The organism is Corynebacterium sp. USCH3 (genome assembly GCF_037619475.1).
GTDB lineage: Bacteria > Actinomycetota > Actinomycetes > Mycobacteriales > Mycobacteriaceae > Corynebacterium.
This window is the reverse complement of the sequence record NZ_JAQPZT010000001.1, coordinates 228,523-285,988: the sequence shown is the minus strand read 5'-3', so window position 1 is coordinate 285,988 and position 57,466 is coordinate 228,523. Positions and strand designations below refer to the sequence as shown.

The following is a 57,466-nucleotide window of genomic DNA, read 5'->3' as shown; positions in this document are numbered from 1 at the left end:
GGCCTCCTGCTGTTCCGGCGACAACTGGGCGATCTGCACGGTCGTGGCGTCGATGCAGGAGGTCTCCAGCGTGGCGTCACGCCCGGTCTCCACGGTCTGGGACAGCGGAGCGCCGCCGATCCCGGAGAGACGGCGCCCGATCTCACGGCGCGAGGCGGTGTCGTCGTCGTCGGTGGCGGCAAGCTCTCCGAGGATCTCCAGTGCGGCGATCCAGGCGACGCCGGGCCGCGGGTCCGGCGTGGTCGACCGCAGTGACGCGTGCACCAGGCCCGACAGGATGAACTGCGCGGGACGGTCGGTGGACGGCACCAGGGACCGGGACATCGCCCGCAGCGCCTCGCGGGGGTGACGTGCCAGGGCTGCGTGCATCGCGGCGCTGGCGTCGGCGGTGGCGTCGCCGGTGAGCCAGCCCGCCAACACGTCCCACAGCACGGTGAGCACGTCGGTGTCCTCGGGCAGTTCGTCGGACGCCCCGGCGAGGTAGGCGGCGAGCTGCGTCCACGGGCCACCGTCGTCGGGACGGGCGTACCCGGGGGCGTCGACCCGCAGTGCACCGGGCCCGGGTGACGCTGCCGGGTGCAGCGGGCTGAACCGGTCGCGGTTGTGGAACTGGACGCTCAGGGCGCCGGCGTCGGTGAGCTCGGCGGGGAGCTCTGCCACGCCGTTCGTGAAGGACAGCACCCGGGCGGACATCCACGGAGCGGTCAGCGGCCAGACCCACGCCGGGGAATCGACCCTCGGCGACACCGTCAGTGTCGCCGGGGTCGCGGCGTCACCGGGTGCGCCGTAGACCAGCGTGCGGTCCTCGGCCGGTCGCATCGTGACCAGCCGCACGCTGTGGCTGCGGCCGTCGGCGACGAACTCGAGCTCACAGGAGCCTTCGGTCAGCTGTGGCAGCGAGGCCCGGACCGACGACAGGGACACCGACCAGGTCACCTGGTCCACGGTGCCCAGTCGCAGGGTACGGACAGGGGCTCCGTGGCGGTCGCGGATGACCAGGCGGGGCGACTCGACCGGCATGCCGGGGCGGATCCGGAACCGGGTCGCGGAATTGATCTCCACGGCCGGGGCGACGAGCGACTCGGTGCGCCACATCGGGTCCTCCCCGAGCAGCGGCAGCTGGAAGCGCAGGCGCGGCGGTTCCACGACGAGGGGCAGCGCGTCGCCGGCGTCGGTCTCCGCGATGACCTGGACTGACTTCTCCTCGGCCCCGATATCCACGGTCCGGGGGATGAAGAGCTGCTTGTCCCCCTGGAACAGTGACACGCTGACCGGTGACAGACCTGCTGCCAGACCGAGCCGTGGGCTCGCCGGAACCTCGACGTCGAGTCCTTCGACGATGGCGAACTCGTGGCGGAAGGACTCGTTGCGGGGCCCGCGCAGGCGGACGAGGTACTCGCCGACCCAGGGGGTCTCGTAGGCCTCCGGGTCGAATACGTCGAACATGCCGCCGTCAGCCGGGACCTCCAGCGGCTCCTCCTCGGTGACCTCTTCACCGGTCTCATCGGGGCCTGCCCAGGAACTCACCGACAGGAACCAGATCTCCGGGGCCCCGGACACCGTGGCAGGGAACACGGCCTGCAGGCTGGACGAGTGCACCGGCAGACCGCCGAGGGTGCGGATCGCGGGCAGGACGTTCTCCGGCTCGCGGAACCAGACGCGCTGACGGGCGTCGACGCAGCGTACGGTGCCCATCGGAGGGCGTGCGACCCCGGGACGGTCGACGTGCAGGGCCGTGGCCTCGGACAGGTCGAGGTCGCGGATGACCCATCCGTCCCACGCCTTGACCTGCCACTCGCCCAGCACCGGGAGCTCCCGGTCGGCGACCGGGTCGACGGCCGTGGAGTCCTGCGGACAGACGACCAGCACCCGGGAGTGGTGCAGGGAGACGCGGTCGGTGAGGTCCTTGCCGCGTCGGGTGAAGACCATGACCGGGTCGGCGTCGTCGACGACCGGCAGCACCCAGGACTCTCCGTGGGTCAGGTCGCGCACCCCGATCTCACGTACCGGACGGCGCACCGGCAGATCCAGGACCTCGGTGACCGGACGCCCGGGAGCGTCGGAACGCCGGGTGCGGAAACCGGCGGGACGGCCGTCGACGTCGACGTGCCAGCGCACTTCGTTCCGTGCCGCGTCTCCCGCGGTCTCCCCCTCGTCCTCCCGGTCGTCGTCGAGGGGTTGTTCGGGCAGACGCAGGACCACCCGCTGGCGTGCCAGGTCGATCGCCAGGCGCGGGCGGTCCTCACGGGTGCCCACCCCCACCCGGTGGCGGCGTGCGGTCGTCCCGGCCGGACGTTCCCGCAGTTCCTCGATGACGTCCTCGAGCACCAGGGGCGCGACACGGGCGTCGTCGCCGGCGTCGCCGAGGGTGTTGACCCAGTGGTCGGGGTGTTCCGCGGCGAGCTGCACGACACGCACCACCGGGGTGATCAGCCGGACGGCGAGCCCCGGCAGGGCGGCACACAACGGTCCCGCCTGCAGCGACTCCTCGGCGAGGACGGCGACCACGGCGGCTGCTTCATCGTCCGCGGCGGACAGGGCCTCGCCGGCGAGACGCCGGGTGTCGATGAGCTCGATGAGCTCGGGCACCCAGTCGGTGGCGATGCCGACGTGGGCGAACAGCCGGCCCTTGTCACCGTCGGAGCCGGCGGCGGCGGCATCCATCGGGTCCAGCCCGGCCCGGGTGAGGATCTCCCCGTAGTCGATCAGCGCGACCCGGGCGTCGGTCGGCTCCAGGCCGAGACCGGTCCAGAACTCGGACTCGAGCTCGCCGACGACATTGAGACGGGCGGCGCGGAACACCAGCGTCGTCGCGGTCAGTGCGGGACAGGTCCGCAGCAGGGCGTCCTCGTCCGCGCCGGCCCGGATCTGCCGGGAGAGGAACTCACCGAAGAAGATGGTGATACGTTCCAGCTCGTCCCCGGTGGTGTCCAGGTCGACGAAGACGGCGGGGTCGCCGCCGAGTTCACTGAGTCGACGGGCGAGGTCGACCTCGGTACTGGACGCCCAGGCGAGGAGGTTGTCGGAAAGGTCGGCGATCGGCCCCTGTGCGGGGCTCTGTGCGGGGCTCGGGGTGTTGCTCACGGCATCCCATTCTAGGAGGGGTCGGCGGGTTCGGCTGGTTTGGGGTCCATGCGTTGGGAGATGACCCTGGTGACCCCGTCACCGCGCATGGTCACCCCGTACAGGACGTTCGCCACGTCCATGGTCGGTTTCTGGTGGGTGATCACGATGAGCTGGGAATCTTCGCGCAACTCCTCGAACAGGGCGATGAGACGGCGCAGGTTCACGTCGTCCAGCGCTGCCTCGACCTCGTCCATGACGTAGAAGGGGCTGGGGCGGGCGCGGAAGATCGCCACGAGCAGTGCCAGCGCGGTGAGTGACTTCTCTCCACCGGAGAGCAGGGACAGTCTCTTGACCTTCTTGCCGGGCGGGCGCGCCTCGACCTCGATGCCCGTGGTGAGCATGTCGTCGGGCTCGGTGAGGACCAGCCGTCCCGCGCCTCCGGGGAACAGGGTGTCGAAGACGCGGGGGAACTCGGCTTCGACGTCGTTCCAGGCCTCGGTGAACAGGGTGAGGATGGTCTCGTCGACGTCGCGGATCACCCCCTCGAGGTCGTCGCGGGCCCTCTCGACGTCGTCGAGCTGGGTGGCCAGGAAGCGGTGACGTTCCTCGAGGGCGGAGTACTCCTCGAGCGCCAGCGGATTGACCTTGCCCAGGGACCGCAGGGACTTCTCCGCGGCCTTGAGCTCGCGGGCGGCGGCGTCCCGGTCGAAATCCTCGCCGGGAGCCTCCGCCAGCAGCTGCGCGGCGGTCATCCCGAGCTGGTCCATGGCCTGTTCCAGCGCCTGCTCGATACGCAGCTGGGCCTGACTGCGGGCGATCTCGGCGGTGTGGGAGGTGGAGGTCAGGTGGTTGAGCCGCAGCGTCAGCGTGTTGACCTTGTCCTTGCGTTCGTTGAGGGCGGCCTGCCACTGCCGGTGGGCCTCGTCGGTGCGGGCGCGGGTGGCTTCGGCACGGTCCAGGGCGTCACGGATCCTCAGCTCGACCCGCTGCGCCTGCCCGGCGACGACGCGGGCGCGTTCGCGGGCCGCGCGGCGCGAGGCCGCAGCACGGTTGAACTGGTCCCGGGCCGCCGCTTCCTGGCGTGCCTGGCGGCGCAGTCCGTCGGCACGTCCCCGGTGGTTGCCGGCCCGCTCCTCGGCGGTGCGCAGGGCGAGTCGTGCCTCCATCTCCATGGCGCGGGCCTGGGTGAGCGCCTGGGCGGTGGCGTCGCGGGCGGCGGTGGAGGGTTCTGCGCCGCCTGCTCCACCGGGGCCGTCCGGGTCACCGTCGGCGTCGAGCCGGGCGAGCCGGTCGGCGATCCCGTCAGCCTCGACGGCGAGGGCGTCGCGCCGCTGCTCGGCCGCGTCGCGCTGGGCCACCGCCTTGTCGAGCAGCCGACGGGCCTGCACCGCGCTACGGTCGGCCGCGTCGACGCGCTGCTGTGCGGCGCTGAGCCGCGTGCGGTGGTCCCGGACGGCGGCGGTGGCACCGGCGGCGGCGGTCCGCAGTTCCTCCGCCGCCTGTTCGGCACCACGCAGCGTCGCCTGCAGGTCGGCGAGCTCCCCGGTCCGCGCCGTGATCTCGACGGTGGCCCGGTCGATTCTCGTGACCAGTTCCACCGGTGTCGTACCGCCCGACCCCGCGGCGACCCAGCCTGCGCCGACGACGGTGCCGACGGGGGTGACGGCGCGGAGACGTTCATCGGCGGCGACGACACGCCGTCCGGTCTCCACGTCCGGAACGGCGACGACATCGACGAGCAGGGCGGTGACGGCCGGCACCACGGCATCGGCGACGTCGATGTGGTCGAGCAGCCAGTCGGCGCCTGCCGAGTCGAGCCGCCACGCATCTCCGGGGATGCCGGCCGCGTCGCCGGAGAGCAGTAACGTGCGTCCTTCGGCGGCGTCGACGAGCGCGTCGACCAGACTGTCCAGCGAGCTGGCGTCGCCTCCCGCCAGACCGGAGGGCAGGACGGCGGCCACGGCCCTCTCCCATCCGTCGCGGACGGTCAGCAGTTCGGCGAGTGGACGCAACGACCCGAGACCGCGTTCCTCGGCGACGCGCACGGCGACGGCGGCCCCGTCGGACGGACGCAGGCGGTCGCGCCAGGCCTCCACCGAGGCTTCCAACGAGGCGACGGTGCGTTCCAGGTCGCGCTCGGCGGCGCGGAGTTCACTCACCCGCCGCTCCGCACCGGTGGATTCCTCGGCGGCCCGGGCCGCCGCGGCCTCCAGGTCCGGCCCCTGGTGCTGTAGCCCGGCGAGGGCGTCGGCGGCGTCGGCCGCCTCGGTACCTGTGGTGGCCTGGATCGACTCCCGCTGCTCCTCGACGGACTGCTGGAGACGGTCGATCTCCTCACCGGCGGCGGTACGCCGCTGCTCCACCGCCTCCTGCTGTGCCAGCAGCCGCACGATGCCTTCGCGCCGGTCGGCGATCGCACGGACTTCGGCGAGGTGCTCACGCTCGGCGTCCCGTGCCGCCTCGTCGCGGGCGGCGACATCGTCACGGATGTTCTCCAGACGTTCGGTCGCGACCTCCACCTCCTCGTCGAGCAGCGCCTGCTCCTCCTCCGCCTGCTCGGCACGGGCGGTCAGCTCGTCCGGGTCCTGCCCGTTCCAGGTGGTGTCCGCACCGGCGTCATCGGCCCGGTCGGTGGCGATCCGCAGGGTGGCGGCGTTCTTCTCGGCGACGGTCGACAACCGGAACCACAGCGACTTCGCCGACTCCGCCTCCTCGAGCGCGGTACGCAGCTCCTCCTCGGTCACCGCCAGTGCACCGGTGTGTTCCTCGAGGTTCTCCGTGAGTTCGGCGATGTCCGCCTCGAGCACCTTGGCCTGGGCGTCGGCGTCGGTGAGTTCGTCGGAGAGCCGCCGGACCTTGTCGGCGGTGAGCAGCAGACGGTTCGACCGGATCGTCGCCTGGACCTGCTCGGCGCGTTGGGCCGCCTCGGCCTGGCGGGCCAGGGGTTTGAGTTGTTTGGCCAGTTCGTCGGTGAGGTCGTGCAGCCGGTCGAGGTTGCCCTGCATCGAGACCAGTTTGCGCTGGGCCTTCTCTTTCCGACGCCGGTGTTTGAGCACTCCGGCGGCTTCCTCGATGTAGGCGCGGCGTTCCTCGGGCCGGGACTCCAGGATCTGTGCCAGGCGTCCCTGCCCGACGATCACGTGCATCTCACGGCCGATGCCCGAGTCCGACAGCAGCTCCTGGATGTCCATCAACCGTGCCTTGGCACCGTTGATCTCGTACTCGCTGGCACCGTCCCGGAACATCCGGCGGGTCACCGACACCTCGGTGTAGTCGATGGGCAGGGCACCATCCGTGTTGTCGATGGTGAGCGTGACTTCGGCACGACCCAATGCCTTGCGCTCGCCGGCACCGGCGAAGATGACGTCCTCCATCTTGCCGCCGCGCAGGGTCTTGGCTCCCTGCTCCCCCATCACCCAGGCCAGGGCGTCGACGACATTCGACTTCCCCGACCCGTTCGGCCCCACGACCGCGCAGATGCCCGGCTCGAGTTTCAGGGTCGTCGCCGACGCGAAGGACTTGAAACCCTTCAGGGTCAACGACTTCAGGTGCATGGCCGAGGATTTTACCTCAGCGGGTGTCGAACCCCGTGTAGTCGCCACGCGGCCCCGTCACCGAGTCGAGGACCTGGTCCACCCGGCCCGGGGTGTCCCCCGAGCGCAGCCAGGTCACCAGGGCGTCGGTGGCGTCCTCCGACCCCTCGGCGATCACCAGGACGCGGCCGTCCGGGTAGTTCGACGCGAAACCGACCAGACCGAGTTCGAGGGCCTTCGTGCGGGTCTTCCAGCGGAAGCCGACGCCCTGGACGTGACCGTGGACCCAGGCGGTCAGGCGGGTGGTCGGTGCGGTGCCGGTCATGTCCGCCAGTCTAACCGCGCAGCGTGCGGGCAGGGACAGCGTTGAACGAGTCGTCCTTGTCGTCCCAGCACTCGATGTTCTTCAGCTCCGGCAGCATGCTGCGGCGGAACACCGGGTCGAGCCCCTGCTTCTTCTGGTCGGTGTAGTTGCGCAGCAGTTTCAGCGCGATCGGGCACAACGGCACGATGGCGCACAGGTTCACCACGACCATGATCGCGGTGAAGGTGTCGGCCAGCGCCCAGATGACCGGGAGGTTGACGATGGCGCCGAGGAAGACGCAGACGACGACGAGCAGACGGAAGCAGAACATCACCGCCGGGTTCTTCGTGAAGTACTCCACGTTGGACTGGGCGAGGTAGTAGTTGCCGATCACCGAGGAGAACGCCAGGAAGAACAGGATGAACGTCACCGCGTGGATGCCCCAGTCGCCGACCTGGGAGGCCATGGAGTCCTGCGTCAGGGTCGCACCCTGGACATCCTCGCCGAAGGTGGGGTGCGACAGCAGGATGATGAAGGCGGTGACCGAGCAGACGATGAGGGTGTCGAAGTAGACACCGAGGGTCTGCACCAGTCCCTGCTTGACCGGGTGGGACACCGCGGCGGTACCGGCGGCGTTGGGGGCCGACCCCTGGCCGGCCTCGTTGGAGAACAGGCCCCGGCGCATGCCGTTCATGAAGGCGGCACCGACCGCGGCGCCGGCGACCTCACGGAAGCCGAGGGCGTGACCGACGATCTGGGCGAAGACACCGGGGATCTCGGAGAGGTTCATCACCACCACGATCAGACCGAGACCGATGTAGGTCACCGCCATGAACGGGACGATCACCTGGGTGAACGAGGCGATGCGCTGCACGCCGCCGAAGACGATGCAGGCGGTGAGCAGTGCCACGGCCAGGCCGATGATGATCTTCAGGGTCATGCCGTCGTTGTCGGCGGACCGTCCGACGGACTCGACGATGGAGTTGGTCTGCAGGGCGTTGTTGATGAACCCGAAGGTCAGGGTGATGACGATGCCGAAGATGACCGCCAGGACCGGCTTGTTCAGGCCCCGGGTGATGTAGTACGCCGGTCCGCCACGGTAGGCGTTGTTGGCGTAGTCACGGGTCTTGTAGAGCTGTGCCAGCGTGGCCTCGACGAAGGAGGTCGCACCACCGAGGATGGCGATGACCCACATCCAGAACACCGCACCCGGCCCACCGAGGGTGATGGCCACGGCGACACCCGCCACGTTGCCGGTGCCGACGCGCGACGCGGCGGAGATGGTGAAGGCCTTGAACGGGGAGATTCCCTTCTTCGCCGCATCGGGGTCGCGGCTGAGCATCTCGTCGTCCTCGTACGGCGCCTCGGCGACCGCACCGAACATCTGGGGGAACAACCGCAGCTGGACCAGGATCGTCCGGACGCCGAAGTACAGTCCGGCAGCGACGAGGGCCCAGACGACGACGCTCCACACGCCGTCGTTCATGGAGGTGATGAAATCCGTCATTTTCCGGACGTTACTGTGCCGGGCCGCAATGTCCCGTATCAACACGCACTGCGGTGGTGCAGATCACTTTGCCGACCTCAGTATGTTTCCGGGGTGTTACATCGGGCCGTCACCGCCCGCTCTGCGGCGACTCGTCCAGCAGCTCACCCAGTTCGTCGGCGACCTCGCCGAGCACCGGGTCAGTGTCGAGGTCGACGTCGTCGATCACCTCCAGCAGCAGGGACGCGCCCGCGGTGCCGAATGCGGCGATGATCTGCTCGGCGAGGAACCGGCTGCCGCCGAAGGACGGGTGGGCACGCATGTTGAACCCGGGCGTGGTGAGGTCCCAGTGGCCGGAGACATAGCGGTCGGCGTCGCGGGCACAGGTGGAGTTGTTCTCCACGGTCATGTCCCGGATGTCGATGAACGGGACGTCGGCCGCTGCTGCCGCGGCCTTGTGGTTCTCCTGGTTGGCTCGCTCGAAGGCGGCCGTCCTCGCGTCGGACTCACCGAAAGGGAGGTTCGGTACGATGTTGCGGTCGCAGTAGATCCCGTCCGGACTGGTGGTGGAGAGCCGGCCGAGCAGCAGGATCTCCGCATCCGGGGCGACTGCGCGGACCTTCTCCACGCCAGCCACGAGGTTCTCGCGGATCGTGTCGTCCGCGGTGCCGATCCGTTTGTCGTTCATCCCGGCGGCGAGCACCACGGTGGAGGTGTCGTTGATGTGCCCGGCGGCGATGGCCCGGTCGATGCGGCCGAGCATCCCGGAGGTGGTGTGGCCGTTGCACGCCCAGTTCTGGACGGGGCGTCCGGTCTCCTCGCCCACCAGCGCCGGCCAGGCGTCGGGCGCGACGAAGCAGCCCTCCTGTGTCGGGTAGGCGAAACCGAGCTGGGGGAACCGGTTGATGAGCCAGTGCGAGTTCGCCGTGAAGGAGTCTCCGAACGCCACGAGGTTGTTCTCCGTCTCCTCCGAGTAGGGGTTCGCGCTCGGGAAGAGTGCCCCCAGCGTCGGGATTCCCGAGGAACCGGCGGTGCCCGGTCCGGAGCCGGTTGAGCCGAGCGAACCGGAGCCGCCGGTCGACAACGTCGTCCCGGACGAGGGCAGGCCCTCGGCGAAAGCTCCGGGGGCCGCACCGAAGGTGAGGGCCAGGGCTGCGAGGGCAGCCACGGGCAGTGCCAGGGGTCGAGGAAGGCGCACGGCGGAGTTCTCCTGGAGTGATGATTGTCGGGCAACGACAGGCAATAGTGGCCGGTGACATCGGATGCGACATTCTCTGCGTACCCGATTCAGCGGGAGACGTTGGTGATATCCCCGGTATTGACGGTAAGTGTAGTTCACCCGCAGTCGACCGGACACCGAAATCGGACTTTCACCGGCCGCGAGAATTTGCACGGACCGGCCCCGATTCTGCCGGTACCCACCTGTCCCGGGTCCCCTGCCGATAGCGTGTCCCCATGGACTCATGGAAAACACTCCAGGCCCTGATCGCCCGCGGTGCCGCGACACCGGTCACAGCCACGCTGCGACTCCACGGCGACTTCGACGGTTCCCAGCTCGGCTGGATGATCGGAGGTGAGCGCATGGCGAGCCTCATCCTCGCCCCTGGCGACTACCGCCTCGTCAGGGACCATCGCCGCCGCCTGATCACTGAGACTGACGGCACTCCCCGCCTCCTCGACACCGACGACACGGTGGTGGTCATGACAGACGGCGACCCGGTGGACGGATCGGAGCACCTGTCCGTCACGACGCCGGCCACGTGGCTCCTCTCGCCACGTCGTCTGCTCCGCGTTCTCGACCAGGTCTTCCCCGCCGGCCCCGTGGAGGACGTCACTGTCCGAGGCAGGCGCGCCTACCGCGTGCCCGGACTGCCGGGACGACACCTCGACAGCTCCGGGCGACCCCGCTGGATCGACGTGGACGCCGACACCGGCGTCATCCTCGCCGTGGACTCCGGTGACGGCGGCGGAGAGTTGGTCGGCGTGCACTTTCCGGATGTCCTCGATTCATCCGTCTTCTCCTGGGACACGGATCGCTACGGCGTGCCGCGACTCCCGTCCCCCTGGGGGATTCCCCTCGACGACGGCACCACCGAAGACCTCGACGCCGCCCCGGAGTTCACCCCGGAACGTACCCCGGTGCCCGCAGACGAGGGTCCGGTGCCGCGGTGGAGTGAGCGTCGTCCCACCGAGGAAGAGGACCGCACCTTCCGGGAGCTCTGCGACGTCGTATCACGGGTCGGCGTGCCGTTGCCCGGCTACGACGTCGTGCGGGAACATCCGGACGGCGGGTACATCGTGCTGAATGAATGGGCGGACGACGACGCCAGAATGCTGGTATACCACCTGGGCCGAGCGATCGGGGACGAGGTCCACTGGGTGGAGGAGACCTACAGTCTGGAGGCCTGGGAGGTCTTTGTCGTCGACGGCCGGATATTCACCAGCGACCAGACGACGCTGACCCTGAGAGACGCACACCTCGACGTCGTCAGGCGGTACCGGGTCCCCGCAGGACACCCGTGGCTCGAGGTGGTCGGCCCATGGTTCGGGGCCTTCCACTTCCGGCTCAGTTCCGCCGACCCGGACTGGAGCGAGGATGATGACTCGGGCATGTACCAGCTGTTCGACCCGGACACACTCGACATGGTGATGGAGGTCCCCGTCGAGAAATCAGATGTCTGCGCACGGTGGATTGACGGCGAGTTGTGGCTGTCCGACGGTGAGCTGCGGATCATGACCCCACCGCAGTGACACACGCAGGAGTTCCGGGACAGGCAGGGCATCACCGCATCGTCTGGCACACCGGGCAGAAGTGCGAGGACCGGTTCATCCACTGCTCCCGCACCATCGCCGTCCCGCACCGGTGGCACGGCTCCCCCGTCCGCCCGTAGGCGTTCAGCGACCGGGAGAAGTAGCCGGAGGCACCGTTGACGTTGACGTAGAGGTCGTCGAAGGACGTCCCACCGGCGGCCAGCGCCCGCTCCATGACCTCCCGTGCGGCGTCGAGGACGCGCAGGACGTCCTGCTGCCGCATCGCACTCGCCCGCTTGCGCGGATGCACGCCGGCAGCCCAGAGCGCTTCATCGGCGTAGATGTTGCCGATGCCGGACACCACGGTCTGGTCGAGCAGGACCCGCTTGATCTCCGAGCGCTTCCGGCGGATCACCCGGGCCGTCCCCACCGCGTCGAAGGCGGGATCCAGGGGGTCGAGCGCGATATGCGGCACCGGGTCGGCCCCGGTGAGCTCCCACCGGCCGAACGTCCGCTGGTCCACGAAGGTCAGCTCCAGCGGGCCCCCGCCCGCGGTCACCAGTCTCGACCGGATCCGCACATGCGGGGAGACGACCTGGCCCGGCTCCCCCAGCAGCATCTGCCCGGACATGCCCAGATGCACCAGCAGATTCCCCCGCTCCGCCACGTCCAGCCACAGGTACTTGCCGCGACGGCACACCCCGGCCACCCGTGCGCCGCTGAGTCCGGCGACAACTGCTGCCGCCCCACCGTCCTGACCCCGGACGGCACGCGGGTGCAGCACCTCGGTGTGCTGGAACTCTGCGCCGAGGATGTGCTCGGCCAGGCCGCGTCGGACGACCTCGACCTCAGGCAGCTCCGGCATGGCTCAGCTCAGGGCCTTGTAGGCCTCGCGGGCGGCACTGTGCTCCGCCTCCTTCTTGGTGTGGCCGGCCCCCCGACCCCGGACGGTGTCACCGATGGTGACCGTGGCATGGAAGGTCTGGTCGTGCGCCGGACCCTCCGCCTCGGAACTGTAGACCGGGTCGCCGCCGATCCGCAGGTCGCTGAGCTTCTCCAGCAGCACCGTCTTCCAGTCCATCGTCAGTCCCGTCGACGGGGCCGTGGTGATGCGGTTCTCGAAGATGCGCAGCACGGCCTCGCGTGCCGTCTCGAAACCGTGGACGAGGTAGATCGCCCCGAGCATCGCCTCCACCGAGTCGGCGAGGATCGAGTGCTTGTCGCTGCCGCCGGTGAGCATCTCACCGCGTCCCAGCAGGATGTTGTCGCCCATACCGAGTTCGCGGGCCACGTCGGCCAGGGCGTACATGTTGACCACCCCGGCCCGCATCTTGGAGATGTCCGCCTCGGACCGCTCCGGGAACTGCACGTAGAGCTGCTCGGCGACGCTGAGCCCCAGCACGGCGTCCCCGAGGAACTCGAGTCGCTCGTTGTTGGGCAGGTTGCCGTTCTCGTTGGCGAAGGAACGGTGCGACAGTGCCAGCCGCAGCATGTCGTCCGGCAGGTCGACACCCCATGCCTGGAGCAACGGGGCGTGGTCGGTCCTGGTGTAGGCGGCGTCGAGGGCCGCCTCACCGGTCAGGCGACGCTTCCGTGCCATCAGTCGTTCTCCCCTGCGTCGGGGAACTTGTCGGCCAGCGCCGCCCACCTGGGGTCGACGACCTCTTCTTCCCCGGAGACGCCGTCCGGCGCCGGGGTGGCGTCCGAGCAGGTCTGCCCGTAATCCTCGCACACCGGGTTGAACGGCAGGTTGAGGCCGGCTTCGTCGACGAGCAGCTGGGTGATGTCCACCCGGTCCTCCTCGACCATGTGCGGTTCGTCGCCCTCCTCGGCGTCGTCGCCGGAGATGAAATCGGGTGTCGTCCCGAAGACGTCGCTGACGTGCAGCGAGAACTCCTGGCTGATCTCACTGAGGCACCGGGAGCACTGTCCACTGACCTGCGCGTGGGCGGTGGCGTCCACCAGCAACGACTCCCCCAGGTTGGTGATGTCGGCGACGACCTCCACCTGCGCCCCCTCTGCGACGCCGAGCATCTCACCGCCCAGTCGGACGGGTGCTGCCCCGGAGGTCGTCACATGGTGCGGCACACCGACGGACACGAGCGGCTCACGGACATCGAGGAGAAAAGGATCGTTACTCACACCATGTTTCTACCCTTGAGACCGGGGGTTGTGCGAATCAGTCCCGGTAGCCGTCCCGGTACTCCTCACGGTACTCGCCGCGCGACTCCCGTCGGCCGGCCTCCCGTCCCCCGTTGTCTCCGTGCCGGGTGCCGGACACGCCGGCCCCCTTGCGCAGGGCCGACCGGTCGCGGGACACGGTACGCAGCGTGCCGGTGAGCGACTCCTCGAACTGGGCGAGCGTGGAGTCGACGTAGTGGTCGCATTCACGCCGCAGCCGGTCGGAGTCGGAGTGTGCCGACTCGACGATCCGCCGTGCCTCGTCCTCGGCGACGCGGACGACCTCCGACTCGCCGACGAGGCGCTGCTGCTCGGCGATACCTTCGTTGACCGACCGGTCGTAGGACTCGTTACCCGCGGTGACCAGTCGCTCTGCCTCCGCCTCGGCCCTGGAGGTGGTCTGCTCGTACTCGGCGCGGGCGTCGGAGACCAGGCGGTCGGCCTCGGACTCCGCCCGGGCGACGGTGGAGTGGGCGCGTTCCTCGGCGTCGCTGACCATGTCCTCTGCCTGGCGACGCGCCTCCTCGAGAATACGGTCGCGCTGTGCCTCGGCGTCACGCACGAGGGTGTCCGCTTCGTCCTCGGCATTGGCGATGATGCCGTCACGGTGGTCGAGGACGTCCTGGGCGTCGTCCATCTCGACCGGGATGGCGGTGCGGACCTCGTCCAGGAGGTCCTGGACCTCGCGGCGCGGGACCATGCAGTTGGACGTCATGGGAACGCCGTACGCCTGGTCAACCATGTTCTGGAGATCATCGAGGCCCTGGAAAGTCTTGTACATGCGTCCCAGCATGCCAGAAATGTGGCGGACGGTACGGATGTGACACGCAGCGGGGGGTCGGCGCCTGAGCGGTGCCCCCGGTCAGTGTCCGTACTTGGCCGCGACCGCTGCGGCGACGTTCTCCGGCAGCAGACCGTTGACGTCGCCGCCGTACTTGGCGACCTCCTTGCAGATCGTCGACGACACGTAGCCGTACTGCGGATTCGTCAGCAGGAAGAAGGTCTCCACACCCGAGAGCCGCTGGTTCATCTGTGCCATCGGCAGCTCGTACTCGTAGTCCAGGGAACTGCGCAGCCCCTTGACCATCGCCGGGATGCCGTTGTCGGTGAGGTAGTCCACCAGCAGCCGGTCCCAGGTGTCCACCGTGATTCTGGAGGCCTCCGGCGCTCCGCTGGCGTCGAGCGCCTCACGGATCAGCCGCATCCTCTCCTCGGCGGAGAACAGACCGGACTTGTTCGGGTTGTAGGTGACCAGGACGGTCACCTCGTCGAAGTTGCGCGCGGCGCGCGTGAAGATGTCGAGGTGACCGTTGGTGACGGGGTCGAACGACCCGGGGCAGCAGACTCGCATGGAGTTGATCCTACCCGTCGGCCCGGTCCGTCCCCCGCCAGATGGCCATGTCCATGCGCGCGATCCCGTAGGTCCGCTTCTTCAGCTTCTGGGTGGTCTTCTCGAACCCGTCCGGCCACGTCACCTCGGCGGAACCGATGTGACGTTCGACGACGACCACGGCGTCGTCCATCAGCGTCGGCACGAGTGCGGCGACCATCTCGTCGACGGCCTCGTCAGCCAGCTCGTACGGCGGGTCGGCGAGCACCATGGTGAACCGGTTGTGCGGGGCGGTGGCCAGGAAGCTCGAGGCCTTCGCCTCCACGACGTGCACGTTGGGGTGCCCGACGACATCGGCGTTGGCGCGGATCGTCTCGCAGGCCCGGTGGTTGTCGTCGACCAGGGTCACCTCGGCGGCCCCCCGGGAACCGGCTTCCAGGCCGAGGGCGCCGGAGCCGGCGAAGAGGTCGAGCACGACCTCGCCCTCGAAGCCGAAGCGGACCTGCAACGAGGAGAACAGCCCCTCCCGGGCACGGTCGGAGGTGGGACGGGTGACGTCGGCGGGCACACGGAGCTTACGGCCGCGGGCGGTGCCGGAGATGATGCGTGTCACCGGTGGTCACTCCTCCCCGAGTTCCAGCAGCAGGTCGCCACCGTCGACGCGGGCGAAGTCGTCGACCGCCCTGCGGTGCACCACGCCGGGGCCCGGCGCGTCCACCGCACTCTCGAGCTTGGTGGCTTCGACGACGGCGAGGCGGTCACCGGTGGTGACGGTCTGGCCGTCCTCGACGGCGAATCTGACGATCCCGGCAAAGGGGGCGTGAATGTCCATACCCCGGATTCTATCGTGCCGGTCAGCTCCGTTCGATGTACTCCCGGTCCCCCTCGGTGAAGTCCGCGACCAGGGTCCTGGCCAGGGCGTCGTCGTAGGCCACGAGGTCCTCGGCGTACCGGCGGGCTTCAGCGACGATCTCCCCGTCGGTGGCCAGGTTGAGCAGACGCGCCCGCCGTCCGCGGGCTCCCGACTGGTGCTCACCGAGCACGTCGCCTTCGGTACGGGTCTGCAGGTCGAGTTCGGCCAGGGCAAAGCCGTCGGTGGTCGCGGCCACCGCCTCGAGCCGACGGTAGGACGCCACGGCGGCCGGGGTGGTCTCCTCCGCGTCGGGGTTGATCATGGTGGTCAGGAAGCACAACGACGCGTCCGTACCGCGCCCCACCCGGCCGCGCAGCTGGTGGAGTTGGCTGACGCCGAAGTTCTCGGCGTCCATGACGACCATCACCGTGGCCTCGGGGATGTCGACCCCGACCTCGATGACCGTGGTGGACACCAGGACGTCGGTCTCCCCTGCCGCGAGGTCCTCCATGACCTCGGACTTCTCGGCCATCCTCCCGTGCAGACGTCCGATCCTCAGGCCCTGGAGCGGGCCGGACTCCAACCGTTCGGCGACATTGTCGACCCCGCCGAACCCCTCGATCCTCGGCACCACGATGAACACCCGGTGCCCGCCGGCGACCTGTTCCCGGATCACGGCGAACAACCGGTCGACCCAGGCGGGCTTCCACATCGGCACGACGTGGGACTGGACCTCGCCCCGTCCGACCGGCGAGGTGTCGAGGGTGCAGACCGACAGGTCGCCGAACATCGTCATCGCCACGGTGCGCGGGATCGGTGTCGCCGTCATCACCAGCAGGTGGGGCGTGCGGTCGACCGGTGACTCCTCACGCAGTTTGTCGCGTTGCCGCACCCCGAAGCGGTGCTGCTCGTCGACGACGACGATGCCCAGGTCGTAGAACTCCACGGCGTCCTGGATCACCGCGTGGGTGCCGATGACGATGTCGGTGGTGCCGGAGATGATGTCGAGCAGCGTGTCGCGTCGTTCAGAGACGGTCTGGGACCCGGTGAGCAGCGACACCGTCACCCCCGTCCCCGCCAGCAGTCCGGTCAGCGTCCTGTAGTGCTGGGTCGCGAGGACCTCGGTGGGCGCGAGGAAGGCGCACTGCGACCCCGAGTCGACGACCCGCAGCATCGACAGCAGCGCGACGACGGTCTTGCCGGACCCGACGTCGCCCTGCAGCAGCATGCTCATCGGGGTCTCGGTGCCCATGGCCTGCCCGATGGTGTCGAGTGCGGTCAGCTGGGCCCCGGTCAGGTCGTAGGGCAGCGCCCGGACCAGGGTGGAGTACCGTGACCCGTCTTCGATGTCGACGACCGCGCGTCCCTGCCGGGCCGTGGTGTCGGCCCGTCGCAGTGCCATGACCAGCTGCAGTGCGAGGGCCTCGTTGAAGATCAGTCTGGTGCGGGCGTCGTGCGGGCCGTCCTCCGGCGGACGGTGGATGTCGTGCAGTGCGGTGGCGAAGTCGACCAGGGGGTGGCCGTCGACCGTCGGCCACGGCGGCGCGCCGGTCACGTCCGTCGGTGCGGGAAGCATGTCGGAGGGCCGCCCCATCGCCTCGAGGACGTGTCCGGTGACGGCCAGGACCTCCGCTCCGGTGGTCCCGGTCCGCCGGGGGTAGGTCGGCAGCCACGGGACAGAGAGCAGCTGCTGGGCCGCGCGCATACCGCCGGCGACCTCGACGATCGTCTCCAGTGGGCCGAAGGTCCCGAACGCGGCCTCGTAGGCGTCACCGTCAAGGGGCCGTCCGTCCGGACCGGGACCGGGCTGCAGGGTGATGTAGCTCGGGTTACGCAGCTGCCACTCCTCGCGGAACAACCCGAGCTTGCCGGAGAGCATCAGTTTCGCCCCCACCGTGATGAACGGCTGATGGCTGCGGGCGGCACCGAAGAGCGCCGAGGAGAAGTCCTCCCCGTTGACCCGGAAGCGGAAGGCCAGGATCTCCCGCGGTCCCTTCCGTGCCCGGTTGTCCTGCAGCTGGGCCCAGGTGACTTCGCCCAGGCAGGTCAACAGTTCGCCCTCGACCAGTGCGTCGGTCCACACGTCCCCGTGCGTCCCGTCGGCCCCGTCTCCGGTCATCGCCCCGGTGCCGCTGGTGTGCACGTACCCCGTCGGGAAGTTCATCAGGGCCTCGCCCAGCGTCGCCAACCCGGGTTTTCCGGCGAGCCGCCGGGCGCGCTCCGGGGAGATGACCAGGCTCAACGGCCGCGGATCGTCCCACCCGAGCATCTACTCCACCCCGACCTGTGCCCCGGTGCCCAACCCGGGCACGCGGTAGGAGTGCAGTTCCACCGACGGGTGACGTGCCCGCAGCACGTCGACCGCCTCGGCCACCGGGTCGGGATCGGTACCGGTTTCCCGGTCCTCCCCGTCGTAGAGCACGGTGACGAGTTCCCCACCGTCGGCGAGGAGGTCGTCGACGAGGTCGCAGAGCGCGTCGACGCCGCCGTCGGTGTTCCGCCACCGCTGGGCAGACACGGCGTCGGCCATCTCCTCGGCGTTCTCGTCGAGGTCCGCGGTGGGACTGTACACCGCCAGCGCCGCCAGCCCGCCGACGAAGGACTCGGTGTCGACCACCGTCGCCTCCCCGTTCGAGGAGGACAGGCGACCGAAGAGTTCCGCGGTGTCCTGCCCGTTGGTCAGGACGATGCAGCCGGAACCACGGCGTTCGAACTCCTCGATGATCGTTCCGGTGTCTCCGGCGGTCGCACCGGCCCCGGCGAACATCTCGCGCAGGCCCCCCTCTGGCGCCAGGGCGAGCACCGGCGCGGTGGGGCGCGGCGCCTCCGGGGTGTCGACCACCGGGAGGACCTCGAGAACCAGGTCGCTCACCCCGCCGGTGGAGTAGGCCAGTTCGATCAGGGGGCCGGCTTCGGCGGTGTGCACGTGCACCCGCCATGTTCCCCGGGCTTCGCCCGGGACGATGACCACGCTGTTGCCGCGCCGGTTGAGGTGCCCGCGGAGTGCGTCGAGCCGGTCGTCGTCGGCCCGGTAGGTGAACATCACCTCGATCTCGGCGGTACCGGCCTGCGCCCTCTCCTCTGTGTCCCTGTCGCCGGCGGCGTTGCCGGCTATGTCGTCCTGGCCAGGCTCACCGTCACCGAGCGCGTCCACCAGGGCGTCGAGGATCACCACCAGGCCGCGCCCCCCGGCGTCGACGACCCCGGCCGCCGCGAGTTCCGGCAGTTGTCCGGTGGTGCCGGCGAGGGCCTCCACCGCGGCGTCGCGGGCGGCCCCCACGATGTCCCCGGCGGTGACGGTGCCCTCGGCGGCGTCCAGGCTGCTCGACGCCTGGTCCGCGGCGGCATGGAGCACGGTGATGATGGTGCCCTCCACCGGGGCGGACACCGCCCGGCGCACGAGCTTCTCCGCCCGGTGCAGCATCCCCGGCAGGGCGTCGACGGGCAGGTCGTCGCGGTGGGAGGCGGCAGCGGAATCCGCCAGCGCCCGCAGGAACTGGCTCAGGACGAGGCCCGAGTTCCCCCGGGCACCGGTGACCGCACCCGCGGCCAGGGACGCCGCGACATCCGCGACGCTGGTGCCGTTGACCGCGGCGGAACCTGCCGCGCCGTGGTCACGGTGCAGCCGTTCCACGGCCGACTCCATCGTGGCGGTCATGTTCGAGCCGGTGTCGGAATCCGGGATCGGGAAGACGTTGAGGTCGTTGATCTCGTCCTTGTGCCGCGCGAGGCCGAGGGCGGCCTGCTCGGCCCACGACGCGACGTGCGCTCCGGTCAGCATGACCGCCCCTTTCCGCCGTCGACGGTGGCCCGCCGCTGGCCGGACAGGTCCCAGTCGACCGGGGCTGCACCCTGTGCCTCGAGTATCCCGTTTGCCCGCGTGAACGGCCGGGACCCGAAGAAACCACGGTACGCCGACAGTGGCGAGGGGTGCGGCGACAGGATGCACCGCTCGCGCCCGACGACGTCGGCCATGTCCTGCGCCTGTTTACCCCAGAGCACCGCGACCAGCGGACGTTCAGCCAGTGTCCTCACCACGGCACCGGTGATCTCCTCCCACCCCTGACCGCGGTGGCTGTTCGCCGTGCCCGCGCTCACGGTCAGTACCCGGTTGAGCAGCATGACCCCGGCGTCGGTCCATGGTGACAGGTCCGCCGACTCCGGCCGCGGCAGGCCGAGATCGGACTCGTACTCGGTGAAGATGTTCACCAGGGACTTCGGCAGCGGCCGGGTCTCCGGTGTGGAGGCGAACGACAGGCCCACCGCATGTCCGGGGGTGGGGTACGGGTCCTGGCCGAGGATCAGGACACGGGTGTCGGTGACCGGACGGGCGAGCGCGCGGAAGATGTTCTGCGGTGCCGGCTGCACCGGGTCGCCGTCGAAGATCCGGGCAGCCGTCCATTCCGCGGCCGCCTCCACGGCACCTGCGTCGAGCTCATTGCGCCAGGACGGGTGGATCGTCGCGAGAATGCGCCCCGTGACGGTACCGGCAGTGTCAGCCAAGGGAATCCCACCCCCCCGTGTAGATCGGCGGCTGGCCGTCCACGGTGACCGCCGGGGACGACGGGGACGACGCGGACGAGGGGGCCGCACCTACCGTGCCCAGTGTCCGGTACCCCGCCGGCACCTGCTGCCCGGTCGTGCCGATCAGGGTGTGGTCCTCACCGCCGGTGAGCACCCATTCCCACGGGTCCACGCCGAGGACCTCCCCGGCGTAGTACAGCTGGGCGTCCGGCGTCAACGCCGTCCCGTCGAGGTCCAGACTGACCCCGGACCGGGTCGCGAGGGTGGTCAGGTCCTGCAGCAGCCCGTCGGAGTTGTCCGTCATCGAGGAGACCCCGGCGGCGCGCGCCACCGACCCGCGGCCCACCACGAGTTCCGGCGCACAGTGCCTGCGCACCAGGTCCTGCAGGACGGCGTTGTCCGGCACCGCCTCCCGCGAGCCGAAGTACCGCAGGATGGCCTCACCGGCGGCAGAGTGCCCGATCACCCCACTGGCGATCACCTGCTGTCCCACGACCGCCCCGTCGATGGTCATCGCCGGGTCCGGTCCTGCCAGCACCCCCACCGCCGTCACCGAGACAACGAGCTCGGTCGAGGAGACGACGTCCCCGCCGACCAGCTCCACCGCCCACGGCGCGGCGCACTCACCGACGCCACGGGCGATCCCGGAGACCACCTCCAGCTCCAGCTCCGGCGGCACCGCCAACGACATCAGCACCGCCGTGGGCCGTCCGCCCATCGCCTGGATGTCGGCGAAGTTCTGGGTCACGGCCTTGGCCCCGACCTCGAACGGGCTGGACCAGTCGAAACGGAAGTGCACGCCCTCGACCAGGACGTCCGTCGTCGCAAGGTGGCGGGAGTTCGGCGGTGCCGGGTCCAGCACCGCCGCATCGTCACCGTTGGTCTCGCTGGGCGCCGCCTCACGGATCGCGGCGATCGTCGCCGCCTCACCCGCCTGCGCCACCGTGAGCGTCCCCGGTGCCTGCCCCGTCGGTGCCTGTCCCGTCATCGGTCTCCTCGAATCGTCACAGACCGCCATACGCAGACACGGTGTCCCGGATACCCCGGGGATCAGGACTTCCGCCCCGGGGACCGTAGAATCATCCGCATGTCTTCACGGTCTAAGGTCACCGATCAGGGTAGCAGCACCACCGGACACGAAACCCCCCGGCGCAGGGGAGCCGTCCTGGCCCTGTTGATCGCAGTGGTGTTCGTCGTCTTCGTGCTCGTCGGAGCGAAGATCATCGTGGACCGCAGCGTCTACACCCCCGTGGCCATGGGGCCGGTGGACGCGCCCGCCGCGGACGGCACCGTATGTGCGGACATCACCGCGGATCTGCCCGACCGTGTCGGGGACTTCCGGGACGTCGGTGTGGCCGACCCCGCTCCGGAGGGCACCGCCGGCTACCGCGACAGCGGCGGCACGGAACTGTCCCTGCGGTGCGGGGTCGGTGCCCCCGCCCAGTACACCTCGCTGAGCTCCCTGGAGGACAGCGGCGGCGAGCGGTGGCTGCAGATCGGCGACGCCACCCCCGGGTCCGACCTGACGACCTGGTACGCCGTGGGGCACTCCCCCGTCGTCGCGGTGACCACCGACGGTCGACTCACCGCCTCCGACCTCGCCGGTGTCGGGGAGACCATCGCCCGTCACGGTGACGCCGACGACTCCCCGTCCCCCGGTGACGTGCCTCTGGCGGAGCTGTCCGCCAGCGGCAGCGACACCTGCACCGCGTTGGAGGACGCGGTCCCCGACACCCTGGGTGAGTACCGGCGGCTCGACACCGACGCCGCCGAGGGCTCACTGGTCTGGGCCGCTGACGGCCGTGAGCCGGTCGTCCTGCGGTGCGGGGTCGACCTGCCGGACAGCTACGAGGCCGGCGCACAACTGACACAGATCGACGAGGTCCCCTGGTTCCAGGACACCGCACTGGCCGAAGGCTCGACCGCGGGGGTCTGGTACTCCCTCGGCTACGCCGACACCGTCGCGGTCTCGCTGCCGCTGGACGCCGGCAACAGTGTGCTCACCGCGGTTTCCGAGGCGATCGACGAGAACCTGGAGCGTACCGCCGAACAGTGACCGCGGTGACTACCCTGACCACCCGGGCGGCCCGGTTCTGTCGCGCCGCTGGCTACGCCGCGAGCGCCTGGGCGATCAGGATGTCCAGCAGGTCGGCGTAGTCCACGCCGCTGGCGGCGAACATCTTCGGGTACATGCTGATCGGGGTGAACCCGGGCATGGTGTTCGGCTCGTTGAGGACCGGGCCGTCCGGGGTCACGAAGAAGTCGACGCGCGCCAGGCCGGAGCAACCCAGTGCCCGGAAGGTCTCCACGGCGAGACGCCGGATCTCGGCGACCTGCTCGTCCGGCAGCGGGGCGGGGATCTCGTAGGTGATGATGTCGTCGAGGTACTTCGTGTCGAATCCGTAGAACCCCTCCGGTCCGTCCCCGGTGCCCATGAGCATCGACGGGTAGGACGCCTGGATGGTGCCGTCCGGGTACTGCAGCACGCCGCACTCGACCTCGGGTCCCTGCAGCATGGATTCGACCAGGACCTTGTCGTCGGCGGCGAGGGCGGTCTCCAACGCTGCCGGGAAGTCCTCCCAGTCACTGACCTTCGAGATCCCGATCGACGATCCGCCCCGTGCCGGCTTGACGAAGACGGGCAGGCCCAGGGCCTCCTTCTCCCCGTCGGTGAGGAGCCGGCGTTCGGTGACGATGACCTCGTCTCCGACCGGGATGCCGGCGTGACGGGCGACGGCCTTGGTGTACTGCTTGTCCATGCAGGTGGCGGAGGCGAAGACACCGTTGCCGACGTAGGGGACGTGGGCCAGTTCCAGCAGGCCCTGGACCGTGCCGTCCTCGCCGTTGACGCCGTGCAGGACGGGGAAGACGACGTCGACCTCGGCGTAGAGCGATCCGTCACCGAAGCGCAGCTGACCGCCGCGTCGACCGCCGAGGTCGAAGGTGACGGCGCGACCACGGCCGACCTCCGGCAGTTCACGGCCGTGGGCCTGCAGTTGCCCGACGTCGGTGGTGCCCTTGACCCAGACTCCGTCGCGGGTGATGCCCACCGGCACGATCTCGTAACGGTCAGGGTCGAGGTGGGCCATGACCGCTCCGGCGGAGATGCAGGACACGCTGTGTTCGGTGTTCTGACCACCGTAGAGGACCGCCACCGTGGTTCGGGCGGGTGCTGCGCTGTTCGCGGGGGTATTCACAGGAGGATTCACGGGGGGATTCACGGGGACCAAGTGTAGCGGTCGCCACCGGGTCCCGGGTTACTCGGCTTTCTTGGTGCGCCCCATCAGCGCCCGGATCGCGGACGGCACGTCCCCGCCGTGGTGGCAGGCCCGCACCACTTCGCGGGTGATCGGCATCTCCACCCCGTGGGCCTCGGCGAGTTCGGCGACGGACATGCTCGAGATCACGCCCTCGGCGACCTGCCCTTTCGTCGCCCCGCTGGCCTGCTCCAGGGTTTCCCCCTTGCCGAGACGCTCGCCGAACGTGCGGTTCCGCGACAGGGGAGAGTTACAGGTGGCCACCAGGTCCCCCATCCCCGCCAGTCCCGCCATCGAGCGTTCCTGCCCGCCGAGCGCCACCGTCAGCCGGGTGATCTCGGTCAGACCACGGGTGATCACCGTGGCGATCGTGTTGTGGCCCATCCCCATCCCCGCGACCATGCCACAGGCCAGGGCGATGACGTTCTTGCACGTCCCCCCGACCTCGCACCCGATGACGTCGTCGTTGGTGTACGGCCGGAAGTAGTCGGTGGCCAGCGCTGACTGCACCATCCGGGCTCGACCGTCGTCGGTGCAGGCCACCACGCTGGCCGCCGGCTGCTGCCGGGCGACCTCCACCGCCAGGTTGGGGCCGGAGAGCACGGCGACCCGCCCGGGGTCGACCCCCGCCACCTCGGTGATGACCTCGCTCATCCGCCGGCCCGTGGAGTGCTCGATGCCCTTGGCGAGGCTGACCAGCGTGGCGTCGGCGGGGATGAGGTCACGCCACTGCTCCAGGTTCGCCCGCAGTGACTGCGACGGCACTCCGAGGAAGACGACGTCGACGCCGTCGAGCGCCGCGGCGGGGTCGGTGGTGGCCGTGAGCGAGTCCGGCAGGACGATGTCCGGCAGGTAGGTGGAGTTGGTGTGGCTGTCGTTGATCTCGGCGGCGATCTCCTCCCGCCGTGCCCACAGTGTCACCGCCGGACTGGCTGCCGAACCGGTCGGCGCCGAGCGGGCACCTGCCTCGGTATCCGCGCAGACCTTGGCGACCGTCGTCCCCCAGGAGCCCGACCCCATCACCGCAACGCGAACCATCTCTTATGTGCTCCTCAAAAATCGTCGGTGCCGACTACGTCCTCCACGCCCGTCACCGCTACGCTGGTGTGCGGAAAAACGTTCCGGCATCTCTGCTCCCCAACATTGAACCATGACGCACCCGGTCCGTGGTGACGGCTCGACCGGACCGGTGCGCTCGGGAAGGCGTCACCCTTGATCAGCCACACCGGCACCGGAGACCTGTCCACCTCCCTGGCATCGAGAAATCTCGAGGCCGGCGCTTCCCAGGCGACTGCCGAGGAGACGGTGAAACCGGTCGGCCACGTCGCACGGATCGGGAGCACCCCGGCCGACGAGTTCGAACGGCCCGTCTTCGCCGCCGGCGCGGTGCTGTGGCGCCGTGCCAGCCCCCAGGGGCCCGGCACCCCGGAGACCGCCGGAGGCCCCGACGGTGACGGGATCGAGATCGCCGTCATCCACCGTCCCCACTACGACGACTGGTCGCTGCCCAAGGGCAAGGTCGACCCCGGCGAGAATGTGATCACCACCGCGACCCGGGAGATCGCGGAGGAGACCGGCTACTCCCCGACGCTGGGGTGGCTGCTCGGCTACATCCACTACCCGCTCGGCAGCAAGACCAAGGTCGTCTACTACTGGACAGCGGAGGTGACCGACGGCGAGTTCCGGGAGAACAACGAGGTCGATGAGCTCCGGTGGCTGCCCCCGTCCGCCGCCAAGGCCATGGTCAGCCATGATGCCGACCGTGACGTGATCACCGCCGCCGAAGAGGTCCTCGACCTGGGGTGCACGCGACGGGTGCTCTACGTCCGCCACGCCAAGGCGATGGCGCGGGAGACCTGGAAGGAGGACGACGACCTGCGTCCGTTGACGAAGAAGGGGTACCGGCAGGCCGCGGAATTGCCTGGCGTGCTGGAGGGCTACCGCCCGAAGTCGGTCTTCACCGCCGCCCCTGAACGGTGCCGCGCCACGGTCGAGCCCACCGCGGCCCGGCTCGGCCTGGACATCGAGACCAACGCCAACCTCGGCGACGCCGCCCTGCAGCACTCCGCCCGCACCGTGATGGAGGCGTTGGTGCAGGCCAGCTCCGCCCCGGTGAGCGTGGTCTGCGCCCAGGGCGAGATCATCCCGGCCGTCGTCTCCGGACTGGCGGAGGACGCCGGCTTCGAGATCGAGGACCTGCGCACCAAGAAGTCCAGTGTGTGGGTGCTGCACTTCGGCGCGGACGACACGCTGCTGGGGGCCGACTACCTGGCGTCACCGCTGCCGGTGCGCTGACGCTCAGTCGGTCACCGGCACCGGGTCCCACCTCACCCCGAAGCGGTCCACACCCGTGCTGTCGAGGCCGAGTCCCCGTCGCAGCATCTCCGCCTGCACGGGAGTCCCGCAGGAGACCTGGAAGGTCACGGCGTCGGTGAAGGTGAAGGGTTGCTCCGCACCCGAATCCATCGCCGACACCCAGACACCTGCCAGGCGGGTGTCGCTGAACATCACCGATCCGGCGACCGCAGGTCCGGTGTCCTGCCGGTAGGTGACCAGCGCCCCCGGGCCGGAGTGCCCGTCCTCGTCGCCGTCGAACACCTCCGCGAAGACCCGCGTCCAGGTCTCCACCGCCTCGCCCGCCCGGTTCTGGGCCGCACCACAGAACAGGAAGGACGGGATCAGCGCCGGACGGGGTGCGCCGGCGGGATCGGTGAGCATGAGTTGCCAGCTCATACCGAACTGGTCCTGCACCCAGCCGTACCGGGCGCTGAACGGGTACTCCCCCAGCGGCATCAGCACGGTCGCCCCGTCGGCGACAAGTCCGTCCCACACCGTGTCCAGGACCGCCCGGGCGCGGGACGAGGCAGCGCGGCGGTCGTCCTCGCCCCCGCCCCCGCTGTCGTCGACGGACCACCCGAAGAACACCGGGTCGATGTTCACCAGGACATTCGTCGCCGGTGTGATCGCTGCCCCGCCCGAGTCGTCTACGGCGTCGGTGAGCCGGAGGCGCAGGCCCGCGACGACCAGTTCCACCCCGTCATCGGTCCCCACCACCCCGGCCGCGCCGAGTTCCAGGCCGGCCTCCTCGAAGGGGCGGAAGACATCGGTGTAGAAGCGGGCGGCACCGACCACGCCGTGGTCTCCGGTCTGCAGTCGGAGGCGGGGAATGATGTGCTGGTGACGGTCCATACCCCCTGAGCCTACGTCACTTTTGTTGCCGATATAACCCGAGCGGTGGAGCTGACGGAGGTGGCCGAGGTGGCGGAGCTCGCCCAGCCCCGGCCCCGTTACCGGATGACCGGCGTGAAGGACGGCCTGGTCGACTCGTAGTCCGAGATCGCCGACTCGTCCTGAAGGGTGATGCCGATGTCGTCGAGGCCGTTGAGCAGCCGCCACCGGGTGTCGTCGTCGACCTCGAAGGCGAAGACGTACTCGCCGAGGGTGGCGGTGCGTGCCTCGAGGTCCACGGTCATCTCCACGCCGGGCTGCTGTTCGATGAGTTTCCAGATCAGCTCGATGTCCTCCTGGGTCATCGTCGCCGCCAGCAGGCCGTTCTTGGCGGTGTTGCCCCGGAAGATGTCCCCGAAACGCAGGGAGAACACCACACGGAAACCGTAGTCGAGCAGCGCCCAGACCGCGTGCTCGCGGGACGAGCCGGTGCCGAAGTCGGGACCTGCGACCAGCACCGTGGAACCGACGAACGGTTCCTGGTTGAGCACGAACTCGGGGTCACGTCGCCAGGACTTGAACAGGCCGGACTCGTAACCGGTCTTGGTGACCAGTTTGAGGTACTCGGCGGGCACGATCTGGTCGGTGTCGACGTTCGACCGCCGCAGCGGGCAGGCGACACCGGTGTGTGTGCTGAACTTCTCCATGGTGCTCAGGCTCCCTTCTCGACGTCGGAGGCAGGCAGGTCGGCCGGGCCGGCCAGGTGTCCCAGTACCGCGGTGGCCGCTGCGACCGGCGGGGAGACCAGGTGGGTGCGTCCCCCCTTGCCCTGGCGTCCCTCGAAGTTCCGGTTGGAGGTGGAGGCGGCGCGTTCACCGGGGGCGAGCTGGTCAGGGTTCATGCCCAGACACATCGAACACCCCGCGGTCCGCCATTCCGCACCGGCGTCGAGGAAGACCCTGTCGAGCCCCTCCGACTCGGCCTGGGTCTTCACCGAGGTCGAGGACGGCACGACCATCATGTGCACGGTGTCGGCGACACTCCGTCCGCGCAGGACGTCGGCCGCGGCGCGCAGGTCCTCGATGCGACTGTTGGTGCAGGAGCCGAGGAAGACGGTGTCGATGCCGATCTCGCGCAGGGGGGTTCCCTGTTCCAGCCCCATGTATTCCAGCGCGGACTCCGCCGAGACCCGGGCGGTCTCGTCGGTGATGTCCTCCAGGTACGGGACAGCGCCGTCGAGCGGCAGCCCCTGGCCCGGGTTGGTGCCCCAGGTGACGAAGGGGGTCAGTGCCGAGCCGTCGATCTCGACGACGGTGTCGTAGACCGCACCCTCGTCGGTCTCCAGCGAACGCCAGTACTCGACCGCGTCATCCCAGTCCTGACCGGTCGGCGCGTAGCGGCGCCCCTTGAGGTAGTCGAAGGTGACGTCGTCCGGGGCGATCATGCCGGCCCGTGCACCCGCCTCGATGCTCATGTTGCAGATCGTCAGGCGCCCTTCCATCGACAGCTTCCGGATGGCCTCGCCCCGGTACTCGATGATGTGCCCCTGGGCCCCGCCGGTCCCGATCTTGGCGATGATCGCCAGGATCAGGTCCTTGGCCGTGACCCCGGGCTGCAGTTCACCGGAGACCTCGATCGCCATCGTCTTGAACGGGGCGAGCGGAAGCGTCTGGGTCGCCAGGACGTGCTCGACTTCGCTGGTGCCGATGCCCATCCCGATGGAGCCGAAGGCCCCGTGGGTGGAGGTGTGGGAGTCACCGCAGACGATGGTCATCCCCGGCTGACTTGCGCCGAGCTGGGGCCCCACGGTGTGCACGATGCCCTGGTCGCCGTCACCCATGGAGTGCAGGACGACGCCGTACTCCTCGCAGTTCCTGCGCAGGGTCTCGACCTGTAGACGGGAGACCTTGTCCTCGATCTCCAGCAGGTTGCCGGAGTGCACCCCGAGGGTGGGGACGTTGTGGTCCTCGGTGCCCAGGGTCAGGTCGGGACGGCGCAGCGGCCGGTTGTTCTGCCGCAGCCCGTCGAACGCCTGGGGGCTGGTGACCTCGTGGATCAGGTGGAGGTCGATGTAGAGCAGGTCGCGCCCGCCGTTCTCCCCGCGTGTCACGACGTGGGCGTCCCACACCTTCTGGGCGAGGGTGCGCGGGGGGTGCTCGCGAGTCGTGTCGTCGGGGTGCGTCTGCCGGGTCACAGCATTCACAGTTCTCTCCTCAGTCTTCAGGAGTCTCCGGTGCCGCCACGCCCGTCACTGCGTGGCAACCTGGAAGTTCCACTGGTTGGAATGTATAGTATCAGATCATGGGAAACCCCACCTACACCGAGACGCCCTCTCCGACCTCCGCTCCTGTGGCGTCCACGACCACCAGCGGCATCCAGGTCCTCGACCGCGCACTGCTCATCCTGGGCATCGTCGCGCGGCGGCCGCACAGCCTCTCCGAGCTGTGCGAGACCACGGGCCTGCCGCGGGCCACGGCGCACCGGATTGCCGTGGCGCTGGAGAAGCACCGCATGGTGACGCGCCTGGAGGACGGGCAGTGGACCGCCGGCCCGGCCCTGGCGGAGTTGGCACCGAAGTCCTCCACCCGGCTCGACGAGGCCGCCGAGCACGTGCTGCCGGACCTGGTGGAGCGCACCGGCGAGGCGGTGCAGATCTACAAGCTCTCCGGACGCGAGCGGGTCTGCATCGCCACGGCGGAGCCCCTGCAGGGACTCCGGGACACGGTACCAGTGGGCAACCGGCTGACCCTCGCCGCGGGCTCGGCGGCGAAGGTTCTCGTCGCCTACTCCCCCAAGGTCTTCCAGGACGACATCCTGACCACGGCGAACTACACCGCCGAGGATCTGGAACTCGTCCGCGCCGGCCAGATCGCCGAGTCCGTGGGGGAACGTGACGCTGCCCTGGCCAGCGTGTCGGTACCGGTGCGCGACGCCTCGGACGTGATCGCCGCCCTGTCGATCTCCGGACCCGCCGAGCGCATGGGCCCCTCCCCTGCGGCGCGCCACCGCGAAGCCCTGCAGCACAGCGCCGCCGAGCTGGAGCGCTACCTGCGCTGACGGCAGCCGGAGGGTAAGCTAGAACGCATGAGCGAAAACTCCATCACACTCGGCGCGATCAACTACCTGTCAACAGACCCGGCATCCCTCGCGAGTTTCTGGGCCCGCGCCCTGGGCGGCGAAATGCACCGGAACGGCGACGACGTCTACCTCGCGCCTGCCGGACCCGAGGGGTTCGGGATGTTCTTCCACCGGGCCGACGCTTCTCTGACGCCCGACGATTCCGGCCGGGCACACCCGGACCTCACTGTTCCTTTCGGAACCCGCCGCGAGGTTGTCGACCGACTCGTGAGACTCGGCGCAGAGGAACTCTGGTCGGTGGACGACGAGCACCCGCACGTGCAGTGGACGACGATGCGCGACCCTGAAGGGAACCCGTTCTGCGTCGCCGAGCATCCCCGACAGCCCTGAGACGACTGTCGGCGACCGCAACAACGACAGCAGCCAGGTCCGAAGACCTGGCTGCTGAAAGAGACGATCTCTTGGTCGCTCGTACATGTACGAGCGGAATGGTACCCCGTACGGGATTTGAACCCGTGTTACCGGCGTGAGAGGCCAGCGTCCTAGGCCGCTAGACGAACGGGGCAAGGACTTTCATCGTTGACCAGCAGGGCACCGTGGCCGCGCTGTGCAACGGGGAGAACTATATAGGACACCGTGGGCCCCTGCCTAATCACCTCTTTGACGTGCACGGACGCCCCGCCAGCGGGCCGGCTAGGATCAGTGGCATGACCACGCCGCCACTACTCACCACCGCCGAGGTCCGGGGCCTGCGCCTCATCGCGCAACGACTCGCACCCTCGACGTCCGTCCCCACCCTTCCCCCACCGGCGTCCGGAGGCCCCCTCCACGCGGTCGCCGGACACATGCTGGCGACCCAGGCGCAGAACCTCACCGCAGGAGTGGCCGCACTGGCACTCCGGGCCGGGCTCCCGGAGACGACGGAGGCCGACCTGGCCGAGTCCGGGGTGGTGCGGAGCTGGTCGCAACGGGGGACCCACCACTTCCTCGCCGCCGAGGAGGTCCGGTGGGTCACGCTGCTCTGCGCCCCGCGGGTGCAGGCCGCCTCAGCGAAACGCCGGGGGCAGCTGGGCCTCACCGACGACGACGTCGACACATGCCGCGAGGCCCTGTACTCCGCCGTACGGCAGGCGGGCACACCGGTCAGCCGCAGCGAGGCGTACCGGATCTTCGCTGCGGCCGGTGTCGACCCCGACGGCGGCCGGGGCCCGCACATGCTGCGCCACTTCGGCGGGGAGGGGGTACTGGTCCAGGGCCTCCGCTCCACCGACGGCGCCCGCGCGGAGGACACCTTCGTCCTGCACGACGAGGTCGTGCCGCGTCCCCGCGACCTCTCCGGCGACGACGCCCTCCGCGAACTCGCCGTACGCTACTACCGCTCGCGCGGTCCCGCCACAGTCAAGGACCTGGCCTGGTGGTCGGGACTGACCGTGCGTGACTGCCGACGTGCCACCGGACTCGCCCTGGAGACTTCCTCAGTGACGGAGACGTCCACCGAGGACGGCCGCACGGTGTACCTCGCTGACTGGCAGCGCGACGTCACCGCCGCCGAGCTCGTAGACGCCCTGCGCACCCCCAGGGACCTCCCCGCCTTCGACGAGTACCTGATGGGCTACACCGACCGTTCAGACATCATGACCCCGGGGGTCGCCGCCGAGGTCGGCCCCACGAAGAACGGGCTCGTCCACGCCTGTCACGTCGAGGACGGCACCGTGACCGGTCGTTCCTGACCCCGGAAACGGCTACTCCGACAGCAGGCGCGCCTGCTCCTCCGCCACTGCCAGCAGGTCCTCGTTGCTGAGGTAGTCGCGGTCGAACCGTTGCCACGGCTGCTCGACCATACGCCAGCGTCCGGTGGTCCTGTCGCAGAACGGGTGCGCCGCCCTGACCCACCGCATCCACGGAGCGGTGTCCCCGGTCTCCGGACTGACCCGCGTGTAGTGCAGGACGGTGCAGTTGAAGATCGTCATCTCCGGGTTCTTGTCGTAGCGCAGGAACTCCTCGTCGCTCCACCGCTCCAGCACCAGGCGGGTCGACCACATGAAGTCGCCGTGGGTGACCACCAGGACATTGTCTTCGCTGCTCTCCCGGTGCAGGGTACTGAGCATGTTGCGTACCCGGTTCTCCGCGACGTTGGCGATCGACTCCCCCGCCGGCGGCGCCCAGTACAACGGGTCCTTCCGGCGCAGCAGGGCGTTGTGGGCGTACTGCTCCTCGAAGACCTTGCGGGGCAACGGCGAGATCTCACCCCAGGAGCGTTCCCGGACCACCCGGTTCTCCTCCCACAGTGCGCCGTCCAGACCGAGGTTCGCGGCCGTCTCGCGGGTGCGGACGTACGGCGAGGTGATGCAGCGGTTGAGGTCGTCGACATTCTCGGTGATCCACCTGCCGGCCGCACGCGCCTGGGCCACGCCGGCATCCGTGAGACGCCAGGACCGGTCCGCCACCAGCATCGTCTCCTCGCTGAACAGGGCCTGGTCACCGGCCTTGTCCGCGCGCTGGATCACATTGGCCTCGCTCTGGCCGTGGCGGACGAGAATCAGGTTCTTCGGCATGGTCACCCTACCCACCCTAGACCTTTCCCCCGGGAACGCTTGACCGCGGGGTCCGGACGCAGAAAAGCCCGGTCCGAAGACCGGGCCTTTCATTCACATACCTTGTACCCCGTACGGGATTTGAACCCGTGTTACCGGCGTGAGAGGCCAGCGTCCTAGGCCGCTAGACGAACGGGGCGTGAAAACAGACTGCACATCATATCCAGCGTTTCCGCTGGCCTACCAGGACTCGAACCTAGAACGACGGTACCAGAAACCGCTGTGTTGCCAATTACACCATAGGCCATTCGTTGCTCTGCGCACCGCGTGTTCCCCGCGCTGCCTTGCAACGGTGGATACTATAACCAGGACGCGCTCCGAGTCGCAAACTGCGAGGTCAGAGCAGCATTCCTGCTCCAGTGGCCGACCTATTCGGCGGCAGCCCAGGGCGTGACCGCCCGGGCAGCACGCAGACGGGCCAGCGTGGAGTCCTTGCCCAGCAGCTCCATCGACTCGAACAGCGGCGGGGACACCGCTGCCCCGGAGACGGCCACCCGCAGCGCCCCGTAGGCCTTACGCGGCTTGAGTTCCATGGTCTCGATCAGACGCGAGGACAGTGCCGCCTCGATGGTCGCGGTGACGAACGCGTCACCGTCGATGGCCTCGACCTCCTCGATGGCAGCGTCGAGGACCTCCACGGCGTCCTCCTTGAGGTTCTTCTTCGCCGACTTCGCATCAAGTTCGAGGTTCTCGTCCGCGGTCACCAGGAAGCGCAGCAGACCGTCGGCGTCACCGAGGGTCTTGATGCGGGTCTGCACCAGGTCCGCGGCGAAGGCGAACTTGTCGGCCGGGTAGTCCACCGGGAAGCCCTTGTACTCCTCCAGGTAGCTGCGTAGCCGACCGGTGAAGTCCTCCAGGTCCAGCAGCCGGATATGGTCGGCGTTGAGCGCCTCCAGCTTCTTCTGGTCAAAACGGGCCGGGTTGGGCTTGACGTCGGCGACGTCGAAGTTCGCGACGAGCTGGTCGACGCCGAAGACGTCCTCGTCCGCCGACAGGGACCACCCCAGCAGGGAGAGGTAGTTCAGCATGCCCTCCGGGATGATGCCGTTGTCCCGGTGGTTGAACAGGTTGGACTCCGGGTCACGCTTGGAGAGCTTCTTGTTGCCCTCCCCCATGACGAACGGCAGGTGGCCGAAGGTCGGGGTCGCCTCCGCGACGCCGATACGCACCAGTGCCTCGTAGAGCGCCAGCTGGCGCGGGGTCGACGGCAGCAGGTCCTCGCCGCGCAGCACGTGGGTGATCCTCATCAGCGCATCGTCCACCGGGTTGACCAGGGTGTAGAGCGGCTGCCCGTTGGACCGGGCGACGACGAAGTCCGGCACGGTCGTGCCGTCGACGGCCATGTCGCCGCGGACCAGGTCGGCCCAGGTCCAGGTCTTCTCCGGCATGCGCAGACGCCACACCGGCGAGCGGCCGTCCTCGTCGAAGGCGGCGATCTGCTCGGCGGTGAGGTCACGGTCGAAGTTGTCGTAGCCGAGTTTGGGGTCCCGGCCTGCCGCGCGGTGGCGCTCCTCGACTTCCTCGGCCGTGGAGTAGGCCGGGTAGACGTCGCCGGAGGCCTTGAGCTTCTCCAGGACCTCGGCATAGATCTCCATGCGCTGGGACTGACGGTACGGCCCGTGCGGACCGCCGACCTCCCCCACGCCCTCGTCCCAGTCCAGGCCGAGCCAGGTCAGGGAGTCGACGATGGCCTCGTAGGACTCCTCGGAGTCGCGGGCGGCGTCGGTGTCCTCGATGCGGAACACCAGCTTGCCGCCGGTGTGCCGGGCGTAGGCCCAGTTGAACAGTGCGGTGCGGACCATGCCGACGTGCGGGGTCCCGGTCGGCGAGGGGCAGAAACGTACGCGTACTTCACTCATGGTGCCCTATTTCACCACATCCACTCCCCTGCCACGTCCCCGGCGTACCCGGCGGAGCGCAGCGCACCCACCCATTCCCCCAGGGGAAGGTCCCCGGTCCCCGGTGCACCACGTCCGGGGTCGTCGGCGATCTGGACGTGGGCGGGGAGCGCGTCGGCGCCCGCACCGGTGCCCGCGTCGGCGAGGTCACCGAGCCATCCCGGGACGTCGTCGGTCTGGCTGAGGTGCCACAGGTCCGCCAGCAGAGCAGTGTTCGGCACACTGTGGACGATGCCCATCGCCTCGGCGACGGTGACGACCGGGTAGTCGTCCACCCCGGCACTCGGTTCGATCAGGACGGTCCCCTGCCCACGCCCCTCCGCGACCTGCGCCACGGTGGCGATGTTGTCGAGCTGGCCGGGGCTGAGCTGGCGACCTCCCCTGCCGACCAGCAGGTTGAACCGGTCGGCCCCGGTGGCCTCGGCCAGTCTCGACATCGCGTCGAGATGCCGGGGGCTGAGTGGCTGTTCGTGCAGGACACCTCGCTGCCCGGCGGAGGTGTCGCCGCCCCAGTAGTTCACCGCGACCAGGCTGAGCCTTCTGCGCCGCAGCTCGGCGACGAGGTCGTCGACCTGACCGTCGGACGGTTCCGGGGTGTCCCACGGCCACCACAGTTCGATCCGGTGCATCCCTGACACCGCGGCTCTGTCGAGGTCAGGCGCGCCCATGGGACGTCCGACAGAACAGTTCACCACGGTCATCATGTCCGGCATCACGTCCGACGACACAGCTCCGACTCCGTTCCCCCGGGACCGGTTCCCGGTGTCCCGCCAATCTACCGCCCGCCGACATCGTCGATCAGCCACAATGGGGTGCATGACACCCCCGGACACAGCACACCGTCCCTCCTCCCGCGTCGCCGTCGTCACCGGCGCCGGTGGCGGGCTCGGACGCACCTTCGCCACCGCCCTGGCCGACGCGGGATGGACGGTCGCGGCGTTGGGGCGTACCCGGTCGACCCTCGCGGAGACCGTCGCCGGCTGTCGGGGCGACGGCCACCTCGCCGTGGTCTGCGACGTCACCGACGAGGCATCGGTCACCGGAGCCTTCGCCCGGGTGACCTCCGCCCTCGGGCGACTCGACCTTCTGGTCAACAACGCCGGCGTCCCCGGTGCCACGGGCCGCATCGACACCGTCGATCCTGCGGAGTTCGAGGCGACGGTGCGCACCAACCTCACCGGTACGTTCCTGTGCACCCGCGTCGCTTTCGCCTGGATGGCGACCCACGGGGGTGGCCGCGTCATCAACAACGGGTCCATCGCCGCACACGCGCCACGCGCCGGTGCCGCCGCCTACGCCGCGTCCAAGGCCGCGGTCGCCTCACTCACGGTGTCGACGGCGTTGGACGGGCGGGACGTGGGGATCACGGCCACCGAGCTGGACATCGGCAACGCGCGGACCGCCCTCCTGGACACCTTCACCTCGACAGGACCGGCCGACCCCACCGCCGAACCCACCTTCGAGGCGGCCGAGGCCGCCAGGCTGCTGGTCAGTGTCGCCGGCATGCCTGCGGGAGTCTCCGTCGACCGGGTGACCGTCACCGCGGCAGGGATGCCGTACCTCGGGAGGGGATGATTTCTGTTTGTTTCGCACCCCTGAGTACGGTGGTTATGTGATCAATAACGATCGCCCGTCAACAGCGCCGGACTTCCTCCTCTCCCGCGCGTCGGGCAGTATCCGCACCCAGGGGACACGCACGTCCTTCCCCGATCCGTTCGAGGCGGCGACGGCTCTGCGCGACGGCAGCGCCCGCCTGGTCGTCGGCGCCGTGCCCTTCGACACCGCCAACCGCGCCGCGCTGTCCGTGCCCGGCACCGTGGTGGAGACCGAGGGTCCGCTGGAACCGCCCGCCTACTACCGTGGCCGCGATCTCGGCGACCTGCTGGAGGTCGTCAACGTCCAGCCGTTGAGCACCCCCGAAGAGCACCAGTCCACCGTGGCGGCCGCGATCGAGACCATGCACAACACCACCCTGCGCAAGGTCGTGCTGGCCCGTGCCGTGGACATCGAATTCGCCGAGGACGTCGACCCGCTGCTCATCGCCGCCCGGTTGATCGACCTGTCGGCCCACCGGGACGGTTTCGCCGTCGACCTGTCCGCGACAGGACGCTCCGACGACCGGGGCACGATGCTGGTCGGTTCCTCACCCGAGGTACTGATCCGGCGGCGCGGCACCACGGTCGAGGCGCGCCCACTGGCCGGCTCCGCGGCCCGGCTGTCCGACCGGCAGGCCGACGAGACCGTCGGGCGGATGCTGCGGGACTCCACCAAGGACCTCACCGAGCACGAACTGGTGGTGGAACACTACCGCCGGGTACTCAGCGGCGTCTGCACCGAACTGTCGATCCCGCGCACCCCCGAGCTGATCAAGACCAACGAGATGTGGCATCTGGCCACCCCGGTGCGCGGCACCCTGCCGGACCTGAACTTCTCGGCCCTGGATCTCGCCCTCATGCTGCACCCCACCCCGGCGGTCGGCGGCACCCCCACCGACGACGCCATCGGCATCATCAACGAGGTCGAGGACGACCGGTGCTTCTACGCCGGCTTCGTCGGGTGGTGCAATGACGACGGCGACGGCGAGTACATGGTCAGCATCCGCTGTGCCGAGGTCGCGGGGGCGACGGCCCGGGCGTGGGCCGGCGGCGGGGTCATCGCCTCGTCCTCCCCCGCGGCCGAGGCCGCGGAGACGACGGCGAAGCTGCAGACCGCGCTACGGGCACTCAACGTGCCGGCGGCCATGCGCGCCGTCTGAGGCGGCCTGAGACTGCCTGAGACGGCTGAGGCCGACCACACCGGGAGGCCCAGCAGGAGCGTCAGTACGCCTCGATGGGATTGACCAGGTGGCCAAGGCCCGGGATCTCGATGTCGATGGAGTCCCCGGGGACCATCTCGGCGGTACCTGCGGGGGAACCGGTGCAGATCACGTCACCGGGCAGCAGGGTGAACGCCTGCGACACCCACTCGACGATCTCTGGGATCGACTTGATCATCTGGTCCGAGTTGGAGTCCTGCTTGGTCTCCGTCTCCCCGTCGTGGGTCAGGTGGGCCTTGATCGGCAGGTCGGTGAGGTCGGCGAAGTCCAGGTCCGTCTCGATCCAGGGCCCCAGCGGGCAGAAGCTGTCCAGGCCCTTGGCCCGCGACCACTGACCGTCGGCGAACTGCAGGTCACGGGAGGACACGTCATTGACGATGGTAAACCCGAGCACGACGTTCTTCCAGTCGTCACGCTTGACGTCCTTGCACGGCTTGCCGATGACGATGGCGAGCTCTCCCTCGAACTCGACCCGGGTCGCCCACTCCGGCTTCCGGATCGGTGCACCCGTACCCACGACGGCTGTCGGCGGCTTGAGGAACAGTGTCGGCGGCAGGTGCTCGGCGGACTTGTTGAAGACCTCCTTGACGTGGTCGGCGTAGTTCCGACCCACGGCGACGACCTTCGACGGCAGGATCGGCGCCAGCAGACGGACGTCCTCGATCGGCCAGTCCCGACCGGTGAACTCAGGCTCCCCGAAAGGGTGGCCGGCGATCTCGCGGCAGGTTGCCCCGGTCCCGTCAGCCTCTCCCCCCTCCAGTGCAACGAAGGCCATACCTTCAGGGTGTGCGATACGCGAAATTCTCATGGTCACTTAGCTTACAGAGGAAAACTGAGGACACGGAGGCCGCCCCCGTCTATACTTGTGCGGACCTGAGCGTCGAGTACGGTGACCGGCCGCTCGCCGGCGAGGTCATCGCGAGAAACAGCTCCGCACAGGACAGCGCGTCGGTCACCGCCCGGTGCGGAGGGTAGGACGGTAGCCCGTAGCGGTCACGGATCCTCGGCAGGCGCAGGTCCTCGCCACGCGGGTGGACGGACTCCCGCTCCATGTGACGCCGCTCCAACGCGTAGGTGTCGAGGACCGGCACGTCCAGTCCCGCGCCGAAGACGGACCGGCACGCCGCCGAGAGGAAGTCTTCCTCGATCATCGCGAAGTGCGCCAGCATCACCCGCCCTGCCAGGGCCTGGAGCAGTTCCGCCAGTGCATCGGCCACCGGGATCCCCGCATCGACGACGTCGTCGGTGAGCCCGTGCACGGTGGCGGACTGACCGACGCCCTCCCCGTCGTCCCGTGGTCCGGAGATCACGACTTCCCGGGCACCGGAGAGGACGATCCGACGCCCCTCCACCGGCACCCAGCCGATCGACAGCAGTCGGTCGCTGGCCAGGTCGAGGCCGGTGGCCTCCACGTCGACGGCGAGGACGGGAAGGTCGTCGAGCAGGGTGCCGCCCGCCGGCGGCGGTGTCCGGTAGAAGTCGGCGAGCGCGCCGGTCGCCCGACGTTTCTCCCACAGTCTGCGCAGTCTGCTCATGTGTTCCTCACCGGGTACTTGACCGCCAGCGAGGTCTGGATGCCCTTGATGATGCCGAAGGCGTCGCGCAGGTTCTCCCGGTCCAGCTTGCCGAGGGTGTCGGGGTCGATACGGTAGTTCGCCTCGGTGCCGCTGCGCAGCTGACTGGCCTGGTGGCGCAGCGAGAGCGCCTTGAGGAAGTTGAAGGCCTCGGTCAGGTCGCGGGCGGCCTTGTGGGTCAGCACCCCGGCAGCGGCAGCCTGGGCGAGCCGCTGGTGGGTGCCCACGGCCTTCACGCCGCCCATCAACGCATACAACCGGGCGATCTGGACGATCGGAGCCGTGCCACCTGCTTTGACGTCGAGGGTGTTGCGGTAGTCGCCTCCGCGCTGGACGACAAGACCACGGAAGATTCCCAGCGGGGTCTCCTTGCGTGCGACCAGCGCAGCGAGGCGGGCGTGGAACCTCGAGGAGCTGCGGGCCAGAGCCACCGAATAGCGGTGCACCTGGTCGGCGAGTTCGCGGGCCCCGTAGATCGGCCGCATGTCGAAGAACGTCTGTGCATGCAGCAGGGCGTCGGGGTTCGGGGCGGTCACCCAGGTGTGGAACGACTCCTTCCACTGGTCGACCGTCATCCGCCACGCCGGGTTCATCGCCATCATGTCGCCCGGGCACAGCTGCTGCCCGGCCTCTCCCAGACCGGTGCAGACCAGACGACCGAGTTCGGCGAAGTACTCCCCGTGCAGGTCCGCGTCGTAGTCGTTGTGCAGGACCAGCCCGTTGTCCTGGTCCGAGGAGAAACCGACGGCGCGGCGCGCCTGGGAGCCGATGACGATGAACGCGTAGGGCACCGGCGCCGGGCCGAGTTCCTCTTCTGCCAGGACGAGCAGTCGACGGGCCAGGGAGTCCAGCCCGACGGTGAGGATCTCGCTGACCTCCTCGGCCGAAGCGCCCCGGCTGATGAAGCCACTGGTCATCTCGGCGGTGTCATTGACGATGCTGCGCATCTGCCCGGTGTCCGTGGCTTTGGCCAGGTCGGCGGTGAGGTAGATCGGATCATTGCGCAACGCGCGCATGATGTCCGACGCCGAGATCACCCCGGTGATCCCGTCCCCGCCGCCGTCGAGCCCACCGACCACCGGAAGATGGTGCACGCCCTGCTCGCTCATCATCAGCATCGCCTCGAAGGCCGTGGTGTCCGAGGTCGTGGAGAACGGGTCCCGGGTCATGATCTCCGACACCGGGACGTCACTCGACAACCCCTCCGCCACCACCCGGGTCCGAAGATCGCGGTCGGTGATGATGCCGACCAGCTCGGTACCGGTCACCGAGGGGCCACCGTCCACCCCCGACCCGGAGGTGTCGGCGGTGTCGGCGGTGTCGGCGACGACGGGCAGGCACGAGATCCCGTTCGCGCTCATCAGCCCGGCGGCGGCGCGGACAGTCTCGTCGCAACCGACGGAGACGGGGTCCCGGTCGACCAGGTCTGCGACCCGGGTGCGCAGGGCGTCCGACCCGGAGCGCACGCTCAGCCGTTCCGCGGCGGCGCGGATGCGTTCCGAGACACCGGCGAAGTAGCGCGCGACCTGGGGGTTGCGTTCGATGAGTCCGCGCACCTCGTCACGGGTCATCGTCAGCAGCAGACTGTCCTCGACAGCGACCATGGTGTAGTGGGATGGTCCCGGTTCCGCGCCGAAGCCACCCTTGGTGACGATGGTGGAGTGGCCGAAGAACCGCCCGGCACCCCGCCGGTCGAGCAGCACGTCCTGCCGGTCGAGGACGTCGACGGCACCGGACCGGATCACGTAGAGGGCGTCGTTGGGCTGACCGGCGGTGATGACGGTCTCACCCCGCCGGACGTAGATGATCTCCATCCGGCCCGGCAACGAGTCCAGCTCGTCGTCCGGCAGGTGGCTGAACGGTTCGTGCGCACTGAGGAACCTCCGGACCTCATCAAGTTCCACGCTCATGGTCGGTAAGTCTATGAGTGGTGCCACGACCACCGGACACGTCAGCCCCGGATCGGGGTATATGAAACAAATTTCACATCAATCCACGCGCTTGCGGCCCACGGGCATGTGACGCGGGTTACGCTGTCGGTCATGGCACTGGAACACGCGATCATGATCTCCCTGGCCGAGAGGCCCGGCACCGGTTATGAACTCGGACGACAGTTCGCCACCTCCCTGGGCCACTTCTGGCCCGCCACCCGCCAGCAGATCTACCGCACCCTCGCCCGACTGCACGACGACGGCCTGGTGACGTGTCGCGACGTCGCCCAGGACGGCAGACCGGACAAGAAGATCTACACACTCGCACCCGCCGGACGAAACGCACTGCAGGAATGGATCTCCGAATCCTCGCCGCTGATGAAGATCCGCGACGATCTCTCGGTGAAGATCCGCGGTGCCGAACACGGGGACCTCGACGACCTCCGTGCCGACATCAGCTCCCACCGCGACGCCCACGACGAACGACTCCGGCTCTACCGCGCCTACGAAGACTCCCAGTTCCCCGAGGTCGGCGGCGCAGCACCCGGCGCGACCGGGGCTCTCACCGGACGACGGCTCCACCAGCATCTCGTCCTCCGCCTGGGGATACGCCTCGAGCACACCTTCGTGGAGTGGTGCGACGAGGTCCTCGAGGCACTCTCCCACGACGATCCGGAAGGACAGTGACGACAACCGTGACGAACACCCCCTACCCTCATCTTTTCACTCCCCTGACCATCGGCGGGATGACCCTGCCCAACCGGTCTGTGATGGGCTCGATGCACACCGGTCTCGAAGACCGCATCTGGCACGCCGACCAGCTCGGCGAGTTCTACGCCGAACGCGCCCGCGGCGGCGTCGGGCTCATGGTCACCGGCGGTATCACCCCGACCCGCAGCGGTGACCTGATGCCCTTCGGCGGTCGGATGGCCACTCCCCTGTCGGTGCTGCACCACCGGCGGGTCACGGACGCCGTGCACCGTGAGGGCGGGCTCATCGCGATGCAGATCCTGCACGCCGGACGTTACGGGGTGACCCCCTTCAAGGCTGCCCCGGGCACCGAGCCGTCCCCCATCCACCCGTTCAAGCACATCCGCATGACCGAGTGGATGATCAGGCGCACCATCCGGTCGTACGGGCGTGCCGCGCGTCTGGCCCGGAAGGCCGGCTACGACGCCGTGGAGATCATGGGCGGCGAGGGCTACCTCATCAACCAGTTCCTCTGCCCCCACACCAACGACCGCACCGACCGGTGGGGCGGGTCGACCGCCAACCGTCAGCGGTTCCTGGTGGAGGTCATCGACGAGATCCGACGCCAGGTGCCCCGTGACTTCCCGGTCATCCTGCGCCAGTCGATCGCCGACTTCGTCAAGAACGGCCAGACCTTCGACGAGATAGCGCAGATGTCCCGTCGCGCCGAACGCCACGGGGTCGACGCCATCAACACCGACATCGGCTGGCACGAGGCCCGCGTCCCGACCATCGTCACGTCGGTGCCGCGGGCGGCGTTCGTGAAGTTCACCGAACGGCTGCGCGACGAGGTGTCGATCCCGCTGATCGCGTCGAACCGCATCAACACCCCCGAGGTCGCCGAAGGCATCCTGGCCAACGGCCGGGTCGACGCGGTGTCCATGGCACGACCCCTGCTGGCCGACCCGCACTTCATGGCGAAGGCGAAGTCCGGCCGGGCCGACGAAATCAACACCTGCATCGGTTGCAACCAGGCCTGTCTCGACCACGCCTTCGTGGGCAAGCCGATCTCCTGCCTGGTCAACCCGCGCGCCGGACGGGAGACGAAGCTCGTGCTCTCCCCGACCCGCCACACGAAGAAGGTCGCGGTCGTCGGCGCTGGCCCGGCGGGACTGTCGGCAGCGGTGTCCGCCGCCGAACGGGGCCACCGGGTCGAGTTGTTCGAGTCCCGGGACAGTATCGGCGGCCAGTTCTCCATCGCCGCCCGGATCCCGGGCAAGGAGGAGTTCCACGAGACGATCCGGTACTTCTCCACCCGGCTCGACACGCTCGGTGTCACCGTCCACCTCAACACCCACGCCTCGGCGGCCGACCTGGTGGAGGGAGGCTTCGACCACGTCGTGGTCTCCACCGGCGTCATTCCCCGCGTCCCCGCCATCGAGGGGGTCGACCATCCCAGCGTCATGACCTACGCCGAAGCCGTACGCGGAGAACGCGAGATCGGTGGTCGGGTCGCCGTGATGGGGGCGGGGGGAATCGGGTTCGACGTCTCGGAGTTCCTCACGACGCCGACAGGTTCGGACTCACCGTCACTGAACCTGAAGGAATGGGAACAGGAGTGGGGTGTCGACGACGACCCCGCCGCCGTGGGGGCGCTGACCAAGCCGCGTCCCTCGGAACCGCTGCGTGAGGTCTACATGGTGCAGCGCAAGGCGTCACGTCAGGGCAAGACGCTCGGCAAGACCACCGGCTGGGTCCACCGGGCCTCCGTGAAGATGAAGAAGGTCGAGCAGATCAGTGGCGCCACCTACGAGAAGATCGACGACGACGGACTCCACCTCGCGTTCTACGAGGAGAAGGACGGCGCCCGCACGCTGACCGGGCGCCGGGTACTCGACGTCGACTCCGTGGTCCTGTGCACCGGCCAGGAGTCGGTCACGGACCTGGTCGACCCGCTGCGTGCCGCCGGGATCACCTTCGACGTCGTCGGCGGGGCCGACCTGGCCGCGGAACTGGACGCCAAGCGGGCGATCCGTCAGGGAACGGAGGCCGCCGCCGCCATCGCCTGAGCCGGACGATAGGGTCGGGGCAGGTGCCCGCCACCGTATTTCCTGCCCCGTCTGAAAGGCCGTGCCGCCCGTGCCATTGTCCCGCCGCAAGTTCCTCCTGGGTGCCGGAGCGCTCACGCTGGCCGCCGTCCCGCTCAGCGCCTGCGCGGGGAACGACTCACCCGACGGCGGGGACGAGGCTGCCCGACCGGTCGCGGACACCGGCGTCACCGTCGTCCCCGATGACCCGTCCGGCACCGCCACCAGCAGATCCCTGTTCGCCACGGCCGGGACCGTGGTCCTCGTCGCCGCCTCCGCCACCGACGAGCAGCTGACCGTCGGCTGCGGCCTCGCGCGCGACCACGGCGTCCCCGTCCTGGTCGACAGTCCGGAATCGAGCGGAGACATCTCCGAGGAGCTCGACCGCCTCGGCGTGACGGAGATCGTGGTCGTCGGAGACGCCGACACCCCCGCGGTTCCCCGGGACGCGGACGGGCTCAGCCTCCATCCTCTCGGCAGCGGGAACTCCTGGCCCGGGGAGGCTGCCGCCGGGGTCAACGGCGACGACCGCGACCGGTCCGGCGTCGCCCTGGCCGTGCCCGGGTCGTCGCCGGCCAGCGCCGCCACCGCCGCCGCCGGCGGCTTCACCCTGGTACAGGTCACCGCCGCGGACCCCCGGTCGACCGATGAATCCGTCGACGCCTCCGTCGCCGAACTCCGCGGTGCCGGCAACGTGGTCGCCCTGGGCGGTGCATTCGGCAGTACGGACGTGCTGCGTCGACGCATCGAGCTCGCCGGAACCGTCGAGGGCCGACTGCCCGGAGGGGGCCAGGTGATGTTCCCCGGCCGGAAGATCATCGCGCTCTACGGCCACGCGAACGAGCCACTGCTCGGGGTCATGGGTGAACAACCGCCGCAGGACGCGGTCGCCCGGGCGCAGCGACTGGCCGGGGAATACGAGCCCACCAGTGACGTGCCCGTCATCCCGTCCTTCGAGATCATCGTCACGGTCGCCGCCGAGGAGCCGGGTCCCTCCGGGAACTACAGCAACTACAGCGACCCGGCGGACGTCCGCCCGTGGATCGACGCCATCGTCGGAGCCGGCGGCTACGCGATCATCGACATCCAGCCCGGGCGGGAGACGCTCCTGCAACAGGTCCAGCACTACGCCGACCTGCTCAAGAACCCCGGTGTCGGCCTCGCCCTGGATCCGGAGTGGCGGCTGGGACCGGACGACCAGCCGATGGTCGAGGTCGGTCATGTCGACGCCGCGGAGATCAACGAGGTCGCCGAATGGCTCGAAGGCCTCGTGGTGGCGGAACGGCTTCCGCAGAAGCTCCTGATGATCCACCAGTTCCAGCTCCAGATGATCCGCAACCGCGAGAACATGGTCACCGGGACCGACAACGTGGCCGTCGCGGTGCACTGTGACGGCCACGGGCCCCAGGGCGTGAAGATGGAGACCTGGAACGTGGTCCGACAGGGACTTGACCCCGCCATCGCCCTGGGATGGAAGAACTTCATCGACGAGGACGAGCCGATGCTCGACCCTGCGCAGACCGCGGCGGTCGAGCCGACCCCGGACATCGTCAGCTACCAGTAGCTACCGGTGGCGCGCCTCGCCTCTGCGAGGTCGGTCCGTTCCGATGTCGGGCGATCACCCTCCCAGGCAGCCTTCGAGCCTCGTATGCTGCCTGGGAGGGCGACAATCCGACATCGGGGACCCCGCCCCCGTGTGGTTTCAGCGTGCCGCGGTGACTGCCGCCGCGATACGGTCCCCGACCTCCGCCGTGCGGATCTGCGAACCGTCACGCGCACCGGCCTCCGTCAGCACCGCAGCCTCGATCCTGTCCGCCTGGGCGTTGCGCAGGGCCTCGTCCTGCCCCTCGTCACCGGCGAGGTGGCGCAGCAGCAGTGCCGCCGACAGGATCGCCGCACACGGGTCGGCGGTCCCCGTGCCCGCGATGTCCGGGGCCGAGCCGTGCACGGGTTCGAACATCGACGGGTTCTGGCGCGACGGGTCGATGTTGGCAGAGGCCGCCAACCCGATTCCCCCGGTCACTGCACCTGCCAGGTCGGTGAGGATGTCGCCAAAGAGGTTGTCGGTGACGATCACGTCGAACCGGCCAGGGTCGGTCGCCATGTAGATCGTGGCCGCGTCGATGTGGCAGTAGTCCACGGTGACCCCGGGGAACTCTGCGCCGATGGTCTCGACCGCACGGGCCCACAGCCCACCGGCGTTGACCAGCACATTCGTCTTGTGGACCAGGGTCAGCTTCCCTGAGCGCTCCTGCGCGCGGGTGAAGGCGTCGCGGACGACCCGCTCGACGCCGTACCAGGTGTTCTGGCTGACTTCACTGGCCACCTCCTGGTCCGTGCCCTTCCGCAGGGTGCCGCCGTTACCGCAGTACAGCCCCTCCGTCCCCTCACGGACCACCACGAAATCGATCTCGCCGGGGTTCGCCAGCGGTGATGTCGAACCGGGGTAGAGTTTCGCCGGGCGCAGGTTCACCGCATGGTCGAGGGTGAAGCGCAGCGGCAGCAGAAGTCCCCGCTCCAGCACGCCGGCGGGCACGGTACGGGGGTCACCGATGGCGCCGAGAAGAATCGCGTCATGGTCGCGCAACGAGGCGAGGTCAGCATCGGTGAGGAGCTCGCCGTTGCGCAGGTACCGGCGCGCCCCGAGGTCGAAATCGGTGGTGTCGACGGGTTCGTCACCGGTGGCAGCCGTGAGCACCTTGAGCGCTTCAGCGGTGACCTCGGTACCGATCCCGTCGCCGGCAATGACCGCGAGTTTCATTCTGTGGACCCCTTCGCACGTTATCGTCTCACATCGTTGGAAATTCTCGGTCAGATTACCATGCCGCCAGCCTGCCTTGCGCTCCTCCCGGACTCAGCGGGGCTACACTCTACTTTCACCCTCCGAAACTCCTCCCGGAAGGCTCAGGCCTTGACAACGTCCTCCACCCGTTCCCCGTCCCCGACCGCCCAGCACCCCACGCCCTCCCGTCGTCTGGGCGGGCGGACCGTGCTCACCCTGGCCCTGGTCGCGGTCGTGACTCTCGTGGCCTACCGGGAGACCCGACCGGTGGTGTTCGGGCGTGCGCTGGACCTCTACAAGGTCCCGACGGACTTCATGGTCTACTACCGTGCCGGTGAGGCACTCGCCCGCGGCGGAAACATCTACGACGGCGCCCTGTACGGCCCCCTCCCCTTCACCTATCCCCCGTTCGCCGGCACGCTCTTCCGTGGCCTCGCCGCTGCGCCACAGGAGATGTCGGCGACGTTCTGGCAGTTCGCCTGCGTCGGCGCTCTGGTCTGCGTCATTCTCGGTACGCTCGTCCGACGGGGCTACCGGCTCGATGCTGGGACGATCGCCCTGGGTTCCGCTGCCGCGGTCGCGGCACTGGCCCTGTCCCCGGTGCGGGACAGCTTCTTCTACGGTCAGATCAACATGCTGTTGATGCTGCTCGTCAGCCTGGATTTCCTCCGGACCAGGGACAGGCTCAGCGGGATCGGCGTGGGGATCGCTGCCGGCCTGAAGCTGACCCCGGCGTTCTTCATCCTCGTGTTCCTCATGCAGCGCAGGTGGCGGGACGCGATTACCGCGACGGTGACTTTCGCCGTCACCGTCGTGGTCGGACTGTTGACCGTGCCGGACGCGATGCGGTTCTGGACGTCGGCGGTCTTCGACTCGACACGGATCGGCAGCGACACGATATCGGCGTCACAGTCCCTCAAGGGGTTCACGGAGCGGACGTTCGGCGAGAGCACCCTCGGAACCGCGGTGTGGCTGGTTGCCTGCATGATCGTGGTCGTCCTGCTGTACGCCGCCGTCCGGTGGGCGACCCGACGCGACAACCAGCCGTTGGTCATGGCGTTGGGCGGGATCACCGCCTGTCTCGTCTCCCCGTTCTCCTGGCACCACCACTGGGTCTGGCTGGTGCCGCTGGTGGTCTGCCTGGTCGATATCGGGGTCCGGGCCGCACCGGCTTCACCGGACGGTCGACTCAGGTCCTGGGCGGTGGTCCAACTGACCACGGCGGTGTCACTGGTCGTGGTGTACGTGGCGATGATCCCCTTCGTCAGCCACCAGATCTCCGTGCACTGGTCGTTCATCGGACAGGCCACCATGTCCTCCCCGTTGAACAACATGTGGGTGCTCTGGGGAGTCCTCATCGTGGTGGTCTTCGCGGTCGTGGGGCTCGTCGACTGGCGCCGGACCCGTGCCTCCGCTCCCCCTGACTCCCCTGTCGCCTGACTCCCCGTCCGACCGGTGCAGACGACCCCGGTTTAGACGGTTTCCGGACCGTGTGCCTCGACGTGGTCGCGCGAGGCCAGCATGACGACCACGGCGATCACCGCGACGACGGCGGCGACGTAGTAGGGCACCGCCACTCCGACGCCCTCACCGACTTTGGTCGCGGCGAAGGGGGCGATCACGCCACCCATCCACCGGACGAAGTTGTATCCCGCCGAGGCGACCGGCTGCGGGGCGTCGGAGACGCTCATCGCCATTTCGGTGTACATCGTGTTGTTGATTCCCAGCAGTGCACCGGAGACCACCACCAGCACCACGACGACCGCCGTGGTGTCGTGGAATGCGCCGAGCAGGACGTAGATCACCAGGAGTCCGACCAGGGTGGCCATCGTGGTGTTCGCCGCACCGATGCGGTTCTGGATCAGCGGGGCGATGAAGACGGAGAACACTGCCAGGCAGCAACCCCACCCGAAGAAGACCGCGCCGATGCCGATCTCGCCGAATCCGAGGATGAACGGGGTGTAGGCCAGCACGGTGAAGAAGCCGAAGTTGTAGAACAGGGCGGAGAACGACACACCGAAGAGTCCACGGTGCCTGAGCGCCTTCAGCGGGGCGGTGAGACTGGTCTTCTCCGCCGGCGGGGGTGTCGCGGGCAGCTTGAACAGCAGGACGACCAGCGCGATGAGCATCAGTGCCGCGGTGCCGAAGAAGGGACCGCGCCAGTTCAGGGACCCGAGCGCCGCCCCGAGGAGGGGTCCGGCGGCCATGCCGAGTCCGAGTGCCGCCTCGTAGAGGATGATGGCGACGGCGCGTCCACCGCTGGCGACCGAGACGATCACAGCCAGGGCCGTGGCGACGAAGAGCGCGTTGCCGAGTCCCCATCCGGCACGGTAGCCGACCAGTTCGCCGACGCTGTCCGAGGTACCGGCCAGTCCCGCGAAGACGACGATCAGGGCGAGACCGGTGAGCAGGGTCTTCTTGCCGCCGATGCGGCTGGACACCGCCCCGGTGACCAGCATCATCACGGCGGTGACCGCGAAGTAGCTGGTGAAGAGCAGGGAGACCTCGGACGCTCCGGCGTCCAGGTTCTCCGCGATCGCCGGGAGGATCGGGTCAACCAGCCCGATCCCCATGAAGGCGAAGACGCACGCCAGGGCGGTGGCCCACACCGCGACAGGCTGTCGCATCATTGACGTCTTCTCTGACTCGAGTGTCGCGCCGTTGAGCGTGGCCTCCTGGGTGTCTCGTCTCATTCGCGGTCGTACCTTTCCTTGCTTCTCGGGGTGTCGGTCTTCGTGGGTTCTTCGCTGACCCGTCGGATGTACGCGCTGGCGAACGCCGTCAACGGTCCCAACGCATCGGCGATGCGTTGCCGGCCCTCGGCGTCGAGGAGGTCGAAGTGCTCGGCCAACGCCTTGTTGCGCAGGTTGTTGTCACGCGTTCGCGTGGCGCGTCCTTCGTCGGTGATCTCGACCAGCGTGACCCGTGCGTCACGGGGGCTGCGCACGCGGCGGACGACGCCGCTGCGCTCCAGCTTGTCGATCTGCTGGGTCATACCCGGCTGCGTCATTCCGTTGATGCGGGCGAGCAGTCCGATGGAGTGCGGCTCCTCGGTCAGTGTGTTGAGGATGCCCAACTGGGTGAGCGTCAGACTTCCCCGGTGGTCGAGCAGTCGCACCATGTGCAGCCCCTCGCGGAGTGCGTCACGGAACTCGTGAGCGAGTTGGTTGTCCTCGTCCGTGGGGACGTGGGCGGGAGTGTGGTTGGCAGCATTGTTGTCAGTCACGATGTCGAGTGTAAACCATAAGACAGTTATCCACATAACGGCCCCCCCGGCCTCCACCCCCGGCCACAGCTCCGCCCATTCCCCCTGACGTGTCCGCACCCTGACGCCGCCGGCTCACCGACTGGTCCCCCGCCGGACTCCGTCAGCGGAGCCCGGGGGAGAGAATCCGGGGGAGAGTCAGCACCGCCCCGGCGGCATCAGTTCAGGTCGAGCAGCACCGCGCGGGACGCCGACAGGGAGTCGGCGATCTGCGTCTGCAGATCCTGCGGGATCTCCTGGTCGACACGCAGCACCAGGGTGGCCGAGCCCTGGTCGGCGTCCTGCGTGAGGGCGGCGGCGTCGATGTTGATGCCGGCACGGCCCAGGAAGGTACCGACGGTGCCCAGGGCGCCCGGCTGGTCGGTGTAGTTGAGGAACAGGTTCAGTCCCTGCGCACGCAGGTCCAGACCGCGGCCGTTGATGCGGACGATCTTGTCCACCCGCTCCAGGCCGGTCAGCGCACCGATCACCGACACGGCGGTGCCGTCGCCGGTCACCACCGTGACCTCGAGGACGGAACGGTGGGTGACGGACTCATCGGCGGTGGTGACGGTGAGGTCCACTCCGCGCTCGGCGGCGATCTGCGGGGTGTTGACGAACGTGACCTGCTCGTCGACGACGCCGGAGAACACACCACGCAGGGCGGACAGCCCCAGTGCATCGACGTTCTCCGACGACAGCTCGCCCCGGGCTTCGACGTTGACGGAGGTGACGGCGTCGTCCAGCAGACCGGAGGCGACCGTGCCCAGCTTGGTGGCCAGACCCAGCCAAAGGGCGACCTCCTCGGAAACCTTGCCGCCGGTGACGTTGACGGCGTCGGGGACGAAGTCACCGGCCAGTGCCTTGAGCACGGACGCGGCGACATCGGTGCCGGCGCGGTCCTGCGCCTCGACGGTGGACGCGCCCAGGTGCGGGGTCACCACGACCTCGTCGAGGTCGAAGAGCGGCGAGTCGGTGCAGGGCTCGGACGCGTAGACGTCGAAACCGGCTCCCCGGACTGGACCGTTCGTGATGGCGTCCGCCAGGGCCTGCTCATCGACCAGACCGCCGCGGGCGGCGTTGATGATGATCTGCCCCTCCTTCGCCTTGGCCAGGAGCTCGGCGTTGAACATGCCGGCGGTCTCCTTGGTCTTGGGCAGGTGGATCGTCACGAAGTCGGAGCGTCCGACCAGTTCCTCGAGTTCGACGAGTTCCACGCCCAGCTGTGCGGCACGCGCGGGGTTGGCGTAGGGGTCGTAGGCGATGATCTCGGTCTCGAAGGCCGCGAGACGCTGCGCGAAGAGCTGGCCGATGTGGCCGAACCCGACGATGCCGACGGTCTTGCCGAAGATCTCGACACCCTGGAAGGACGAGCGCTTCCACTCGTGGTCCCGCAGCGTGCGGTCCGCCGCCGGGATCTGACGCGCGGCCGACAGCAGCAGGGAGATGGCGTGCTCGCAGGCCGAGTGGATGTTCGACGTCGGCGCGTTCGCGACCATCACACCCTTGGCGGTGGCGGCGTCGATGTCGACGTTGTCCAGCCCCACTCCGGCACGACCGACGATCTTCAGGTTGCGCGCGGCGTCGAGCACCTCGGCGTCGACGGTGGTCGCGGAACGGACCAGGAGCGCGTCGACGTCCGTGACGGCCTCCAGCAGTGCGGGGCGGTTCGGGCCGTCGACCCAACGGACCTCGACGGAGTCCCCCAGCGCGTCCACGGTGGACTGGGCGAGCTTGTCGGCGATGAGAACGACGGGACGGGAATTCTGACTCACGGATACTCCTGACAGGTGTGCTTGTCCCGGCCTCTCCGGCACGACCGCGTCGGAGAGGTCAGGGCCCACGCCTTGCTCCCCTGCTCCGAAGGAGCCCGGGGCGGCGTACGACATGGACAGCTTAGTACGTCTTTGCCCCGCATGTTCCAGAACCCCCGGGATCGTGACTGCGCCTACCCCATGCAGGCGTTGTGACAGAGACCATCCCTCACTGCCATACTGTGTTGGTTCACCTATCTTTCTTGAGGAGACCCACATGGACTCATTCACTGAAACGATGCAGTCTCCGGGCGGGCTGACAGCCATAGGCCTCGGAATTATCATCGTCACCGTCGGCATCCTGCTGCGCGGCAGGAGCAACCCCACCGTCGTGATGACGCTCGTCCCGATCGTCGGTGCCGTCCTCGCCGGCTACGGCATCAAGAGCATCGGCGAGTTCTACGAGTCAGGCCTCGGCTCAGTGATGAACGTCGTCGTGATGTTCATCTTCGCGATCATCTACTTCGGCATCCTCAGCGACACCGGGCTGTTCACACCCCTGGTCAAGGGCCTGATCATCGCCACACGCGGCAACGTCATCCTCGTTGCCCTGGGAACCGCCGCCATCGGCATGGTCGTGCACCTCGACGGTGCCGGCGCCACCACCTTCCTGATCACCATCCCCGCACTGCTGCCGCTCTACAAGGCCATGCACATGTCCCGTTACGTGCTGCTGGCCATCGTGGCCACCGCCGCCTCGGTGATGAACATGGTGCCCTGGGCCGGCCCCATCGGTCGTGCCTCCTCCGTGGTCGACCAGACTCCCGTCGAACTCTGGCAGCACATCCTCCCCCTGCAGGGCATCGCCCTGGTCCTGGTGTTCGTGATCGCCGGCCTGCTCGGCCTCAAGGAGCAGCGCCGCATCGCCAAGCTGCGTCAGACCCCCGAATTCGTCGGCACCGACGAGGTGGACGTCCACAGCCTCGCCGCCGACTTCGTCGCACGCGAGAAGGAGAAGCAGGAGGAGATCGGCGCACAGATGCGGACCGGACGGTGGGTCACCACGGTCAACATCGTGCTGTCCGTCGCCATGCTCGCCCTGCTCATGTCCGGCTGGATCGAGCCGGGACCGGTCTTCCTCGTCGGTACCGCCATCGCCCTGGTCGTGAACTTCCCGCTCTCCGGCGAGCAGGCGGAGACCCTCAAGCGCCACGCCCCCAACGCCCTTTCCATGGCCGGGGTCATCCTCGCCGCCGCCATGTTCCTCGGCGTACTCAACGAAACCGGCATGCTCGAGGAGATCGCCCTCAGCCTGCTGCACATCCTGCCGGATTCCGTCGGTGCCCAGCTGCACGTCATCGTCGGCCTCCTGGGCGTCCCGCTCGACCTGCTGACCTCGACCGACGCCTACTACTTCTCCGTCCTGCCGGTCGTGCAGGAGACCGTGGCCTCCTTCGGCGTCTCGGGCAGCGGTGCCGCTGCCGCACTGATCATCGGCAACATCATCGGCACCTTCGTCAGCCCCTTCTCCCCCGCCCTGTGGCTGGCCATCGGCCTGTCCGGCGGCACCATCGGCAAGCACATCAAGCTGACCTTCCCGATCGCCTGGGCCTTCGGCATCGTCATGGTCCTCATCGCCGTGGCACTCGGCCTGACGGCCTGACCCGTCAGGATCCGTCAGGGGCCGTCGGTCACGGTCTGCAGATGTTCCCGCACGCGGCGTCACACACCTGCGACGGTGCCAGCGGGGCCGGTGCAGCCTCGGTCTGCACCGTCACATGTCCGATACCACGGTCCTCGAACACCTTCCGGACGTCTTGACGGACCGCCTGCTCGTCCCCGGTGGTCACGACATGGACCGTCGCCATCGAGGATTCGCCGTCCACCGACCAGATGTGCAGGTCGTGTGACCCGTAGACCCCATCGGTCGCGCTGACGGCCTCCTCGACCTCCACCGGGTCGACCCCCGCCGGCACCTGCTCCATCAGCACGGTGCCGGCCTCCTTCATCAACGACCACGCCCGTGGCAGGATCATCGCGGCGATGACCAGCGACGCCACCGCGTCCACCCAGAACCACCCGGTGGCGCTGATCACCAGTGCGGCGACGATGACGGCCACCGAACCGAGCAGATCCACCAGCACGTGGAGGTAGGCACCCTTCATGTTCAGCGACTCCCCCGCACTACGGTGCAGGATCACCGCCGACACGACGTTGGCCAGCAGACCGACCACGGCGACGCCCAGCATCAGGCCCGTCTGGATCTCCTCGGGCCCCTCCCCCATCCGGCGGAAGGCCGCGACGGCGATCCAGACGCCGATCACCGCCACCGCCCCGGCGTTGACCGCGGCCGCGAGCACCTCCGCCCGACGGAACCCGTAGGTCGAGCGGGCCGTCGCAGGACGCGATCCGACCATCATCGCCAGCGCCGCGACGACCAGACCACCAGCGTCGGACAACATGTGTCCTGCGTCAGCGAGCAGCGCCAGCGAGCCCGACACGACGCCACCGACGACCTGCGCGACGAAGATCGTCGAGGTCATCGCGATGACGATCCAGAGGGCCTTGCCCCGGACCTGCGTCGCGTGGGAGTGACCGTGCCCGGCACCGTGATCATGTCCGGGGCGGTCATCCCGGCCGCCGTGGTCGTGGTGGTGGTCGTGTCCCATCAGGGTCCTCCATTGTCATTAACGGTAGACACCCACACTATGTCTCAACAGTCCGCAGGTCAATGGCAATATTTGGGTACCGTAATCATTGTCATTAAGAATCCCGGAGGCACTCTGTCGACGCCGCCGTCCACGCCCCGGGCGGGCGTTCGTCGCCCCGGCGGGCGGTTCCCGCGCCAATGCGGAATAGTGGCCTGCCCGGAGCGGTTGGACCGTGCATGACACCGGGCACCCCCGGCGCCACACGTACCACCGAACAGAAGGAACGAAAGACCATGAGCACTGTGGGATTCATCGGCGCAGGACTGATCGGAGCCACCGTCGCCCGGTTGGCCGTCCAGGCAGGCCACGACGTCGTCCTGAGCAATTCCCGGGACCCGAAGACCCTTCTCCCCCTCGCTGCTGCGCTGGGGCCACGGGCGCGGGTCGACACCCCGGACGGAGCAGCCTCCGCCGGCGACACCGTCGTCGTCACGGTCCCACTCGGCGCACTCAACGACATCCCGGTCGCACCCCTGGCAGGCAAGACGGTCATCGACACCAGCAACTACTACTGGCAGCGCGACGGCCACATCGACGCCCTCGACGACCGTTCGATCACCACGTCGCAGATCCTCCAGGACCGCATCCCGGACGCCCGGGTGGTCAAGGCCTTCAACAACATCAACTTCGCCCACCTCGGGGAACTCGCACGGCCGGAGGGAGACCCGCAGCGCACCTCCCTCCTCGTCGCCGGCGACTCAGCCGACGCCAAGCAGCAGGTCGCGTCCCTGTTGTCCAGCCTGGGCTACGGTACCGTCGACGCCGGCGACCTGGCCGAGGGATGGCGCTTCGACAACGGACAGCCCGCCTACGGACGCCCCTACATCTCCCCGGACGCGTCCCCCACGTCGCTCTACGACATGGGGCCCGGACGGCCCGCCTCCGACAGTGAACTCCGGGACGCCCTCGCATCGGCGTCACGGTCGGTGTAACGGCAGAACGAAACCCCGCGGAGCAGATACTCCGCGGGGTTGTGTGCCGTGCGTCAACCCGTCGGGCTGCAGCAGGTCAGACTACGCGGTGGCGTCCAGCGGGTTCTTGACCCAGCTCATGAGATCGCGCAGCTTGGTGCCGGTGGTCTCGATCGGGTGCTTGGCGTAGTCGGCACGCAGGCCCTCGAGCTCCTTGTTGCCACCCTCGACATTGGCGATCAGGCGCTTGGTGAACGTACCGTCCTGGATGTCGGACAGGATGTCCTTCATGCGATCCTTGGTGCCGGCGTCGATGACGCGCGGGCCGGAGAGGTAACCGCCGAACTCCGCGGTGTCGGAGACCGAGTAGTTCATGTTGGCGATACCGCCCTCGAACATCAGGTCCACGATCAGCTTGAGCTCGTGCAGGCACTCGAAGTAGGCCATCTCCGGCTCGTAGCCGGCTTCGGTGAGGACCTCGAAACCGGTCTTGACCAGTTCCTCGGTGCCACCGCAGAGCACAGCCTGCTCGCCGAACAGGTCGGTGACGGTCTCTGCCTCGAAGGTGGTCGGGATGACACCGGCACGGGCACCACCGATGGCGGCGGCGTAGGACAACGCCAGGTCGCGCCCCTCGCCCTTCGGGTCCTGTTCGACGGCGATGAGGCAGGGCACGCCCTTGCCGTCGACGAACTGACGGCGGACCAGGTGGCCCGGGCCCTTGGGGGCGGCCATGGCGATGGTGATGTTGTCGGCCGGCTTGATCAGCTCGAAGTGGATGTTCAGACCGTGGCCGAAGAACACGGCGTTGCCGTCCTCCAGGTTCGGCGCGATGTCCTCGGTGTACACGGTGGCCTGGGTGGTGTCAGGCACCAGCACCATGATCACGTCGGCCCAGGCGGCGGCCTCGGCGTTGGACAGCACGGAGAAGCCGGCCTCCTCGGCCTTCGCGGCAGACTTGGAGCCCTCGCGCAGACCGATGACGACCTCGACACCCGAGTCACGCAGGTTCTGGGCGTGGGCGTGCCCCTGCGAACCGTAGCCGAGCACGGCAACCTTCCGACCCTGGATGATCGACAGGTCAGCGTCGTCGTCGTAGAAAACGTCAATTGCCATGAGGTACAGCCTTTCGTGAAAAAACGGATGGGAAAACGGACATGAATCGGTTCATGAACCGGGTACAGCGTTCAGTGCCTGCCATCGTATCAGCAACAAGTATCAGAGGGTGAGACAGGGTATCCCACCCCGTGAATGACCGCAGGAGTTCAGAGTTTCGCGGGGTACATCGCCTTCTGGCCCCGGCTGACCGCCGTGACACTGGACTCGACGAGCTCGCGGATCCCGAAGGGCTCCAGCACCTCCAGCAGGGCCTTGAGCTTGGTCGGTGTACCGGTGGCTTCGATGACCACCGACTCCGGCCCGACGTCGACGACGTGTGCACGGAAGAGCTTCGCGGACTCCACGACCTGGGTGCGGTTGGAGTTGTCGGCGGAGACCTTCACCAGCATCAGCCCACGGCAGACGATGGAGTCCGGGTCGTGGCGGCTGACCTTGATCACCGGGATCAGCTTGTTGAGCTGCTTGGTGATCTGCTCGATGACGTGGTCCTCCCCTTCCACCTGGATGGTGAACCGGTTGACGCCGTCGACCTCGGTCTGCCCCGAGGCGATCGAGATGATGCTGAAGGCCCGCCGGGTGAACATGCCGGTGATGCGTGAGGCGATACCGTCGACGTCCTCACACAGGACACTCAGAGTGTGGACTTGGGACATTAGTTCTCCTCGCCTTCCTCGATGATCTTGCGGATGTCCTCGGGATCCTCCGCGGCGGACTGATCCTGTTCGAACAGGGGACGCAGGTCCCGGACGTACTGGACCTCGTCATTCGAGGCACCGGCGGAGATCATCGGCCACACCTGGGCGTCCTCACCGACGATGAAGTCGATGACGACGGGTCGGTCATTGATCTCGCGGGCCTTGGCGATCGTCGCGGCGACGCCCTCGGGGCCGTCCTTCTCCGTGACGCGGAAAGCCGCACAGCCCATCGACTCGGCGAGCCCCACGAAGTCGGGGAGGTAGTTCTCCCCCGGCTTGAGGTTGGTGTGGGAGTAGTGCCCGTCGAAGAACAGCGTCTGCCACTGGCGCACCATGCCCAGGTTGCCGTTGTTGATCAGGGCGATCTTGATCGGCAGACCTTCAACGGCGCAGGTGACGAGTTCCTGGTTGGTCATCTGGAAACATCCGTCACCGTCGACCGCCCACACCTCGGTGTCCGGTGCGGCGGCCTTGGCGCCCATGGCGGCGGGGACGGAGTAGCCCATCGTCCCCAGCCCACCGGAGTTCAGCCAGGTACGGGGCGACTCGAACTTCAGGAACTGCGCCGCCCACATCTGGTGCTGACCGACGCCGGCGACGTAGACCGCCTCCGGTCCGGCTGCCTCGGTGAGCTGTTCCAGCACGAACTGCGGAGCGAGTTTGCCGTCGTCGGGCTCGTCGTACCCCGGAGGGAAGTCCGCCTTCAGTCCGTCCAGGTAGCCGGTCCACCGGGAGATGTCCTGCTCCTGCGGGCGGGCCCCGACGGCACGACGCAGGGCGACGAGCACCTCGCGGGCGTCACCGACGATCGGCACGTTGACCTCACGGATCTTGCCGATCTCCGCCGGGTCGATGTCGGCGTGGATGACCTTCGCCCCCGGGGCGAAGGAGTCGACGTCGCCGGTGACACGGTCGTCGAAACGGGCGCCGAGCGCCAGGATGAGGTCCGACTTCTGCAGGGCGGCCACCGCCGGCACGGTACCGTGCATCCCCGGCATACCGAGGAACTGCGGGTGGGACTCCGGGAACACACCCAGCGCCATCAGCGTGGTCGTCACCGGGACGCCGGTCGCCTCAGCGAAGGCGAGGAGTTCCTTGTGCGCGTTGGCCTTCAGGACACCACCGCCGGC

The 57,466-nt window shown here is 68.8% G+C and carries 49 protein-coding genes and 3 tRNA genes (2 of these 52 running past the window's edge); 14 read left to right on the top strand and 38 right to left on the bottom strand.

Features of this window, described 5'->3' with window-relative positions; genetic code table 11:
• The 5 genes from PQI66_RS01340 to PQI66_RS01320 all read right to left on the bottom strand — a co-directional run.
• On the bottom strand, positions 1-3,084 hold the 5' portion of the coding sequence (locus PQI66_RS01340) for a hypothetical protein (protein WP_339995392.1). 516 nt of this gene lie to the left of the window's left edge; 3,084 of the gene's 3,600 nt are visible here — the first part of the coding sequence; the start codon lies at positions 3,082-3,084; its stop codon lies off the left edge, out of view.
• 11 nt (positions 3,085-3,095) lie between these two features.
• Positions 3,096-6,620 carry a chromosome segregation protein SMC gene (gene smc, locus PQI66_RS01335; RefSeq protein ID WP_339995390.1) on the bottom strand — a complete coding sequence of 1,175 codons (3,525 nt, stop codon included), beginning with the start codon at positions 6,618-6,620 and terminating at the stop codon, positions 3,096-3,098.
• A gap of 16 nt (positions 6,621-6,636) precedes the next feature.
• Entirely contained in the window at positions 6,637-6,924 is a 288-nt protein-coding gene (locus PQI66_RS01330) for an acylphosphatase (protein WP_339995389.1), read from the bottom strand.
• A gap of 10 nt (positions 6,925-6,934) precedes the next feature.
• Positions 6,935-8,410 carry an alanine/glycine:cation symporter family protein gene (locus PQI66_RS01325; protein WP_339995388.1) on the bottom strand — a complete coding sequence of 492 codons (1,476 nt, stop codon included), beginning with the start codon at positions 8,408-8,410 and terminating at the stop codon, positions 6,935-6,937.
• Between the two features lie 109 nt (positions 8,411-8,519).
• Positions 8,520-9,587 (bottom strand): SGNH/GDSL hydrolase family protein, encoded by a 1,068-nt coding sequence (locus PQI66_RS01320; protein WP_339995386.1) that lies wholly within the window; start codon positions 9,585-9,587, stop codon positions 8,520-8,522.
• A 257-nt stretch (positions 9,588-9,844) separates the two neighbouring features.
• Between PQI66_RS01320 and PQI66_RS01315 the strand changes: the two genes are divergently transcribed.
• Positions 9,845-11,140 (top strand): hypothetical protein, encoded by a 1,296-nt coding sequence (locus PQI66_RS01315; RefSeq protein WP_339995385.1) that lies wholly within the window; start codon positions 9,845-9,847, stop codon positions 11,138-11,140.
• 31 nt (positions 11,141-11,171) lie between these two features.
• Here the strand turns inward: PQI66_RS01315 and mutM are convergent, their stop codons facing one another.
• The 11 genes from mutM to PQI66_RS01260 form a co-directional block, all read right to left on the bottom strand.
• Entirely contained in the window at positions 11,172-12,005 is an 834-nt protein-coding gene (gene mutM / locus PQI66_RS01310) for a bifunctional DNA-formamidopyrimidine glycosylase/DNA-(apurinic or apyrimidinic site) lyase (RefSeq protein ID WP_339995384.1), read from the bottom strand.
• 3 nt (positions 12,006-12,008) lie between these two features.
• The gene (rnc, locus tag PQI66_RS01305; RefSeq protein ID WP_339995383.1) at positions 12,009-12,740 is read right to left on the bottom strand and encodes a ribonuclease III; all 732 of its coding nucleotides are present in this window, start codon (positions 12,738-12,740) and stop codon (positions 12,009-12,011) included.
• Complete coding sequence (locus PQI66_RS01300) at positions 12,740-13,282, bottom strand: YceD family protein (protein ID WP_339995381.1); 543 nt, start codon at positions 13,280-13,282, stop codon at positions 12,740-12,742. The genes rnc and PQI66_RS01300 overlap by 1 nt, the downstream gene beginning before the upstream one ends.
• A 37-nt stretch (positions 13,283-13,319) precedes the next feature.
• Positions 13,320-14,102, bottom strand: coding sequence for an ATP synthase F0 subunit B (locus tag PQI66_RS01295; RefSeq protein ID WP_339995379.1), 783 nt, complete (start codon positions 14,100-14,102; stop codon positions 13,320-13,322).
• An 81-nt stretch (positions 14,103-14,183) separates the two neighbouring features.
• The gene (gene coaD, locus PQI66_RS01290; protein WP_339995377.1) at positions 14,184-14,672 is read right to left on the bottom strand and encodes a pantetheine-phosphate adenylyltransferase; all 489 of its coding nucleotides are present in this window, start codon (positions 14,670-14,672) and stop codon (positions 14,184-14,186) included.
• Positions 14,673-14,682: 10 nt separating this feature from the next.
• Positions 14,683-15,264: an RsmD family RNA methyltransferase gene (locus PQI66_RS01285; RefSeq protein ID WP_339995376.1), complete on the bottom strand. Its 582-nt coding sequence runs from the start codon at positions 15,262-15,264 to the stop codon at positions 14,683-14,685.
• 6 nt (positions 15,265-15,270) lie between these two features.
• The gene (locus PQI66_RS01280; protein ID WP_339995374.1) at positions 15,271-15,483 is read right to left on the bottom strand and encodes a biotin/lipoyl-containing protein; all 213 of its coding nucleotides are present in this window, start codon (positions 15,481-15,483) and stop codon (positions 15,271-15,273) included.
• Between the two features lie 22 nt (positions 15,484-15,505).
• The gene (locus tag PQI66_RS01275; RefSeq protein ID WP_339995372.1) at positions 15,506-17,773 is read right to left on the bottom strand and encodes an ATP-dependent DNA helicase RecG; all 2,268 of its coding nucleotides are present in this window, start codon (positions 17,771-17,773) and stop codon (positions 15,506-15,508) included.
• Positions 17,774-19,285 carry a DAK2 domain-containing protein gene (locus tag PQI66_RS01270; protein WP_339995370.1) on the bottom strand — a complete coding sequence of 504 codons (1,512 nt, stop codon included), beginning with the start codon at positions 19,283-19,285 and terminating at the stop codon, positions 17,774-17,776.
• A complete protein-coding gene (locus tag PQI66_RS01265) occupies positions 19,279-20,007 on the bottom strand; it encodes a uracil-DNA glycosylase (RefSeq protein ID WP_339995368.1) in 729 nt (242 codons plus the stop codon). The genes PQI66_RS01270 and PQI66_RS01265 overlap by 7 nt, the downstream gene beginning before the upstream one ends.
• Positions 20,000-21,016, bottom strand: coding sequence for a thiamine-phosphate kinase (locus PQI66_RS01260; protein ID WP_339995367.1), 1,017 nt, complete (start codon positions 21,014-21,016; stop codon positions 20,000-20,002). The genes PQI66_RS01265 and PQI66_RS01260 overlap by 8 nt, the downstream gene beginning before the upstream one ends.
• Before the next feature lie 99 nt (positions 21,017-21,115).
• Here PQI66_RS01260 and PQI66_RS01255 point away from each other — a divergent pair, with 99 nt between their 5' ends.
• Positions 21,116-22,084, top strand: a complete 969-nt coding sequence (locus PQI66_RS01255) for a DUF3515 domain-containing protein (protein ID WP_339995366.1) — start codon at positions 21,116-21,118, stop codon at positions 22,082-22,084.
• A gap of 52 nt (positions 22,085-22,136) precedes the next feature.
• Here the strand turns inward: PQI66_RS01255 and PQI66_RS01250 are convergent, their stop codons facing one another.
• Complete coding sequence (locus tag PQI66_RS01250) at positions 22,137-23,249, bottom strand: D-alanine--D-alanine ligase family protein (RefSeq protein WP_339995364.1); 1,113 nt, start codon at positions 23,247-23,249, stop codon at positions 22,137-22,139.
• 36 nt (positions 23,250-23,285) lie between these two features.
• Entirely contained in the window at positions 23,286-24,323 is a 1,038-nt protein-coding gene (locus PQI66_RS01245) for an NAD(P)H-dependent glycerol-3-phosphate dehydrogenase (protein ID WP_339995362.1), read from the bottom strand.
• 174 nt (positions 24,324-24,497) lie between these two features.
• Between PQI66_RS01245 and PQI66_RS01240 the strand changes: the two genes are divergently transcribed.
• Complete coding sequence (locus tag PQI66_RS01240; RefSeq protein WP_339995361.1) at positions 24,498-25,580, top strand: NUDIX hydrolase; 1,083 nt, start codon at positions 24,498-24,500, stop codon at positions 25,578-25,580.
• 3 nt (positions 25,581-25,583) lie between these two features.
• Here PQI66_RS01240 and PQI66_RS01235 read toward each other — a convergent pair whose 3' ends face one another.
• From PQI66_RS01235 to leuC, 3 genes are all read right to left on the bottom strand, one after another.
• Positions 25,584-26,474, bottom strand: a complete 891-nt coding sequence (locus PQI66_RS01235) for a VOC family protein (RefSeq protein ID WP_339995360.1) — start codon at positions 26,472-26,474, stop codon at positions 25,584-25,586.
• Positions 26,475-26,572: 98 nt separating this feature from the next.
• Positions 26,573-27,160, bottom strand: a complete 588-nt coding sequence (leuD, locus tag PQI66_RS01230) for a 3-isopropylmalate dehydratase small subunit (RefSeq protein WP_339995358.1) — start codon at positions 27,158-27,160, stop codon at positions 26,573-26,575.
• 5 nt (positions 27,161-27,165) lie between these two features.
• Positions 27,166-28,656, bottom strand: a complete 1,491-nt coding sequence (gene leuC, locus PQI66_RS01225; RefSeq protein WP_339995356.1) for a 3-isopropylmalate dehydratase large subunit — start codon at positions 28,654-28,656, stop codon at positions 27,166-27,168.
• Positions 28,657-28,754: 98 nt separating this feature from the next.
• Here leuC and PQI66_RS01220 point away from each other — a divergent pair, with 98 nt between their 5' ends.
• Positions 28,755-29,510 carry an IclR family transcriptional regulator gene (locus tag PQI66_RS01220; protein ID WP_339995354.1) on the top strand — a complete coding sequence of 252 codons (756 nt, stop codon included), beginning with the start codon at positions 28,755-28,757 and terminating at the stop codon, positions 29,508-29,510.
• 27 nt (positions 29,511-29,537) lie between these two features.
• Positions 29,538-29,921 (top strand): VOC family protein, encoded by a 384-nt coding sequence (locus PQI66_RS01215; RefSeq protein WP_339995353.1) that lies wholly within the window; start codon positions 29,538-29,540, stop codon positions 29,919-29,921.
• Between the two features lie 99 nt (positions 29,922-30,020).
• Here the strand turns inward: PQI66_RS01215 and PQI66_RS01210 are convergent.
• Positions 30,021-30,096: transfer RNA gene (locus PQI66_RS01210), tRNA-Glu, on the bottom strand.
• Positions 30,097-30,238: 142 nt separating this feature from the next.
• Here PQI66_RS01210 and PQI66_RS01205 point away from each other — a divergent pair.
• On the top strand, positions 30,239-31,261 hold the full coding sequence (locus tag PQI66_RS01205) for a winged helix DNA-binding domain-containing protein (protein WP_339995352.1): 1,023 nt from the start codon (positions 30,239-30,241) through the stop codon (positions 31,259-31,261).
• Positions 31,262-31,273: 12 nt separating this feature from the next.
• Here PQI66_RS01205 and PQI66_RS01200 read toward each other — a convergent pair whose 3' ends face one another.
• The 5 genes from PQI66_RS01200 to PQI66_RS01180 all read right to left on the bottom strand — a co-directional run bounded on the left by PQI66_RS01200 (position 31,274) and on the right by PQI66_RS01180 (position 34,691).
• Entirely contained in the window at positions 31,274-32,086 is an 813-nt protein-coding gene (locus PQI66_RS01200; RefSeq protein WP_339995977.1) for a histidine phosphatase family protein, read from the bottom strand.
• Between the two features lie 105 nt (positions 32,087-32,191).
• Positions 32,192-32,264: transfer RNA gene (locus PQI66_RS01195), tRNA-Glu, on the bottom strand.
• A gap of 36 nt (positions 32,265-32,300) precedes the next feature.
• A tRNA-Gln gene (locus PQI66_RS01190) sits at positions 32,301-32,372 on the bottom strand.
• A 121-nt stretch (positions 32,373-32,493) separates the two neighbouring features.
• Positions 32,494-33,984, bottom strand: a complete 1,491-nt coding sequence (gene gltX / locus PQI66_RS01185; RefSeq protein WP_339995351.1) for a glutamate--tRNA ligase — start codon at positions 33,982-33,984, stop codon at positions 32,494-32,496.
• Positions 33,985-33,995: 11 nt separating this feature from the next.
• The gene (locus tag PQI66_RS01180) at positions 33,996-34,691 is read right to left on the bottom strand and encodes a TIM barrel protein (RefSeq protein WP_339995349.1); all 696 of its coding nucleotides are present in this window, start codon (positions 34,689-34,691) and stop codon (positions 33,996-33,998) included.
• A 148-nt stretch (positions 34,692-34,839) separates the two neighbouring features.
• Here PQI66_RS01180 and PQI66_RS01175 point away from each other — a divergent pair, with 148 nt between their 5' ends.
• Both PQI66_RS01175 and PQI66_RS01170 read left to right on the top strand, forming a co-directional pair.
• Positions 34,840-35,598: an SDR family oxidoreductase gene (locus PQI66_RS01175; protein WP_339995348.1), complete on the top strand. Its 759-nt coding sequence runs from the start codon at positions 34,840-34,842 to the stop codon at positions 35,596-35,598.
• Positions 35,599-35,635: 37 nt separating this feature from the next.
• Complete coding sequence (locus PQI66_RS01170; protein WP_420098899.1) at positions 35,636-36,778, top strand: isochorismate synthase; 1,143 nt, start codon at positions 35,636-35,638, stop codon at positions 36,776-36,778.
• Positions 36,779-36,839: 61 nt separating this feature from the next.
• Here PQI66_RS01170 and PQI66_RS01165 read toward each other — a convergent pair whose 3' ends face one another.
• Genes PQI66_RS01165 through PQI66_RS01155 form a run of 3 tightly spaced genes read right to left on the bottom strand, consistent with a single transcriptional unit; the run spans position 36,840 to position 40,322 of the window.
• Positions 36,840-37,646 (bottom strand): fumarylacetoacetate hydrolase family protein, encoded by an 807-nt coding sequence (locus PQI66_RS01165; protein ID WP_339995346.1) that lies wholly within the window; start codon positions 37,644-37,646, stop codon positions 36,840-36,842.
• A 49-nt stretch (positions 37,647-37,695) separates the two neighbouring features.
• A complete protein-coding gene (locus PQI66_RS01160; RefSeq protein ID WP_339995345.1) occupies positions 37,696-38,373 on the bottom strand; it encodes an exonuclease domain-containing protein in 678 nt (225 codons plus the stop codon).
• Positions 38,370-40,322: a putative nucleotidyltransferase substrate binding domain-containing protein gene (locus PQI66_RS01155; RefSeq protein WP_339995344.1), complete on the bottom strand. Its 1,953-nt coding sequence runs from the start codon at positions 40,320-40,322 to the stop codon at positions 38,370-38,372. Before PQI66_RS01155 ends, PQI66_RS01160 begins: the two co-directional genes overlap by 4 nt.
• 132 nt (positions 40,323-40,454) lie before the next feature.
• Between PQI66_RS01155 and PQI66_RS01150 the strand changes: the two genes are divergently transcribed.
• From PQI66_RS01150 to PQI66_RS01140, 3 genes are all read left to right on the top strand, one after another.
• Positions 40,455-41,030, top strand: coding sequence for a PadR family transcriptional regulator (locus PQI66_RS01150; RefSeq protein ID WP_339995342.1), 576 nt, complete (start codon positions 40,455-40,457; stop codon positions 41,028-41,030).
• A gap of 8 nt (positions 41,031-41,038) precedes the next feature.
• Complete coding sequence (locus PQI66_RS01145; RefSeq protein ID WP_339995341.1) at positions 41,039-43,102, top strand: NADPH-dependent 2,4-dienoyl-CoA reductase; 2,064 nt, start codon at positions 41,039-41,041, stop codon at positions 43,100-43,102.
• 70 nt (positions 43,103-43,172) lie between these two features.
• Positions 43,173-44,684: a cell wall-binding repeat-containing protein gene (locus PQI66_RS01140; RefSeq protein WP_339995340.1), complete on the top strand. Its 1,512-nt coding sequence runs from the start codon at positions 43,173-43,175 to the stop codon at positions 44,682-44,684.
• Positions 44,685-44,822: 138 nt separating this feature from the next.
• Here PQI66_RS01140 and PQI66_RS01135 read toward each other — a convergent pair whose 3' ends face one another.
• A complete protein-coding gene (locus PQI66_RS01135; RefSeq protein WP_339995339.1) occupies positions 44,823-45,881 on the bottom strand; it encodes a 3-isopropylmalate dehydrogenase in 1,059 nt (352 codons plus the stop codon).
• Between the two features lie 150 nt (positions 45,882-46,031).
• On the opposite strand from PQI66_RS01135, the gene PQI66_RS01130 reads away from it, so the two are divergent.
• Positions 46,032-47,342 (top strand): glycosyltransferase 87 family protein, encoded by a 1,311-nt coding sequence (locus tag PQI66_RS01130; protein ID WP_339995338.1) that lies wholly within the window; start codon positions 46,032-46,034, stop codon positions 47,340-47,342.
• Between the two features lie 32 nt (positions 47,343-47,374).
• On the opposite strand, the gene PQI66_RS01125 is transcribed toward PQI66_RS01130, so the two are convergent.
• From PQI66_RS01125 to serA, 3 genes are all read right to left on the bottom strand, one after another.
• Positions 47,375-48,595, bottom strand: coding sequence for an MFS transporter (locus tag PQI66_RS01125; RefSeq protein ID WP_339995336.1), 1,221 nt, complete (start codon positions 48,593-48,595; stop codon positions 47,375-47,377).
• Complete coding sequence (locus tag PQI66_RS01120; RefSeq protein WP_339995335.1) at positions 48,592-49,128, bottom strand: MarR family winged helix-turn-helix transcriptional regulator; 537 nt, start codon at positions 49,126-49,128, stop codon at positions 48,592-48,594. The genes PQI66_RS01125 and PQI66_RS01120 overlap by 4 nt, the downstream gene beginning before the upstream one ends.
• Before the next feature lie 197 nt (positions 49,129-49,325).
• Complete coding sequence (gene serA, locus PQI66_RS01115; RefSeq protein ID WP_339995333.1) at positions 49,326-50,921, bottom strand: phosphoglycerate dehydrogenase; 1,596 nt, start codon at positions 50,919-50,921, stop codon at positions 49,326-49,328.
• Between the two features lie 277 nt (positions 50,922-51,198).
• On the opposite strand from serA, the gene PQI66_RS01110 reads away from it, so the two are divergent.
• Positions 51,199-52,563: a CitMHS family transporter gene (locus tag PQI66_RS01110; RefSeq protein WP_339995974.1), complete on the top strand. Its 1,365-nt coding sequence runs from the start codon at positions 51,199-51,201 to the stop codon at positions 52,561-52,563.
• Positions 52,564-52,591: 28 nt separating this feature from the next.
• Here the strand turns inward: PQI66_RS01110 and PQI66_RS01105 are convergent, their stop codons facing one another.
• Complete coding sequence (locus tag PQI66_RS01105; protein WP_339995332.1) at positions 52,592-53,569, bottom strand: cation diffusion facilitator family transporter; 978 nt, start codon at positions 53,567-53,569, stop codon at positions 52,592-52,594.
• A 275-nt stretch (positions 53,570-53,844) separates the two neighbouring features.
• On the opposite strand from PQI66_RS01105, the gene PQI66_RS01100 reads away from it, so the two are divergent.
• Positions 53,845-54,543: an NADPH-dependent F420 reductase gene (locus PQI66_RS01100; protein WP_339995331.1), complete on the top strand. Its 699-nt coding sequence runs from the start codon at positions 53,845-53,847 to the stop codon at positions 54,541-54,543.
• Between the two features lie 81 nt (positions 54,544-54,624).
• On the opposite strand, the gene ilvC is transcribed toward PQI66_RS01100, so the two are convergent.
• From ilvC to PQI66_RS01085, 3 genes are all read right to left on the bottom strand, one after another.
• Positions 54,625-55,638: a ketol-acid reductoisomerase gene (gene ilvC / locus PQI66_RS01095; protein ID WP_339995330.1), complete on the bottom strand. Its 1,014-nt coding sequence runs from the start codon at positions 55,636-55,638 to the stop codon at positions 54,625-54,627.
• Between the two features lie 149 nt (positions 55,639-55,787).
• Positions 55,788-56,294, bottom strand: a complete 507-nt coding sequence (gene ilvN, locus PQI66_RS01090; RefSeq protein WP_339995328.1) for an acetolactate synthase small subunit — start codon at positions 56,292-56,294, stop codon at positions 55,788-55,790.
• On the bottom strand, positions 56,294-57,466 hold the 3' portion of the coding sequence (locus PQI66_RS01085; RefSeq protein ID WP_339995326.1) for an acetolactate synthase large subunit. 696 nt of this gene lie beyond the right edge of the window; 1,173 of the gene's 1,869 nt are visible here — the last part of the coding sequence; its start codon lies beyond the right edge, outside the window — the gene reads right to left on this strand; the stop codon is at positions 56,294-56,296. Before PQI66_RS01085 ends, ilvN begins: the two co-directional genes overlap by 1 nt.

What these genes read in the sequence shown, in the direction of transcription:
- ilvN (WP_339995328.1), bottom strand. Translation starts at nt 56,294, where the DNA reads ATGTCCCAAGTCCACACTCTGAGTGTCCTGTGTGAGGACGTCGACGGT.
- PQI66_RS01215 (WP_339995353.1), top strand. Translation starts at nt 29,538, where the DNA reads ATGAGCGAAAACTCCATCACACTCGGCGCGATCAACTACCTGTCAACA.
- PQI66_RS01105 (WP_339995332.1), bottom strand. Translation starts at nt 53,569, where the DNA reads ATGGGACACGACCACCACCACGACCACGGCGGCCGGGATGACCGCCCC.
- PQI66_RS01270 (WP_339995370.1), bottom strand. Translation starts at nt 19,285, where the DNA reads ATGCTGACCGGAGCGCACGTCGCGTCGTGGGCCGAGCAGGCCGCCCTC.
- PQI66_RS01155 (WP_339995344.1), bottom strand. Translation starts at nt 40,322, where the DNA reads ATGAGCGTGGAACTTGATGAGGTCCGGAGGTTCCTCAGTGCGCACGAA.
- PQI66_RS01235 (WP_339995360.1), bottom strand. Translation starts at nt 26,474, where the DNA reads ATGGACCGTCACCAGCACATCATTCCCCGCCTCCGACTGCAGACCGGA.
- PQI66_RS01150 (WP_339995342.1), top strand. Translation starts at nt 40,455, where the DNA reads ATGGCACTGGAACACGCGATCATGATCTCCCTGGCCGAGAGGCCCGGC.
- PQI66_RS01275 (WP_339995372.1), bottom strand. Translation starts at nt 17,773, where the DNA reads ATGCTCGGGTGGGACGATCCGCGGCCGTTGAGCCTGGTCATCTCCCCG.
- PQI66_RS01205 (WP_339995352.1), top strand. Translation starts at nt 30,239, where the DNA reads ATGACCACGCCGCCACTACTCACCACCGCCGAGGTCCGGGGCCTGCGC.
- PQI66_RS01260 (WP_339995367.1), bottom strand. Translation starts at nt 21,016, where the DNA reads ATGACGGGACAGGCACCGACGGGGCAGGCACCGGGGACGCTCACGGTG.
- PQI66_RS01110 (WP_339995974.1), top strand. Translation starts at nt 51,199, where the DNA reads ATGCAGTCTCCGGGCGGGCTGACAGCCATAGGCCTCGGAATTATCATC.
- leuD (WP_339995358.1), bottom strand. Translation starts at nt 27,160, where the DNA reads ATGGAGAAGTTCAGCACACACACCGGTGTCGCCTGCCCGCTGCGGCGG.
- PQI66_RS01330 (WP_339995389.1), bottom strand. Translation starts at nt 6,924, where the DNA reads ATGACCGGCACCGCACCGACCACCCGCCTGACCGCCTGGGTCCACGGT.
- PQI66_RS01160 (WP_339995345.1), bottom strand. Translation starts at nt 38,373, where the DNA reads ATGAGCAGACTGCGCAGACTGTGGGAGAAACGTCGGGCGACCGGCGCG.
- coaD (WP_339995377.1), bottom strand. Translation starts at nt 14,672, where the DNA reads ATGCGAGTCTGCTGCCCCGGGTCGTTCGACCCCGTCACCAACGGTCAC.
- ilvC (WP_339995330.1), bottom strand. Translation starts at nt 55,638, where the DNA reads ATGGCAATTGACGTTTTCTACGACGACGACGCTGACCTGTCGATCATC.
- PQI66_RS01200 (WP_339995977.1), bottom strand. Translation starts at nt 32,086, where the DNA reads ATGCCGAAGAACCTGATTCTCGTCCGCCACGGCCAGAGCGAGGCCAAT.
- PQI66_RS01125 (WP_339995336.1), bottom strand. Translation starts at nt 48,595, where the DNA reads ATGAGACGAGACACCCAGGAGGCCACGCTCAACGGCGCGACACTCGAG.
- PQI66_RS01135 (WP_339995339.1), bottom strand. Translation starts at nt 45,881, where the DNA reads ATGAAACTCGCGGTCATTGCCGGCGACGGGATCGGTACCGAGGTCACC.
- PQI66_RS01245 (WP_339995362.1), bottom strand. Translation starts at nt 24,323, where the DNA reads ATGGTTCGCGTTGCGGTGATGGGGTCGGGCTCCTGGGGGACGACGGTC.
- mutM (WP_339995384.1), bottom strand. Translation starts at nt 12,005, where the DNA reads ATGCCGGAGCTGCCTGAGGTCGAGGTCGTCCGACGCGGCCTGGCCGAG.
- PQI66_RS01180 (WP_339995349.1), bottom strand. Translation starts at nt 34,691, where the DNA reads ATGGGCGCGCCTGACCTCGACAGAGCCGCGGTGTCAGGGATGCACCGG.
- PQI66_RS01315 (WP_339995385.1), top strand. Translation starts at nt 9,845, where the DNA reads ATGGACTCATGGAAAACACTCCAGGCCCTGATCGCCCGCGGTGCCGCG.
- PQI66_RS01220 (WP_339995354.1), top strand. Translation starts at nt 28,755, where the DNA reads ATGGGAAACCCCACCTACACCGAGACGCCCTCTCCGACCTCCGCTCCT.
- PQI66_RS01255 (WP_339995366.1), top strand. Translation starts at nt 21,116, where the DNA reads ATGTCTTCACGGTCTAAGGTCACCGATCAGGGTAGCAGCACCACCGGA.
- PQI66_RS01175 (WP_339995348.1), top strand. Translation starts at nt 34,840, where the DNA reads ATGACACCCCCGGACACAGCACACCGTCCCTCCTCCCGCGTCGCCGTC.
- PQI66_RS01295 (WP_339995379.1), bottom strand. Translation starts at nt 14,102, where the DNA reads ATGTACAAGACTTTCCAGGGCCTCGATGATCTCCAGAACATGGTTGAC.
- rnc (WP_339995383.1), bottom strand. Translation starts at nt 12,740, where the DNA reads ATGGCACGGAAGCGTCGCCTGACCGGTGAGGCGGCCCTCGACGCCGCC.
- gltX (WP_339995351.1), bottom strand. Translation starts at nt 33,984, where the DNA reads ATGAGTGAAGTACGCGTACGTTTCTGCCCCTCGCCGACCGGGACCCCG.
- smc (WP_339995390.1), bottom strand. Translation starts at nt 6,620, where the DNA reads ATGCACCTGAAGTCGTTGACCCTGAAGGGTTTCAAGTCCTTCGCGTCG.
- PQI66_RS01325 (WP_339995388.1), bottom strand. Translation starts at nt 8,410, where the DNA reads ATGACGGATTTCATCACCTCCATGAACGACGGCGTGTGGAGCGTCGTC.
- PQI66_RS01100 (WP_339995331.1), top strand. Translation starts at nt 53,845, where the DNA reads ATGAGCACTGTGGGATTCATCGGCGCAGGACTGATCGGAGCCACCGTC.
- PQI66_RS01280 (WP_339995374.1), bottom strand. Translation starts at nt 15,483, where the DNA reads ATGGACATTCACGCCCCCTTTGCCGGGATCGTCAGATTCGCCGTCGAG.
- PQI66_RS01165 (WP_339995346.1), bottom strand. Translation starts at nt 37,646, where the DNA reads ATGAGAATTTCGCGTATCGCACACCCTGAAGGTATGGCCTTCGTTGCA.